The 57,671-nt window shown below is 68.8% G+C and carries 45 protein-coding genes and 4 pseudogenes (2 of these 49 only partly in view); 16 read left to right on the top strand and 33 right to left on the bottom strand.

Annotated features, from left to right (window positions below; genetic code table 11):
• A pseudogene (locus tag SSQG_RS44090) lies at window positions 1-25 on the top strand (IS30 family transposase) (its annotated part extends 393 nt beyond the left edge of the window); the annotation flags it as partial.
• 146 nt (window positions 26-171) lie between these two features.
• Here the strand turns inward: SSQG_RS44090 and SSQG_RS29315 are convergent.
• Together SSQG_RS29315 and SSQG_RS29310 are read right to left on the bottom strand one after the other, a co-directional pair.
• On the bottom strand, window positions 172-1,398 hold the full coding sequence (locus tag SSQG_RS29315) for a PP2C family protein-serine/threonine phosphatase (RefSeq protein WP_039933849.1): 1,227 nt from the start codon (window positions 1,396-1,398) through the stop codon (window positions 172-174).
• Window positions 1,399-2,302: 904 nt separating this feature from the next.
• The gene (locus tag SSQG_RS29310) at window positions 2,303-3,337 is read right to left on the bottom strand and encodes a polyprenyl synthetase family protein (protein WP_003993542.1); all 1,035 of its coding nucleotides are present in this window, start codon (window positions 3,335-3,337) and stop codon (window positions 2,303-2,305) included.
• Window positions 3,338-4,214: 877 nt separating this feature from the next.
• Between SSQG_RS29310 and SSQG_RS39800 the strand changes: the two genes are divergently transcribed.
• Window positions 4,215-5,114 carry a helix-turn-helix transcriptional regulator gene (locus SSQG_RS39800; RefSeq protein WP_158681127.1) on the top strand — a complete coding sequence of 300 codons (900 nt, stop codon included), beginning with the start codon at window positions 4,215-4,217 and terminating at the stop codon, window positions 5,112-5,114.
• Between the two features lie 109 nt (window positions 5,115-5,223).
• Here SSQG_RS39800 and SSQG_RS29300 read toward each other — a convergent pair whose 3' ends face one another.
• From SSQG_RS29300 to SSQG_RS29265, 8 genes are all read right to left on the bottom strand, one after another.
• Complete coding sequence (locus SSQG_RS29300; RefSeq protein WP_039933848.1) at window positions 5,224-7,380, bottom strand: MMPL family transporter; 2,157 nt, start codon at window positions 7,378-7,380, stop codon at window positions 5,224-5,226.
• A gap of 64 nt (window positions 7,381-7,444) precedes the next feature.
• On the bottom strand, window positions 7,445-8,809 hold the full coding sequence (locus SSQG_RS29295) for a cytochrome P450 (protein WP_158681125.1): 1,365 nt from the start codon (window positions 8,807-8,809) through the stop codon (window positions 7,445-7,447).
• Between the two features lie 117 nt (window positions 8,810-8,926).
• Entirely contained in the window at window positions 8,927-9,871 is a 945-nt protein-coding gene (locus SSQG_RS29290; protein ID WP_158681121.1) for a UbiA family prenyltransferase, read from the bottom strand.
• Window positions 9,872-9,879: 8 nt separating this feature from the next.
• A complete protein-coding gene (locus SSQG_RS29285) occupies window positions 9,880-11,616 on the bottom strand; it encodes a class I adenylate-forming enzyme family protein (protein WP_208865678.1) in 1,737 nt (578 codons plus the stop codon).
• Window positions 11,565-12,272 (bottom strand): class I SAM-dependent methyltransferase, encoded by a 708-nt coding sequence (locus tag SSQG_RS29280; RefSeq protein WP_208865677.1) that lies wholly within the window; start codon window positions 12,270-12,272, stop codon window positions 11,565-11,567. The genes SSQG_RS29285 and SSQG_RS29280 overlap by 52 nt, the downstream gene beginning before the upstream one ends.
• A gap of 53 nt (window positions 12,273-12,325) precedes the next feature.
• Window positions 12,326-13,996 (bottom strand): class I adenylate-forming enzyme family protein, encoded by a 1,671-nt coding sequence (locus tag SSQG_RS29275; RefSeq protein WP_208865676.1) that lies wholly within the window; start codon window positions 13,994-13,996, stop codon window positions 12,326-12,328.
• The gene (locus SSQG_RS29270) at window positions 13,917-15,671 is read right to left on the bottom strand and encodes a CoA transferase (protein ID WP_003993534.1); all 1,755 of its coding nucleotides are present in this window, start codon (window positions 15,669-15,671) and stop codon (window positions 13,917-13,919) included. The genes SSQG_RS29275 and SSQG_RS29270 overlap by 80 nt, the downstream gene beginning before the upstream one ends.
• Before the next feature lie 192 nt (window positions 15,672-15,863).
• Window positions 15,864-16,706, bottom strand: a complete 843-nt coding sequence (locus tag SSQG_RS29265) for an alpha/beta hydrolase (RefSeq protein WP_039933844.1) — start codon at window positions 16,704-16,706, stop codon at window positions 15,864-15,866.
• Window positions 16,707-16,739: 33 nt separating this feature from the next.
• Here SSQG_RS29265 and kynU point away from each other — a divergent pair, with 33 nt between their 5' ends.
• Window positions 16,740-17,978 (top strand): kynureninase, encoded by a 1,239-nt coding sequence (gene kynU, locus SSQG_RS29260; RefSeq protein WP_003993533.1) that lies wholly within the window; start codon window positions 16,740-16,742, stop codon window positions 17,976-17,978.
• Window positions 17,979-18,047: 69 nt separating this feature from the next.
• Here the strand turns inward: kynU and SSQG_RS29255 are convergent, their stop codons facing one another.
• The 3 genes from SSQG_RS29255 to SSQG_RS43765 are packed head-to-tail and all read right to left on the bottom strand — an operon-like array spanning window position 18,048 to window position 20,808.
• Entirely contained in the window at window positions 18,048-19,091 is a 1,044-nt protein-coding gene (locus tag SSQG_RS29255; protein ID WP_276327102.1) for a methyltransferase, read from the bottom strand.
• A gap of 36 nt (window positions 19,092-19,127) precedes the next feature.
• Window positions 19,128-19,958, bottom strand: coding sequence for a tryptophan 2,3-dioxygenase (locus SSQG_RS29250; protein ID WP_003993530.1), 831 nt, complete (start codon window positions 19,956-19,958; stop codon window positions 19,128-19,130).
• A 46-nt stretch (window positions 19,959-20,004) separates the two neighbouring features.
• Window positions 20,005-20,808: a DUF6875 domain-containing protein gene (locus tag SSQG_RS43765; RefSeq protein ID WP_338117291.1), complete on the bottom strand. Its 804-nt coding sequence runs from the start codon at window positions 20,806-20,808 to the stop codon at window positions 20,005-20,007.
• 225 nt (window positions 20,809-21,033) lie between these two features.
• On the opposite strand from SSQG_RS43765, the gene SSQG_RS29240 reads away from it, so the two are divergent.
• The gene (locus SSQG_RS29240; RefSeq protein ID WP_039933842.1) at window positions 21,034-21,666 is read left to right on the top strand and encodes a TetR/AcrR family transcriptional regulator; all 633 of its coding nucleotides are present in this window, start codon (window positions 21,034-21,036) and stop codon (window positions 21,664-21,666) included.
• Window positions 21,667-21,834: 168 nt separating this feature from the next.
• Window positions 21,835-24,126 (top strand): 4Fe-4S dicluster domain-containing protein, encoded by a 2,292-nt coding sequence (locus SSQG_RS29235; protein ID WP_003993527.1) that lies wholly within the window; start codon window positions 21,835-21,837, stop codon window positions 24,124-24,126.
• 281 nt (window positions 24,127-24,407) lie between these two features.
• On the opposite strand, the gene SSQG_RS29230 is transcribed toward SSQG_RS29235, so the two are convergent.
• The 4 genes from SSQG_RS29230 to SSQG_RS29215 all read right to left on the bottom strand — a co-directional run bounded on the left by SSQG_RS29230 (window position 24,408) and on the right by SSQG_RS29215 (window position 30,468).
• The gene (locus tag SSQG_RS29230) at window positions 24,408-25,196 is read right to left on the bottom strand and encodes a tetratricopeptide repeat protein (protein WP_003993526.1); all 789 of its coding nucleotides are present in this window, start codon (window positions 25,194-25,196) and stop codon (window positions 24,408-24,410) included.
• A 534-nt stretch (window positions 25,197-25,730) separates the two neighbouring features.
• Window positions 25,731-27,059, bottom strand: a complete 1,329-nt coding sequence (locus SSQG_RS29225; protein ID WP_003993525.1) for a class I SAM-dependent RNA methyltransferase — start codon at window positions 27,057-27,059, stop codon at window positions 25,731-25,733.
• Window positions 27,060-27,189: 130 nt separating this feature from the next.
• Window positions 27,190-29,241: an APC family permease gene (locus SSQG_RS29220; protein ID WP_003993524.1), complete on the bottom strand. Its 2,052-nt coding sequence runs from the start codon at window positions 29,239-29,241 to the stop codon at window positions 27,190-27,192.
• Window positions 29,242-29,541: 300 nt separating this feature from the next.
• Window positions 29,542-30,468, bottom strand: a complete 927-nt coding sequence (locus SSQG_RS29215; RefSeq protein WP_003993523.1) for a PfkB family carbohydrate kinase — start codon at window positions 30,466-30,468, stop codon at window positions 29,542-29,544.
• A 250-nt stretch (window positions 30,469-30,718) separates the two neighbouring features.
• Here SSQG_RS29215 and SSQG_RS29210 point away from each other — a divergent pair, with 250 nt between their 5' ends.
• Together SSQG_RS29210 and SSQG_RS29205 are read left to right on the top strand one after the other, a co-directional pair.
• Window positions 30,719-31,390 carry a potassium channel family protein gene (locus SSQG_RS29210; protein WP_003993522.1) on the top strand — a complete coding sequence of 224 codons (672 nt, stop codon included), beginning with the start codon at window positions 30,719-30,721 and terminating at the stop codon, window positions 31,388-31,390.
• Window positions 31,390-32,067 carry a potassium channel family protein gene (locus tag SSQG_RS29205; protein WP_003993521.1) on the top strand — a complete coding sequence of 226 codons (678 nt, stop codon included), beginning with the start codon at window positions 31,390-31,392 and terminating at the stop codon, window positions 32,065-32,067. Before SSQG_RS29210 ends, SSQG_RS29205 begins: the two co-directional genes overlap by 1 nt.
• Before the next feature lie 96 nt (window positions 32,068-32,163).
• Here the strand turns inward: SSQG_RS29205 and SSQG_RS29200 are convergent, their stop codons facing one another.
• The 8 genes and pseudogenes from SSQG_RS29200 to SSQG_RS29165 form a co-directional block, all read right to left on the bottom strand.
• A complete protein-coding gene (locus tag SSQG_RS29200) occupies window positions 32,164-32,892 on the bottom strand; it encodes a DUF3159 domain-containing protein (RefSeq protein ID WP_003993520.1) in 729 nt (242 codons plus the stop codon).
• 3 nt (window positions 32,893-32,895) lie between these two features.
• On the bottom strand, window positions 32,896-33,294 hold the full coding sequence (locus tag SSQG_RS29195) for an OB-fold nucleic acid binding domain-containing protein (RefSeq protein ID WP_078506940.1): 399 nt from the start codon (window positions 33,292-33,294) through the stop codon (window positions 32,896-32,898).
• A gap of 53 nt (window positions 33,295-33,347) precedes the next feature.
• Complete coding sequence (locus SSQG_RS29190; protein WP_003993518.1) at window positions 33,348-34,031, bottom strand: response regulator; 684 nt, start codon at window positions 34,029-34,031, stop codon at window positions 33,348-33,350.
• Window positions 34,028-36,572: pseudogene (locus SSQG_RS29185) on the bottom strand (ATP-binding protein). The gene SSQG_RS29190 and the pseudogene SSQG_RS29185 overlap by 4 nt, the downstream one beginning before the upstream one ends.
• Window positions 36,573-36,703: 131 nt before the next feature.
• Window positions 36,704-37,879, bottom strand: coding sequence for an alginate lyase family protein (locus SSQG_RS29180; RefSeq protein WP_003993516.1), 1,176 nt, complete (start codon window positions 37,877-37,879; stop codon window positions 36,704-36,706).
• Window positions 37,880-38,040: 161 nt separating this feature from the next.
• Complete coding sequence (locus SSQG_RS29175) at window positions 38,041-38,793, bottom strand: DUF3710 domain-containing protein (protein ID WP_003993515.1); 753 nt, start codon at window positions 38,791-38,793, stop codon at window positions 38,041-38,043.
• A 1-nt stretch (window position 38,794) separates the two neighbouring features.
• Complete coding sequence (dut, locus tag SSQG_RS29170) at window positions 38,795-39,364, bottom strand: dUTP diphosphatase (RefSeq protein ID WP_039933840.1); 570 nt, start codon at window positions 39,362-39,364, stop codon at window positions 38,795-38,797.
• Between the two features lie 116 nt (window positions 39,365-39,480).
• Window positions 39,481-40,065 carry a PaaI family thioesterase gene (locus SSQG_RS29165; RefSeq protein ID WP_003993513.1) on the bottom strand — a complete coding sequence of 195 codons (585 nt, stop codon included), beginning with the start codon at window positions 40,063-40,065 and terminating at the stop codon, window positions 39,481-39,483.
• Between the two features lie 58 nt (window positions 40,066-40,123).
• Between SSQG_RS29165 and SSQG_RS29160 the strand changes: the two genes are divergently transcribed.
• On the top strand, window positions 40,124-40,582 hold the full coding sequence (locus SSQG_RS29160; protein ID WP_003993512.1) for a DUF3093 domain-containing protein: 459 nt from the start codon (window positions 40,124-40,126) through the stop codon (window positions 40,580-40,582).
• A 55-nt stretch (window positions 40,583-40,637) separates the two neighbouring features.
• On the opposite strand, the gene SSQG_RS29155 is transcribed toward SSQG_RS29160, so the two are convergent.
• The 6 genes and pseudogenes from SSQG_RS29155 to SSQG_RS29130 all read right to left on the bottom strand — a co-directional run bounded on the left by SSQG_RS29155 (window position 40,638) and on the right by SSQG_RS29130 (window position 46,884).
• On the bottom strand, window positions 40,638-41,627 hold the full coding sequence (locus SSQG_RS29155; protein ID WP_003993511.1) for a hypothetical protein: 990 nt from the start codon (window positions 41,625-41,627) through the stop codon (window positions 40,638-40,640).
• 13 nt (window positions 41,628-41,640) lie between these two features.
• On the bottom strand, window positions 41,641-41,937 hold the full coding sequence (locus SSQG_RS29150; protein WP_003993510.1) for a DUF4193 domain-containing protein: 297 nt from the start codon (window positions 41,935-41,937) through the stop codon (window positions 41,641-41,643).
• A gap of 406 nt (window positions 41,938-42,343) precedes the next feature.
• Window positions 42,344-43,576 (bottom strand): sensor histidine kinase, encoded by a 1,233-nt coding sequence (locus tag SSQG_RS29145; RefSeq protein ID WP_003993509.1) that lies wholly within the window; start codon window positions 43,574-43,576, stop codon window positions 42,344-42,346.
• Window positions 43,577-43,580: 4 nt separating this feature from the next.
• Window positions 43,581-44,234: a response regulator transcription factor gene (locus SSQG_RS29140; protein WP_003993508.1), complete on the bottom strand. Its 654-nt coding sequence runs from the start codon at window positions 44,232-44,234 to the stop codon at window positions 43,581-43,583.
• Between the two features lie 699 nt (window positions 44,235-44,933).
• A pseudogene (locus tag SSQG_RS29135) lies at window positions 44,934-45,748 on the bottom strand (inositol monophosphatase family protein).
• 8 nt (window positions 45,749-45,756) lie between these two features.
• On the bottom strand, window positions 45,757-46,884 hold the full coding sequence (locus tag SSQG_RS29130; RefSeq protein WP_003993505.1) for a ferrochelatase: 1,128 nt from the start codon (window positions 46,882-46,884) through the stop codon (window positions 45,757-45,759).
• A gap of 171 nt (window positions 46,885-47,055) precedes the next feature.
• Between SSQG_RS29130 and SSQG_RS29125 the strand changes: the two genes are divergently transcribed.
• From SSQG_RS29125 to sepH, 3 genes are all read left to right on the top strand, one after another.
• Entirely contained in the window at window positions 47,056-48,294 is a 1,239-nt protein-coding gene (locus SSQG_RS29125) for an MFS transporter (protein ID WP_003993504.1), read from the top strand.
• On the top strand, window positions 48,254-49,573 hold the full coding sequence (locus tag SSQG_RS29120; RefSeq protein ID WP_003993503.1) for a D-arabinono-1,4-lactone oxidase: 1,320 nt from the start codon (window positions 48,254-48,256) through the stop codon (window positions 49,571-49,573). The genes SSQG_RS29125 and SSQG_RS29120 overlap by 41 nt, the downstream gene beginning before the upstream one ends.
• 484 nt (window positions 49,574-50,057) lie before the next feature.
• The gene (gene sepH, locus SSQG_RS29115; protein WP_039933832.1) at window positions 50,058-51,092 is read left to right on the top strand and encodes a septation protein SepH; all 1,035 of its coding nucleotides are present in this window, start codon (window positions 50,058-50,060) and stop codon (window positions 51,090-51,092) included.
• An 80-nt stretch (window positions 51,093-51,172) separates the two neighbouring features.
• Here sepH and SSQG_RS29110 read toward each other — a convergent pair whose 3' ends face one another.
• Complete coding sequence (locus SSQG_RS29110; protein ID WP_003993501.1) at window positions 51,173-52,024, bottom strand: sulfurtransferase; 852 nt, start codon at window positions 52,022-52,024, stop codon at window positions 51,173-51,175.
• Between the two features lie 250 nt (window positions 52,025-52,274).
• On the opposite strand from SSQG_RS29110, the gene SSQG_RS29105 reads away from it, so the two are divergent.
• Window positions 52,275-53,078, top strand: a complete 804-nt coding sequence (locus SSQG_RS29105) for a VOC family protein (protein WP_003993500.1) — start codon at window positions 52,275-52,277, stop codon at window positions 53,076-53,078.
• A 90-nt stretch (window positions 53,079-53,168) separates the two neighbouring features.
• Here SSQG_RS29105 and SSQG_RS29100 read toward each other — a convergent pair whose 3' ends face one another.
• On the bottom strand, window positions 53,169-53,702 hold the full coding sequence (locus SSQG_RS29100; protein ID WP_039935488.1) for an RNA polymerase sigma factor: 534 nt from the start codon (window positions 53,700-53,702) through the stop codon (window positions 53,169-53,171).
• A gap of 453 nt (window positions 53,703-54,155) precedes the next feature.
• On the opposite strand from SSQG_RS29100, the gene SSQG_RS29095 reads away from it, so the two are divergent.
• The 4 genes and pseudogenes from SSQG_RS29095 to SSQG_RS29080 all read left to right on the top strand — a co-directional run.
• Entirely contained in the window at window positions 54,156-55,160 is a 1,005-nt protein-coding gene (locus tag SSQG_RS29095; RefSeq protein WP_244299274.1) for a 3-oxoacyl-ACP synthase, read from the top strand.
• A 54-nt stretch (window positions 55,161-55,214) separates the two neighbouring features.
• Window positions 55,215-56,558, top strand: coding sequence for an NAD(P)/FAD-dependent oxidoreductase (locus tag SSQG_RS29090; RefSeq protein WP_003993497.1), 1,344 nt, complete (start codon window positions 55,215-55,217; stop codon window positions 56,556-56,558).
• Window positions 56,555-57,568 carry an ester cyclase gene (locus SSQG_RS29085; RefSeq protein ID WP_003993496.1) on the top strand — a complete coding sequence of 338 codons (1,014 nt, stop codon included), beginning with the start codon at window positions 56,555-56,557 and terminating at the stop codon, window positions 57,566-57,568. The genes SSQG_RS29090 and SSQG_RS29085 overlap by 4 nt, the downstream gene beginning before the upstream one ends.
• Window positions 57,565-57,671: pseudogene (locus SSQG_RS29080) on the top strand (type I polyketide synthase); its annotated part runs 4,183 nt beyond the window's last position; the annotation flags it as partial. The gene SSQG_RS29085 and the pseudogene SSQG_RS29080, both read left to right, overlap by 4 nt.

Below are 57,671 nucleotides of genomic sequence, written 5' to 3'. Positions count from 1 at the left end.
CTCCGAGCACGTCCGCCGCGCGGGAGGTGGCTGTCCCCTACGGGTGCGTGCCGTCCCCACCCACCCCCGACCAGCCGCACCTCGCAGGTCGAAGAGACAGACTCCAGGGGCCGGGCCGTGGGCCGCGTGGGCGGCGCCGGCCGGTGCGGATTCGGTTGACGTCGAGTTTGCTCAGTCAGGGACCGCGAGGTGGTCGGCGGCGCCCCCGTGCCACTCGATCATGAACAGGGTGGCGTCGTCGCTGGTGCTCCCGCCCCGTTCCGTCTTCAGCGTGTGAGAGAGCCGGGTCACGTCCGCCCGCACGCCCCCGGACGTCTCCTCCGCAAGGCGGTTGACGCACTGGATGAGGCGTTCCTCACCGAACCGCTCCCCGCCGGCGAGGTGTTCCTCGATGATGCCGTCGGTGTAGCACAGGACCCGGTCGCCCGGCTGGAGCAGGTGCTGCGCGATCCGGGGCTGCTCACCGCCGAAGCCGACGGGCAGCGTTGTTGCGCTCTCCAACCGCTCGACGACCCGGCCCTCGCGGATCAGCAGAGGCGCGGGGTGGCCCGCGTTGACCAGTTCCAGCTCACCGGTGGCGATGTTGAGGTGCATCAGCTGCGCCGTGACGAAGTGGTCGGGCCCGAACTGCCGTGAGATGGCGTCGTCCATGTACGCGTACTTCTCGGAAAGGCTGACGAACACGCGCCGGGCGTGCCGGTAGGCGCCGATGACGATGGTCGCCATCGCGGCGGCGTCCAGGCCGTGGCCCATCGCGTCGGTCACGGCCACATGCAGGATGTTGTCATTGAGGGCGTAGTCGAAGCTGTCGCCGGCCAGGCGGTAGGCGGGCTCCAGGATGCCGGCCACCTCGACCTGCGGCACGGACATCGACAGCGGCGGCAGCAGGCTCCACTGGATCTCCGCGGACACGCTCATCGGCTCCTGGCGCCGGACCAGGAGGAACTGGTCGGTGTAGGCACTCTTGGTGACCAGCATGTCGGCGACCAGACCGGCGAGCCGACGCAGCAGCCGCCGGTCGTCGTCGCCCACGGTATCCAGGGTCACGGCCACCACGCCGACCTCGTCGCTGCCGTCCAGCAGCGGCAGGTACATCCGCACGCCGCCCTGGTCCTGCGGTACCTCGACGACGTCCGCGCGCAGGAAGGCCCGGCCGGCGGGGGAGTCGGCAACCGGCTGGGGCCGGCCGACGTGCAGCTTCCTGCCCGGCAGCGGCACCAGCAGCTCCTGCGCGTAGTCCTGGAGCAGGATGGAGACGTCACGGCCGCCGATCCTGGCCACTTCCTCCGCGATCAGCGGGGCGATCAGCTGCGGTGGCATCACCCGCGCCCGGTCCAGCAACACGCCGAGCAACCGCTCACCGAAACTCTCCGACCGGTCCACCTTCTCCTTGGCCATGACTCGTCTCGCCACCTCCTTCGCGCCACCCACGCCGCTCACCGCCTGCGCACAAGATGGCCTGAAAGGCAGCCTGAGCGGCTCATTACGCCATGTGCGGCATGTCAGCACACGTCGTCGCGCGGCTTTGGAAGCGGCGCCAGACGGAAACCGGCTGGGCATACCTCGTAGGGCTGCCGACGTACCGACACCGAGAAACGCGATGCACACGCGGAATTCAGCGCGGTGGACCTGGCCGTCGGTGCCGTCCTTCGGGCGGAGGCACCCGGAACATCGCCCGCCGTAGCCGGCCGGGCAGAAGGGCCCGCCCGGCCATCACCAGTCCGATGCCCAGCAAGGCGCCTCCGATGGCGACGCAGCCGGAAGACAGCCAGCCGACCTCGTGCTCATCGGCCCAGTCCCCGAGGGCTGCGGCGACGAGGAAACCCATCAGACATGCGGCGGCGCTGATCAAGGCATACCACCAACGGGAGAGCGCCAGATCACCCCTGGACGTGCATTGAGCGGGACCGTTTGGTCGCGGGCCCTGTCCGCCTACGGTGAGCCGCCAGGGGCCGACGCAGCCAGTCACCGATCTCCCCGATGCCGATCAGGAACGCTGAGGAAGCGGCGCATGCCGTCAGGGAAGAGGTCTGGCCGACGGCCTGGCCAAGGAGCCACAGAGCCAGGACCAGCAGCAACCACCAGGCGGTCAGGGACCAGGCATGCCGCACCACACAGCCGCCGTGGTACGCGGCCGGTCAGCAGCGCGACGCCAGCAGGCAACAGAACCAACAGGCCGGCACGTCATACGTGGCACCGTGTCAGAGATGCGCGAGGGTGGCCGGGAGCCGGTCGACGAAGACCAGCCGGTGCTTCGCGCCGGCACGGCCTGCCCTGGGCATACCTACATTCTGGGCTGCGGTTACGCATTTCGTTCCACGAGAAAACGCATCAATGACAGCAGGTCATTGAACGCCCAGGCATCCGCTCCCACCTGTTCGAGGCAGTCCTGAGCGGCCTGACGCAGACGGGTGGCCTCCGCCTCAGCCCATGCCCTCCCACCGGCCTCCTCGACCCACTGTGTCGCCTTGGCCACGTCTTCGCTGGTGAGAGGGTCGGCACTGCGGTACAGGGCGGCCAGGCTGCGCGACGCATCGGTTCCTGCCTCCAACGCGGCGACTACGGGGAGGCTCTTCTTTCGCGATGCCACATCCGCGCCGACAGGCTTCCCGGTCACACCAGGGTCTCCCCACACGCCGAGAATGTCATCAACCAGCTGGAACAGCATGCCCAGGTGACCACCGAAGGCGCACATGACAGCCGCGGCTTCGGCGTCCGCTCCTGCTGTGAGCGCACCGAGTTCACAAGCTGCGGCGATCAACGCGCTGGTTTTGCCCGACACCATGGCGTTGGTCTCAGCGAGAGTCACCTCGACGCGGTCCTCGAACGCGAGGTCCATTGCTTGCCCGACGCAAAGATCGTGGACGGCTTGCGCCAGGATCTTCACCAACCGCTCTGGGTCGTCACAGCCCGAGGACGCGAGCAGCCGGTATGCCTCAGCGACGAGCAGGTCGCCTGCCAGTACGGCCTTCGAGGTCCCGAACAAGGACCATGCTGTCGGCCGGTGACGGCGGACCGTGCCCTCGTCCATCACATCGTCATGGAGGAGGGAGAAGTCATGGACCAACTCGACCGCCACAGCGACAGGGATGGCGGACTTCACCGCGGCCTCGCCGCCTATCGCGCGAGCGCAGGCGACGGCAAGGGTCGGCCTGACGTATTTGCCCTTTTGTTCGCACGGCCGACCGTTCGCGTCCCACCAACCAATGTGGTAGCCGACTATATGGCTGATTTCTTCCGGCAGGGCGTCTACGGTGGCGCGATGCAGGGGGGAGATCAGCTCACGCGCCTCGGCCATCATGTCCAGTGCGTCGCGTTGCGCAGAAATACTGTTCACGTTGATTCTCTCATCCCTACGTCGGGCGTGAGGACGTGCCCTCGACATCCGGTGAACAAAGGAGATCACCTTGTTGTTTGCCTTGTCACCAGCGCAATGCTCAGTCCGGAGCGGCGACTTTACCGGAGTAGTTGCCCGCGCGAGTTTTGACCGTCTGGTGACGGTATTGGGGACCGTATCAGCCCCGCTTGATTAGAGACAAGATCAACAAGTGTCAACTGCACGTCAGATGAGGCCGATCGAGGCCATGACCGCAAGCGGCCAAACGGCTATCAAATATGCACTGGGAGTCGCCTTGCCATGCGGCTACTTCGCATGGCCGGTAGCCGGTGAATGGAGTGACGTGGGGGTCAATGACGACGGTGTCCTCATTCGGGGGGCACGGCTCCCCGAGGCAGCCGGTGCGCCTTGGGGGTACGGCGGGACTGAGCACGAAAGACCGGGTCGGACAGGACCGCGCAGGCCGTTGCGACGAATACCAACCGTGGCCGAGATCACGGGGAAACCGCGTGTACAGCCGGGCTGACGGTGTGACATGTTGTGGCCGCAGGGCGGCTACCGCTGAGTAGCTTCGGGGGGGGGCAGAAATGAGCCGCATACGGGTGGTGAAGTTGTGCTCGACCGCTGCGAGTTCGTCCACGTCCCACATACCAGGTGCAGTGGATGAGGCCGTCCTGAGGTGCGAACCACCTGATCAGAGCACGGATGGCCTCGACGAGCGGGCCGGCGCGGCCGGTCTGCTGCTCACACCCGCCGCTCGAGCAGCGGCTTCAGCTCCTCTCACAACGGCTCGGTCGCCGTCCACACCCGGCGGCGACGATCGCAGCCATCCGCAGTTCAACACACTGTCACCGCAGCTGAAGTCATCAAACTGGTCTTGAACCGCATTGCGCGTGAAAGCACGGGGGATATGATCAACGCACAGCGAGAATTGCGTGCAACGACTGAGGTCGATGAGCCGATGAGACGACTGCTCCGGCTCATCGAGCTACAGGAGCAGTCTATAGCATCGTGCTCGGAATATACCCAGTCACTGCAGAAGCAGGTTTCCGCACTGGCGTCATGCATGTGGCCTCCCCTGCACCAGGCGTCAGAACTGGAGATCGTGAAGGATGCCGATCGGATAGCAGAAATCCAGGACAGCATCGTCGAGCTGCCCGCTGAAGAAATCATGCTGTTGCGGCCCGCATTTGGATCGCCAGACGAGATGAACCGGGACCTGGAACGTTTCCAGTCCGCCCGAACCCGCGGGATAACGGTCCGATGTATTCAGCAGCAACTGCACACCAGTCTGCGATTCCGTTCGTACTTCCGACAGCTCACATCACTGGGCTGCCAAGTACGCACGTCACCCCTGATCCCTTTCCAGGCCACCGTAGTCGATGGCACCTTATCGTTTATCTCGACAGACGTCGACGGATCGCCGGAAAAGATGCTGCTGGTCACGAATTCACATCTTGTCGGGTGTATGCGTCGCGTCTTCGAGTTCTGCTGGGACGCTGCCAGCGATTCCGCTGCGCAACCGAAGCTGGGGATCCGTGGCTCCGGGCACCCCGAGGCCGACGTGAGCCGGCCACGCGTACCCGATCTGGCACCAGACCAGCTGACGGTGCTGCGCCTTTGGGCCAGTGGTCGACCTGATACCGCCATTGCGCGAGAACTGCAGGTTTCACCCAGGACGCTTCGCAGGACCACCGCGACGCTGATGCGACGACTCGGCGTCAGCACCAGATTCGAAGCGGGAATGGTCGCCGCACGTTCGGGTCTTCTCAATTGACCGGTTCGTCCGACGATCGGTGACGAGCGGACGCACCCGTCGCGGCGACGCCCTGGCTCAATGCAGTCCTGGGCGTCGCCGCGGCCGACCGACCGGTCAGCCGGCGACCTCACTCCCGCAGACGAAGCCGCTCGAGCACACCGCGCGCCAGACGCGGAGACCACCAGTTCCAGGTTCCCGCGATGCGCATGAACGCCGGTACAAGAACGACACGAACCAGCGTTGCGTCCACAAGGACGGCCAGCGCAAGTCCGAGACCGAGCATCCGCATGAGGGAGACGCCGCTGGTGGCCATCCCGGCGAATACGACGGCCATCATCACCGCGGCTGCCGTCACCACCCGGCCGGACCGTGCCAGACCGACCGCCACCGCAGTGTCGTTGTCGGCCCTGGTGCGTCCTGACTTCTCCCACTCCTCGCTGAACCGGGCAAGCAGGAACACTTCATAGTCCATGGAGAGCCCGAACGCGATGCAGAACAACAACACCGGAACCGTGGCGGTGGTGTAGCCCGTACTCGTCGTGCCGAGAGCGCCGAGATGACCGTCCTGGAAGATCCAGACCATCGCACCGAAGCTCGCGGTCAGCGAAAGCGCGTTGAGAACGAGGGCTTTCAGCGGCATCACGACGCTACCGGTGAGCAACAGCAGCAGCACGAACGTGGTGACGGCGATCCAGGCCAGTGCCTTGGGTATGCCCCGGGCGATACTCGCGGAGGTGTCACGGGTCTGCGGACCCAAGCCGTCGAACAGAGTGTGGCCCGGAGCGGGAACCATACGCAACGCATCCAACTGCCGTGCCGCGGCGGAGGAGTACGGGTTCAGCGGAGTCTGCACCGTCAGGTAGGCCACGCTCGCCTTCGTCGCTGCCGGCGCGCCCGGACCCACACGCTGTCCGTCGCTGTACGTAGCAGCCGGAGCGACGACGGATTTCACGGATTCGACGCGCGACAGGGCCGTGGCGTAGGACTCGACCTTGGCCGGATCGCCGATACCCTCCACGACGATCCGCACCGTGCCCACGACATTCTCGTCGAATCCGTCCCGGATCGTGTCGCCCACCTGGTGCGACTGCGCGCTGGCCGGGAGGACTCGGTCGTCGGGGAGGCCGAGTCGCAAACCGAAGACCGGTGCGAGGGACACCAACAACACAGCGAGGACGGGCAGGGCGAACACGATCGGCCGGCGCTGCACCGACACCGCCACCCTGTGGAGCCACGAGGATTCGACCGCCTCCGTCTCACGCAGCGGCTTGCGGTTGATCCGGGTGCCCAGAAGGCTCAGCAACGCGGGAACCACGGTCAACGTCAGCACGATCGACAGAGCGACCACCGCCGCGCCGGCGTACCCGATCGACTTCAGGAAGTAGATGGGGAAGAACGTCATTCCGATCAACGCGATACCGACGACCAGCCCGGAGTACACAACCGCCCGACCGCCGCGCCGCAGCGCGATCGCGATGGCCTCCTGCTGTCCGCTGCCCTGGGCGATTTCTTCGCGGAACCGTCCGATGATGAGCAGCGAGTAGTCGATCGCCAGCGCCAGGCCGAGCCCGGTCGTGATGTTCATCGCGAACACCGACAGGTCGGTCACCAGCGTCAGCAGATACAGCACCGCCGTGGTGCAGACGATGGCGATGATTCCGACCACCAGCGGGATCGCGGCCGCCACCCAGCTGCGCAGGAACCAGACCAGCAGGAGGAATGTCAGCACGATCGCGACCGATTCGGCCACGCCGAGGTCACGCGCAGAGGTCGTGGCTATTTCCGAGAAGGTCATGGCCTGACCGCCCGCGGTGACGGTGACCCCGTCAGCTTCACCGGCGTAGCGGTCGGACAGGGCCTTGGCGGTTTTCTGCGCGGCGTTGTCGTCGCCCTTCAGCGTGGCGACCACGAGCCCCACGTGGCCGTCGCGGCTGATCAGGTGCGCACCGCCCTGCGGCCCGGTCCACGGGGAAACGACCGTCCGCACGCGCGAGTCGTGTCGCATTCCAGCGACGATGTCCTTGGCCCGAGCCGTGGTCTTGGCATCCGTGGCGCCCGAAGCGGATTCAATCGCGAAAAGGAACTGTGCGCCGGACAGGCCGAATTCGTCGGCAAGTACGTTCGCAGCGTGGGTGGATTCCGCGCCAGGGTCCTGGAATCCGCCGGCCAACAGCCGATCGGGGACCTTCGATCCGAGCCCACCGCACAGGACGAAGGCCAGGAGGACCAGCGCCAGTACGCGTTTCGGGGCGCGTATGGCGAATCCTGCCAGACGGTTGATCATTTCTCCTCTTTCGAATCCCTGCCGGCTGCGGACCGGTAGGCGCAGTGTTGCGGCATTGCGGCGATCAGAATCGTGCCTCGGCTCGCATGGGCATACGAGTCGGCTGGATGAATGCGCCGATCGCAACCTCCTTCACCTCGCTGCCGGGAATCGTCCGGAATCGCCAGCGCGCGGCGATGGTCGCGATCTGCAGCGTGATCTGCGTGAGCGCGAAGACGTTTCCCGGGCACTGACGCGCTCCCATGCCGAAGGGGATGTAGGTGTCGGGTGACATGCGTGCCCTGTTCTGCGGCAGCCACCGATCCGGGTCGAACCGCATCGGATCGGGGTGGAAGGCCGGATCGCGGTGTACGGCGATCGGGCAGGCGAAGAGCAACACCCCGCCGGGGATCTCGACGTCGCCGAGGGTCGTCGGCTCGGTGATCTGCCGAAGCGTCAACCAGGGCGAGTACTTCCGCAAAGACTCCGTCACCACACGCTTGGTGACATCCAGCCGCTCCAGATCGGCGAACTCGGCCGGTCGCCCGTTGGTGAGCACCGCGTCCAGCTCGGCATGCAGCGCCGCCTCGACGTTCGGGTTGGCACTGAGTTCGTGGAAGATCCAGGCGAGTGTGGCTGCCGCCGCCTGGGTGCCGGCGACCAGGAAATTGAGCAGCTCGTCGTGCACCTGAGTGTCGCTGAGCATGGCGCCTGACTCGTCATCACGGGCCTGCAGCAGGGCACCCAGCAGATCCCCCGGATCGTGCTCGGGATCGGCGGCCAGCTCCGCTCGTCGACTCGTGATGATGGTGCGGGTCACGGCTTTCAACTCGGCGAGCATCACCTCGAACCGGCGATTGGACGGCAGTGGCAGGCGGTCCGTCCAGGCGGGCCGGGTGCCTCGTCGCACGAGCAGCGTCATCACCGGCGGCAACAACCGGTGAATGTGCCCGGCCGTCTCAGCGCCGAGCGTGCCCTGGAACAGCGTCGCCGCCATGGTTCGCACGGCCAGCTCGTGCATCTCCTCGTTGAGGAGGATCTCTTGGCCGTCCCGCCAGGACTGCGCGCACTCGGCTCCCTGCCGTGCCATGACCGACGCGTAGTCGGCGATGCGGGCTTTGGCGAACGCGGGCGCGATCAGCCGGCGTTCCTGGCGATGCCTCTGCCCCTGCAGGACGATCACGCCCTCGCCGGTCAGCGGTCTGGTGCGTTCGGCCAGGATGCCCTGATCGGAATGGGTGACGAAGGCCTTGCGTATCAGTCCGGGCTCGGTCACGACGTACCCGAGGTACCCGCCAATCTTGATCCGCACCACCGGCCCGAGCGCTGACAGTGTCGACAGAAACTGGTGCGGGCGCCGTGCGAGGCGCAGCGCGTGGCCGAGCAACGGCAGGCTCCCCGGAGCGGTGGGAGCGCTGCGCGAGGCCTGCCGTTCATTGATTGCCGTCACAGTGCGGATCTCCATCTGGTTGTGCCAGGACGAGCCCGAGATGCCCTCCCGGCGCTCAGGTACGGTGCCGGCGTCCGTGTGTGCTCCAGACCCTCATCGGCGGGCGGAGCCGTGCCCTCACGACAGGAGAATCGCCGCGGTCAAACCGAGCATCCCGACATCGATGCACCGGAAACCAAACTTCATGGCCTTCCGGACCTGGCCTTTGACATTCCCTTGGTAATGCTGCACAGCGTGCATCACGACCACGGGCAGCAGCAGTGGCGCGGTCAGCGGGTTCAGGTCTCCCACCGTGAACAGGAGCACCGTGAGCACGATGCTGTAGCCGTACAGGAGCCAGATGACGCCCTGGAACGTCTGTGGATTCAGCACGACGGCCAGCGTCCGGCGGTGCGCGGCCCCGTCTCCGGCGCGGTCGGCCACGTTGCCGTATGAGACCGGCATCAGGAACCAACTGCCAGTGAGCAGCCCGATCAGGACCGCGGTGCTGGTCACGGTATGCGCGATCATCAGGTACGGGATGACCGTGACGACGACCGTGAGGCCGGAAATGAACAGCTCCAGCCCGCCGGGAACGTAGCTGAACCTCAGACCGCCGGAGTACTGCAGCGCGATACCGATCACGACTGCCCAGACAGCCAGTGCCAGCAGGACATTGATTCCCAACGACAGCGCCGTGGTGACGACGGCGAGGGTGGCGACCGTGACGACAGTGACCACGAACCCAACCGCCTGCCGTACCGTCAGCAGCCCCGCGACCAGGGGCTTGCGAATCATGGTCGGATAGTCGGCCGCGCCATAGTTCGCTATGTCGCAACCGTCCCGGAAGCCCATGATGTCGTCCATCGCACATGCCGAACTCTGGATCGACAGCAACAGCAGCGGAACCAGCACCAGCGCCGGTATCGCACCGTGCAGGGACACCGAATCGGAGTACAGCAGCGCGAGAAGAATGATCCAGTGGTACAACCGATGGTAGACACGCAGCTTTCCAAGCTGCACATAGGTCGTCCATTTCGGCGCGGGTCGGGCAGGGTTCGCTGCTTCGGTAGAGACAGTCACGACACCACTCACTTCGTGCTTGCCGGAGATCCGGAAACATCGGCGATTCGGGCGGCGAGCACCGAGCGACGGATCTTCCCGGTCGCCGTCTTCGGCAGACTCGCGAAATCAACTACTACGGGGGAGTCAAATCCCGACAGATCCGCGACCGCTTCCCGCCACGCGTTCTCGTCGAAGGCGCCCTCCCGGGTCACCGCTACGGGCACGATCCGGCCGTTCTGCTCGAGCACGACGACCTCGAGCAGCCACGGCATCCGTTCCAGCAACAGGTCTTCCACGGCGATCGAGCTCGGCACCGTACTCACGCGGTCCACTTGGCGATCGATCAGCGTGAGCCGGCCGAATCGGTCCTTCTCGCCCCAGTCACCGGTGTCCCACCACCCGCCGTCGCTGCGCCCGGCGCGCGCGGCCTCCGGTCGATTCGGGTAGGTGGAGAACAGCGCCTTGGTGCGCACCTGAATGCGCCCCGGCGTACCCGCGGACACCTTGGCTCCGTCGGCGTCGACGATCCGGATCCGGGTGACACCGGGAACTCCCCGGCCCACGGGATGGCCCTTCATCCTTCGGCCGAGATCACTGCGCTCACGGCTCCGGCTGAACCCCTTCACGTGCATACGAGCCGAGATGGCGCCCAGTTCGGACTGGCCGTACAACTCGAAGAACGCGGCGAACTTTCGACCGCTGCCGCGCAGAAAGCGCTGCACGGTGGCCGGATGCAGCACGTCGAACGTGGCGTAGAACCATCTGACCGATCGGAACACGCCCGCGTCGGCCAGGTCCTCCCACACCATGTACGTGTTCGGAACGGTCTCCAGGAACGTCGGGCGCCACGTCCCCACGATGCGGCTGACGGTCACCGGATCCGTGCCGGCCAGCAGAATCAACGGAGAATTCCGCCGCAGCGAGAACAGCAGGGCGACCACCGTGGCGCCGTGCGAGGGCGACAGGGCGAAGACGGAGTAGCCCTTCATGCGGAAGACTCGGTGCCCCAGCGCACGCAGATAGCCGTGATAGTCGATCACAGCTCTCGTGTACTCGACGAGCTTGGGCACACCGGTCGTTCCCGACGTGTGTGTGACCACGTACGGCGCCGAATCCGGCAGCGCCACGGCAGGGGCCGTACGCGGAGACATGGTCGCCACCCGCCCGGCCTGCACCGACCAGTCGTCCAGCCGCCGACCGTCCCCGACAGCGGCATACGACGCGACACGTGCGCCCGTGGTGATCACCCGGTCGACGCCCGTGGTCGGTGCCAGCATGTGCCCGACCGTTTCGGCATCCAGGGTCGGGCTGATCAGGATCGGGACCGCGCCCACCGCAGACAGACCGGAGACCACCACCAGCACATCCACAACGGAGTCGAGCCATACCACGCACCGGTCACCGACGCCGACGCCTTCGGACTCGAACAGCGTCGCCGCCCGTGCCGCCGCATCGGCGATGTCGCTCGGGGCGATCTTGTCGTCCGCCGCCGCCACCGCGATCGGCTGGTGGTCGACGACCCACGGCTCCGCGTCCCGCCGCACTGCCATCAGCTCGTCGAAGAGCAGACGATGATTGCGCGCCATGTTCCCTCCCATGCATCGTTGTTCTCGAAGTCCGCGGTTCGGGGAAGAGCCGGAGACCGGTGATCCGGCGCAGCCGTACGCGTCGGCCGAGCCTTCAGGTACCGGATCGGTGTTCCATCGAGACGTCAGCGAACTGGTGCGTTTCCGGGCGCTGGGTTCTTGGCGCCGCGAACCCACTGGAACGAGCCCTTGCGACGGACGTGGACATCGGTGAGCCCATGTGCCGCAAACATGCCGGGGAGTTCGTCGTCGTCGAAGTAATGGACTCCACCGGGCAGCGCCGACATCAGCTTGGCCGGACCGTGCTTTGTGCTGGGGATCATCACCGTGAGGACGCCGCCCGGCCGCAGCACGCGGACCATCTCCGCGAGCGCGGCAGCACGATCCGCGACCAGTTGCAGCACTGCGGTGGAGACCACGCCGTCGACGCAGCCGTCGTCGAAGGGCAACCGGCCCGCGTCGGCCAGCAGGAACCCGACCCGGGAGTCCGTGCACGCTCTGGCCGCCCTGGCCAGCATCGGCGCGGAGATGTCGACGCCCAGGACGACGACATCTCCTCCGGCGCTGTCGGCCAGGACCCCGGTGACATGCCCCAGCCCGGACCCGACATCGAGGATCACGCCCTTGGACGGCAGCACCAGCCACTCGGTCGGAGTCCGGGATCCCTTCAGCACCGCCCGCACCAGCGCCTGGGCGAATCGATAAAAACCCGCGCCGGCCTTGGAGGCCCAGAACGCCTGGATGCCGGTGCCTTCCGCGTCGGCGACGCTGCCGGGTGGTTGCCGAAGGGTATCGAGGTAGCCGTCCTGGACGAGCGGATCGATCCCCCGCACGGCGAGCAGCTCGGTCGCGCGTCGCAGTGCGGGAGGAAGGTCGGTTCGCACGGTCATGACGCCACGGTCGTGGAAAGGGCTGCCCGGTCGATCTTGCCGAGCTTGGTCCGCGGGATGGCGTCCACGATCCACAGCCGGTCCGGCATCTTGTGCCGCGCAAGCGACGTGCGCAGGGCGGCCTTCAACCCTTCCAGATCGATCGGGGCGTCCGGATCGGCCGACACCACACAGGCACCGATCGCCTCACCGAGCACCTGGTCGGGGACGGGGAAGATCGCGGCGTCGGCCACGGCCGGCAGCGCCCCCAGAGCCGTCTCGACCTCGACGCACGAAACCTTCAAACCGCCCCGGTTGACGAGTTCCTTGGTCCGACCGCGAACGTGCAGCCGGCCCTCGTCATCGACGATCCCGAGGTCACCGGTGTGGTACCACCCGTCGACACCCACGCTCTCCTGTCCCCAGTAACGCACCGGGACCTTCGCGCGGTACACGATCTCGCCGAGCACGCCGCTGGCCACGGACCCCGTACCGTCGAGCGCGACGATCTCCACGTGTCCGTCGGCCGGAGTGCCCTCCGGCCCGTCCATCGGCCGGCGACCGACCGCACCGGCCTCGATGTCCGCGCGGTCGGTGGTGAAGGTGTAGAAGCCTTCCGAGCAGCCGTAAATGAACAGCATCTCGACACCGAGGACGGCGTACACCTGCTCCAACAGCGCCGCGGGCAGCGGTGATGCGGCGGAGACCCCCCACCGCAGGGAGGACACGTCATGGCGCTCGCCGTCCAGACGGTCGAGCATCATCCGCAGATGGGCCGGAGTCCCGGGCAGCACCGTGACCCGCTCCGCCGTCACCAGATCCAACGCACCGCTCGGGGAGAACCGGTCCATGACGACCAGACGGCCACCGCTGGCCAGCCCCATCAGCGTCATCTTGAGGCCGAAGCCGTGGGCCATCGGCGGGTAGATCAGCCAGACGTCGTCGCTGTTCGGCCGCATCGCTTCCAGGAAGGCCGCGGTCTTGGACCACAGCGCCCGGTAGGTCTCGACCACCAGCTTCGGCTGGCCCGTCGTACCGGAGGTCATCAGCAGCAGCGCGACCCCGAGATCGTCGACGCCGGTGTAGTCGCGCCGCGTGTCCGGCAGATCAGCCGTGTCGTCCAGCAGGTCGGCGAAGGTCGTTCCCACCGGCTCGTCAGTGCCTCGCACGATCGTGTGAATCTTCGGAAACGCCTCATGCACCGTGCGCAGCGGTTCCATACCGTCGTCGGCCCCGGCCCGCGGCTGGTACAGCAGGGCGACGGCATCGGTGCGATCGACCAGCGACACCAGCTCGGGTCCGGTCAGATCGTGGTCGACACCGACAAATGTGATCCGCGAGGTCCACGCCGCCACCATGGAAATCAGGTATTCCGGGGAATTGGGCAGCTGGCAGACGACACGGTCCTCGGCCTGGATGCCGAGCCTCTGATAGGCCGCCGCCATGCGCTCGACACGGTTCCAGAACTCACGGTAGGTCAGAGACTGGCCCTGGAAGGTGAGGGCAGGCCGGTCGGCCCGCTCCTGGCATACGGCGTGCAGCGTCGCGATCAGTTCGTTCACAGGTTGTCCCTCGATATCGATGTGTTGACTCACCGACTGGCGTCGATCACTCGAACACCCACGGCGCCACCGGTGCTTGCCCGCCGTCTTCGAAGGGCTCGAACAAGGGCGCAAGACGCTCGTCATGAACCAGCGCATCAAGGTCACAAAGGACCTCGGCAGCTGGAATACCGGCCTCGACCAGGACCTTCTCCCAGTGCGCGGCCGGAGCCTCACGGAATCGCTCCGAAAGCCTCTCGTCGTTCCCGTCGTGCAGCGACATCCCCAGCGCTTCGCCCAGAACGCGGCGGTCGGCACCCTCGGCAAGGGTGATCGCCAGGTAGCCATCGGCGGTTTCCAGTGGCTCATCCAGGAGGTCCCATCGCGGACGGCCCGCTGTCCGCCGCGACGCCTCACGATGGGAACCGACCTGGGACTGCAGGGCCATCGACCCGCACAGCAGCGACGTCTCGGACTTCCAGCCGTGGTTCCGGCGCTCGCGCTGGAGGAGACCAGCCAGAACACCTTCACAGGTCACCAGGGCGCCGAAGATGTCGCAGAGCAACACACGGGTGGTTCGCGGCCGTTGGAGGTGCGGCGTATTCGTGTCGGCCAACGCTGTGTAGGCCTGCACCATGAACTCTGTACCGAGCACATGGTCCCGGTCGACGAGGGGAGCCCAACCGGATGCCTCGGCGAACACCAGTCCGGGCTGAACACGCGCCAGTTCTTCCGCGGTGAGCCCCCACTCCACGGCCTTACCGGGGCGCCAGTTGTGGAGGAAAACATCGGATTCCGCGATCATCTCGCGGAGTTGGTCACGCCCTTCCGGGCGCGCGACATTGACAGCTACCCGTCCCTTGCCGCGATGGTAATAGGCCCCCATGCCTCCGATGTCGCCCTGCGGCGGTTCGATCCAGGTGACCTCGGCACCGAGCATGCGCAGCAGGAGCCCGGCCAGTGGGCCCTGAACACGGGTCGTGGCCTCCACGACACGCATACCGCTCAGCGGGAGGGGATGCGCATCGCCCGGCCGGCTCGCGGGTGCCGGCGCGGAGCGTTCCCGGCCCTGTCCGGCCAACGGCGTCAACTTGGGATGACCGGCCGACCAGCCAGGCCCAGCGGATACCTCCGCATACGTCCGCAACGGCGACAAGCTCAGCCGGAACTCGTCGGCTGCCGCGCGTATCTGAGACCATTGTGCGGACGACGCTGCGATGTGCAGGTCACCAGGAAGTACGCAGTGCCCCTTGACATATCGATACTGAAAAGTGGACCAGGACCGACCCAGAACGGCGCCGTCCACGCCCAGGCTCCGCCAGAAGCCGGCCCAGCGCTCGGGGTCGAACGTCTCGATCTCGAACAGTTGGCCGTCCGCGCTGGCAAACGGCGGCGGGGAGCCGTTGCCGCGCATCGAGGGCGCCCAGTCCTCCGGTGATGTGGCCTCACCGATGTACTGACCGGCCAGGATCGTCGCCGCCCGCAGCACGGACGTCCGCACCGTCTCGATGTCGATTCCACGAGAACGGCCGATCTCGGCAGCCAAGGCACCGTGGCCCGCCAGCAGACCACATGCGGCGGAGGCCACATCCAGGCCGAAACGGCGAGGGCGGCCGGCCTCCGCGCCATTCACGAACATCAGCCCAGAAAGCGCCTGCATCACTGCTTCGCTTGCTGGATTTTCCGAGGGTATTCGTGATCCGCCGTACCACGATATTTCCATGCTTTCCAGCAGCGGACTCGCCGATTGCTCTGCGGAAGCGGCCAACCAGGGTGCAACGCGACTATCGAGCACCTCCTGGGCGAGGTCCATCTCATTCATCCTTTGACCATCGAAGATACGCCTGCCCTGCGTTCGAGGGAGCAATTTTTCGCCCCCCCTTTGAACTCCTGATCAGCGAAAAAGAATTTAGCAGTAGCCGGCGATGACAGGGAGCCCACAGATATCGCGTAGATGGCTGGGTGGTGCCATGACCGCCTTCGGCCACACCAGAAGGCCTCGCGGTCTTCTTGGTCACAGGCCCATCTGGGTCAGCACGGCATCGCCCAGCGCGGTGCCGCGACGCCCGAGGTCGAAGGGCAGGTCGAAGTGGTCGCGCCCGGCCACCGTCAGATCGACGGGTCGCAGGCCGCGGTGCGCCAACGCGTTCACGAAGTCGACGTGCTGCCGGGCGTATTCGGCGGTCTCAGCGGCACCCCTCGCGACGATGACCTTCGCCGTGGCAAGCGGGAGATGGTGGATGGGGCTGTTGGCGGCCGCCGCGGATCCGTCCATGCGCACCTTGTCGTTGACGTAACTCAACCGCACCGGCTCAAGGTCGTAGACGCCGCTGAGCAGCACTGTCCCGGAGACGTCCCAGGGCTCCTCCGCGGCGGCGCACAGCGCCATCGCCACGAGGTGCGCTCCCGCCGAACTGCCGCCCGCGAAAAGGAGGTCGCGCCGGGTACCCAGCTCCGCGGCGTGGGACGCTATCCACCCGAGGGCCCGCCGTATTGATGTGACCATTGATCCGATGCCGTGGTCCGGTGCGAGGCCGTAGCCGACGGCAATGAATCCCGCACCCTGCTCCACCAGGTCGGGAGCAGCGAACGCGGACGCCTCCTTGTTCATCTCCTGCCAGTGACCACCATGTACGAAAACGAACAGCGGGGCCTGGGGACGTCGCGGCGGATAAAAGTCCAGCAACTCCGCCGCGCCGGGCCCGTAGCGAACGTCAAGCCGGTGGTCAAGGATTTCCCTGGCCCGGTCGCTGTCTGTCGCATAACGTGTAAGATGCGCAGAGAATTGCGGCACGCAGGAACTCGGGGAATACTCCCGGTCGAGTTCCTCCTGGGTCATGTCGCCGTAGATATACATCTCGTTCTCCTCATCGACCGAAAGAGGTAGCCCATGCCTACCGCAAGGGATGCCCAGAATCTCGACATGGCAGATCCGCTGTATTCACGGCGGGAAAAGTTTCTGCTGCCGAAAGAGATCGTCTACTTGGATGGGAACTCACTGGGGGCACTGTCCGGCCGCGTCCCGGCCACGTTGGAGACGGTGGTTCGCGACCAGTGGGGCGATCACCTGATCACGGCATGGACCGAGGACGACTGGTGGGGCGCACCGCTGCGGATCGGCGATCGCATCGGCCGCTTGCTCGGAGCCGCACCAGGTCAGATCGTGGTGGGCGAGTCGACCTCTGTTCAGACGTTCAACGCCTTGGTCGGAGCTGCGCGGCTGCGACCCGGGCGCAGGCTGTTGGTCACGGATCCAGACCACTTCCCCACCAACCGATACCTGGCGGAGTCGGTGGCTCGCCTGTGCGGGCTGGATGTCGTCGCTGTTCCGGTGCCCGACGTGCACGGCTTCCTGCGGGAGCAGGGCGAGCAGGTGGCTGTCGTCTCCTACGGAGCCGTGGACTTCCGCACCGGACGGTTGTGGGACATGGCCGAGGTCACCGCCGCCGCTCACGCCGCGGGCGCCGTGGTGGTGTGGGACCTGTGCCATGCTGCGGGCGCGCTGCCTGTCGCGCTGGACGACCAGCGCGTCGACATCGCCGTGGGCTGTACGTACAAGTTCTTGTCCGGCGGTCCTGGCTCCCCCGCGTTCATCTATGTGGCGCGCGGGCATCACGACACCTTCGAGCCGCCGCTCACTGGTTGGCATGGGCACGCCCGGCCGTTTCATATGGAGCAGGGCTTCGAGCCGGCGCCCGGCATCTCGCGGACCAGAATCGGTACACCCCCGGTGCTCTCTCTTCTCGCTCTCGAAGCGGCCCTGGAGGTTTTCGACGGCGTCGAGATGGCCGAGATACGTGCCAAGAGTCTGTCGCTCGGCGACTTCTTGATCGAATGCTTCGACCAACACCTGGCGTCCTTGGGCTTCGAGCTGGTGACTCCGAGGGAGGGCGCCCTGCGGGGCAGCCAGGTGACGGTGGCTCACCCGGACGCCCACGCACTGATGAGGGCCTTGATCGCCAGAGGAGTCATCGGGGACGTGCGGCCCCCGAACATGCTGCGCTTCGGCTACAACGCGCTGTACGTCTCCCACGCCGACATCCACCGAGCGGTGACGACGTTGCGCGACATCGCGCTCTCCGGTGAACACCACGACCCCCGATTCACGACCCCGACGCTGATCACCTGACAGGCGCCGGACGGTGCTGGGTCCGGACGGCCCCGCCCGAACCCAGCGCCGCTGTCGGGGGCCCAGACCTCAGCCCTTGTAGGCCTCGATGACTCCATGAGGTGTCCAGGAGTCGATCGTGATCCTGTTGATCCTGGAGAACCCGCAGTGCCGCAGCCACTCCTCGTAGTCCCGCCATGGATAGAGGGTGCTGCCGCGGAAAGGCAGCGTGGAGAAATAGACGCTGTCCAGTCCGGCATACAGCGGACCGGTGCCGTCGTCGTCGGAGAAGGCATTGAAGATGAGCACACGCTGCCCGTCGGCCATCGCGTCAAAGGCTTTGCCGAGCAGAGCCTTGTTCTGCTCTGGCGTCCAGATCACCAGCTGGTGCGCGAACAGAACGCAGTCATAGCCGGTCGGATAGGCATCGTCGAACAGGTCCGCCGCATGGGTGTCGATGCGATCGGCCAGGCCATGCTGGGCGATCTTCTCCTTGGCGACGTCAAGTGCGCCGGGTCGGTCCAGAACGGTGATGCGCAGATGCTCGTGGGCCGAGGCGAGGGCGATCGCGTTGACCGCGTCCCCACCGCCCACATCGAGCACCCGCTGGACCTGTGAGTAGTCCACGCCTTCGAGCAGCACCGGGTTCGACAGGGTCGACCAGGAGTTCATGCACCGGTAGAACAGCTGCTCCAGGCCCTCGGTGTTGGCCAGGCGGGTGTAGAGGTCCCGTGTGTCGCCGGGGAAGTGGCGAATGCCGATGTTCTCACCCGTGCGCAGGGACTCCGCGTAGTCCATGGCCGGCAGGTAGGCGATCTTGGCTTGGAACTCCACGATGGCCCGCAGCACCGGCCAGCTGCCTTCGCGGAACGCTTCCTCCACGATGGCGCAGTTTTGGTAGCCGTCCGGGCCCTTTGTCGTGAGACCGAGCGACGTCGTCCCCAGCAGCAGCACCTGGGCCGAGTGCGTGCTCAGGCCGGTACCGGCCGCGATGGACTCCGCGGAGGCGCCCGGTGCGCTGTGCAGACACTCGAAGAGCCCGAGCTCGCACGCCGCGTTGAGTTGCTGGAACGCGGCATGTCCGAACAGGATCGGCACCAGTCCGCGCATCGTCAGGGCAGGGGCGGTGGTCACGACCAGCCCTCCAATCTGAATGGGTGGGATCGGGAGTCAGAGGAGTGTGCGGACGGTCCACAGTTCGGGAAAGAAGCGGTGCTCGTTCACCGACCGAAGCCAGTCCAGGCCCGCCGTGCCGCCCGTTCCCGGCTTGCTGCCGAGCATGCGTTCCACCACCAGGAGATGCGTGGCGCGCCAGCGGGAGAACTGATATGACACCTCGGTCAGCAGCTCCGCGACTCGATGGGCCTGCCTCCAGCGAGTCGGCTCCTGGTAGACGGCGAGCCACGCCTGTTCCACAGCCGGGCTGGGCGTGTACGGCGCCCCTGGCTCACGCTCGTAGACGCCTCGTGGAATCTTGGCTCCCATGCGGACCAGCAGGCTCAGCGCCTCGTCGTAGAGACTCGGGGCATACAACGCCTTTTTGAGTTCCGGATAGAGGTCCATGGAGCGGGAACACTGAGCCACGGTCCGAGGGTCCTTGTTGCCGAGCGCGAACTCCAGCGTCCGATACATGAAGGACTGAGTGCCGGATGCCTCGCCGAGGATGTCACGGAACGCAAGGAACTCATCCGGCGACATCGCCGTCATCGTGTCCCATACGTTCACCAGCAGCCGCTGGACGCGCACGGCACGCGACAGGCTCTCACACGCCTGGTCGACCTGGCTCTCGCGAAGCTGTTCGCGAGCCTGGTCCACCTCCACGAGTACAGCCCGGAACAGCAGTTCCTTGACATGACTGATGAGCAGGAACGTCAGTTCCCGCGGAGAGTCGGATCGCGGTTGCTGCAATTCGTGCAACCTGTCCATGTGGGCGTAGGTGACGTAGGGGGGTGCGCCCTCACTGCCGTTCTGCTGCCTTGGACAGGAACTCGGCTGCTCCATGCGGTTTCTTTCTCCATGGGTCAGGCTCTGATGGACGCTTGTGACGTCACCGGATGCGGCCGGTGTTCAGCGAGTCAGTGCGTCGCTGGTGAGGTCCACCGGCCAGTCGAGCACGCGCGTCTTGGAACAGTCTGACGAAATCAGGGGCGATGCGGTCCGGCTTCTCGTAATGCCGTCCATGGCGCCGCTCGTATTCTGCGAACCAGACGTCGTCGGCGTGCAGGAAGAGTATGTCGTGCAAAGCCATGTTTCGTACCGCGAACAGCGGTATCGGCGACCTGTTGACGGGGAATCCGCTGTTGCGCGCTGCGGGCTCTTCGCAGGTCGGGTGGAACTGCCCCAGCATGAAACCCCTGGCTACGACGCGGTCCTTGGTGAGTTCGTGCGCCTTGTCGATCAACCAGTAGGCATCGCGGGGCAGATCCGGCACCGCTACGAGCAGCGAGTGGAGGTTGGAGTTCCGCGAGTCCCACTCGTGGGTGGCGAAATATTCAACCGCGTTGTCGACGGTGTCCACCATGTGCGAGAGGCCGAACTCCGGTCGCCATTCCGCGGTATAGAGCACGAGACAGCCGGCTCTCCGTGAGGGCTCGACGAACGGACACACAGGACCGCTGCGACCGAGCTCCGCATGGGGCTTGGTTATGTAGCCCGTCAGCCAGTCATCAATCAGCTTGGCTATCTCTGCGGCTGGTTCTGTCAGCCTAACATCAATGTCCGGCACTGTATCGCTTTCAAGTCGTGTAGGGCGGTCCGGGTCCTCCTGTGGGGGACTTCCCGTAAAGGTGCTCAACAGGCAAAAGGAGGGGCGGCGCGCGCTTGCGTGAGGTCGCAGGGTTCGCCGCTTCATGGACCTGGTCTGGTTTCCGTGCAATGACCCAGGACCACGTTCCACGGTTTCCGATAGGTGGCCGCAGTTCAGGTATGACTTTGCCAGATGTCGCCCATGGGGAATAGCTCCGTTATGACCGACGGCGGCCATGGCCACCTACGGACACAATGGCGCCTCGGCGCCGTTTCGGGATGCCGGGACCGCAATTGACCAAGTGATGAACTGCTCAGTAACCTCTGGCGGATGACCGCCCCGGCCCCCAAACGGCGACGGGCTCCGAAGATGAGCCCGCAGCTGCGCCGCCAGATGATCGTCCGATCCACCCTCGCACTGATCGCGGAGCACGGCCTGGCAGTGACCACTCGTCAGGTAGCCCGCGCCGCCGGCATCAACGAAGCGACGATCTTTCAGGTCTTCGCCGACAAGCACGAGTTGCTCAACGCCTGCATGGCCGAGGCCGCGCGCTGCGACGATGTCCTGCGCGAGCTTGCCGACATTCCTTTGGGCGCCTCAGTGACAGCGCGTCTCCTCGCGGCTGCCGGAGCGCTGGAGACGTACCTGATGCGCATGGGTACGGTGGTCGCTTACCTGGAGGCGGTAGGGCACACCAGGGCGCGGCGCGAGTCCACCGCCTCCACCGCTGGAATGCGGGAGGTCCGCGAGGCCGTCGAGTCCGTCGTCGCCTCCCTGGCGGCCCTGCTGGCCCCCGAGGAGGGCTCCCTGCGGCTGCCCCCACTTCAGATAGCCCAGGCCTACTTCGATCTGCTGTTCGCCCGCTCCCGGGAACTCGACCGCCCGCTGTGCGACTCGCAACTGCCGGACCTCGTGCAGCTGCTCGTTCACGGCGCTCTCGTCGCCGGTTCGCCCCGTCGATGACATGCGACGCCGGTCCGGCAGGGCCGAACCATGGGTTGCCTCAGCGACGCAGATCACCAACTGCGTGCCTTCATGGAGCCTGCGGCCCTGGGTAATGTCAGCCCCAGAACCCAAAGTTACCGCTTAGTAGATCTCGAACTCTCGCTCTCGCAGGCCCGAGGAGCCCTCATGCAACTCACCGCGATCATCGTGTCGCTGGTGCTCGCCATGGTCGGTGTCGCACTGTTCGGCCGAGCCATCGCGCAAATCTACCGCTTCGTGAAACTCGGCCAGCCGGTCCCCGCCGGACTGCGGACCAACGATCCGGTCGCGCGGACGCTCACCGTGGTCCGGGAGTTCCTCGGCCACACCCGAATGAACCGGTGGGGGATCATCGGCATCGCCCACTGGTTCGTCGCCGTCGCCTTCTTCAGCCTGCTTTTCACGCTCGCCAACGCCTTCGGGCAGCTCTTCCAGGCCGATTGGATGTTGCCGGTCATCGGCGGGTGGCTGCCGTACGAGCTGATGGTCGAGCTGTTCGGCGCGACGATGACCCTGGGCATCCTCACCCTCATCGTGATCCGGCTGCTCAACCTGCCCTCTCGGGCCGGTCGCAAGTCCCGGTTCGCCGGCTCCAAGGCCTGGCAGGCGTACTTCGTCGAGTACGTCATCCTCACCATCGGCCTGGCCATCCTCACCCTGCGCGGCCTGGAGGGGGTGCTGCACCACGTCGAGGCCTACGAGCCGGCGTACTTCGCGTCGTATCCCCTCGTGTTGGCCTTCAAGGGGCTGAGTACCAGTGCCCTGCAGAACCTCGTCTACCTGACGGCCGTGATCAAGATCAGCGCATCCTTCATCTGGATGATCGTCGTCTCGCTCAACACGAACATGGGTGTCGCCTGGCACCGTTTCCTGGCCTTCCCGAACATCTGGTTCAAGCGCGAGGCGAGCGGCGGGACCGCGCTGGGCGCCCTGCAGCCGATGACGTCCGGCGGCAAGCCGATCGACTTCACCGACCCGGGCGAGGACGACGTCTTCGGCGTCTCCCAGGTCGAGCAGTACTCGTGGAAGGGCCTGCTGGACTTCTCCACCTGCACCGAGTGCGGCCGCTGCCAGTCGCAGTGCCCCGCCTGGAACACGGGCAAGCCCCTCTCCCCCAAGCTGCTGATCATGTCCCTGCGGGACCACGCCCACGCCAAGGCGCCGTACCTGCTGGCCGGCGGCGGCAAGACCATGGAGGGCGAGGAGAAGGCCTCCGAGGAGCAGCTGAAGGACGTCCCCGCCGCGGCTCTGGCCGAGGCCGAGCGCCCCCTGGTCGGCACGCTGGAGGAGAACGGCGTCATCGACCCGGACGTCCTGTGGTCCTGCACCACCTGCGGCGCCTGCGTCGAGCAGTGCCCGGTGGACATCGAGCACGTCGACCACATCGTCGACATGCGCCGCTACCAGGTCATGATCGAGTCCGCGTTCCCGTCCGAGGCGGGCACGATGCTCAAGAACCTGGAGAAGAAGGGCAACCCCTGGGGCCTGGCGAAGAAGCAGCGCCTGGAGTGGCTCAAGGAGGTCGACTTCGAGGTCCCCGTCGTCGGCAAGGACATCGAGGACCTCACCGAGGTCGAGTACCTGTACTGGGTCGGCTGCGCCGGCGCCCTGGAGGACCGCGCCAAGAAGACCACCAAGGCCTTCGCCGAACTCCTCCACATCGCGGGCGTCAAGTTCGCCATCATGGGCGGCGACGAGAAGTGCACCGGTGACTCCGCCCGCCGCCTCGGCAACGAGCCCCTCTTCCAGGAGCTCGGCATGGAGAACGTCATGGCGCTGAACATGGCGTTCGGCGAGGAGACGGACGAGGAGGGCAAGGTCGTTCCCGAGACGGCGAAGCCCAAGTCGGCCAAGAAGATCGTCGCGACCTGCCCGCACTGCCTCAACACGCTCGGCAACGAGTACCCGCAGCTCGGCGGCGACTACGAGGTCATCCACCACACCCAGCTGCTCCAGCACCTGGTGGACGAGGGCAAGCTCATCCCGGTCACGCCGGTCGAGGGCATCATCACGTACCACGACCCCTGCTACCTGGGCCGCCACAACAAGATCTACACACCGCCGCGCGAGATCATCGCCGCCGTCCCGGGCATCCGCAACGAGGAGATGCACCGCCACAAGGAGCGCGGCTTCTGCTGCGGCGCCGGTGGTGCGCGCATGTGGATGGAGGAGCGGATCGGCAAGCGCATCAACAACGAGCGCGTCGACGAGGCCCTCTCGGTCAACCCCGACATCGTCTCCACCGCCTGCCCCTTCTGCCTCGTCATGCTGACCGACTCGGTCAACGGCAAGAAGAACGACGGCAAGGCCAAGGAGTCCATCCAGGTCGTCGACGTGGCACAACTCCTGCTGGACTCGGTCAAGACCACCCCCACCGACGAACCCGAAGGCGGCGACGGCCAAACAGCCGCCCAGCCCCAACCACAACCGGTCAAGTGAGCCGGTGACCTAAACCCGCAAGGACAGCCGTAACGGCCGGGACCGCACCACACGGTCCCGGCCGTCGCCGTATCCACAGCCGTAAGCCTCTCGCTGCCCGTACACGCCGAGCTGCCCCAACAAGCGCCTGACGGGGGCCGCCGTGTGGCCGAGAGCGCGGCCGAGACCGTGGAGCATCCTCCGAGTCCGCGGAGCCGAACCGCGGGCGGCCCAGGCGGCGACCAGGGACAGCCTCAGCAGTCGGTGGGGCCGGCTGGTTAACCCGAGCGGGAGCGCTGCGCTTACGGTCGGGTGCCGTCGATGCGCTCGAGGAGCGTTCGCGCTTCGACGGTGCGGCTGTGGTCCGGGCCGAAGGAGGCCAGGCAGGCATCATGAGCGGCTGAAGCCTTGCGACGGGCATCGGGAGCGCGGCGCAACCCCAAGAGGGCATTGGCAAAGGCCAGTTCGACGGCGCCCGTATCTGGATTGCGCTGGTCATCGGGCAGAGCGCGGTACAGCTTTTCGGCGCCCTGTGCCTCGGTGAGGGCCTCTTCGTGGCGGGCCTGGCCGTTGAGGCTGCGAGCCAGGCCGAGTCGCAGGACGACGGACGCCCGGTCACGTACGCGGTGGGCGGCCAGGGCCTCGCGGGCGAGTGCTTCGGCCTCCTGGTGGCGCCCCTGCGCATTGAGGGCGAAGACCAGCCCATTGCGGGCGGCCGCTGCCAGGAATGGCATCTCCGGGCCGGTACCGCGGCCCGCGGCCTCGGCGACGGCCGCGCATTCTGCCTCACACTCGGTGTACTGGCCGAGCGAGGTCATCTGCTGGGCGCGGTCCGAGCGCAGCTTCAGGGTCAGCCAGTGATCGGCTCCAAATATCCTGCTGAAGGCAGGCAGCGCTTCGTCGTAGGTGGCGAGTGCCTCGGCGTGGCGGCCTTGGGCGCCCGTCGCGAGCGCGGCGATGTTCAGCGCCACGGCTGCGTACTCGTCGTCGCGTGGCCGCGATCGGGCCACGGCGCGGGCTTTGGCCTCCGCCTCGGCATAACGCCCGGCTTCGTAGAGGGCTTTGGCCTCCACCACAGGCGTCCCCGCCATTCGTTGGGCATCGCTTCGGCCACGCCGTCGTAAGAATCTCATGACCGGGAGCATACGGATGCTGCGCAGGCTGCTCGGCGAAGATGCAAGGAGGGTGAAGGCGATGCCATGCTGGGTGCCGCGGCTGCGTAATCGTCGGCGAAGGTGGTCAAAGTCGTAGCCCTTGTCGCCGCGGAGTTTGGCGGGACGCCGCCGGCGCGGTCCGCGGCGGGAGCCTTGGAGCTGCCGCCTTCGCGATGGAGGCGCGGCCGACAGCCCGCGGCCCTGCAGTCGATCGAAGCCACCGCAGACACGCCTGTGCCTCAGACCCTTGCCAGTACCTGACGCTCCATCAGAGCGAGCGTCACAGGAGCGTCAGGGCTGCCCTGGGCGGCTCCGGCCACGCACGGGGGCACCACACGCCCGTCGCCCCAACAGTGATCGAAACCGCAGGTCAGGAGGTTCCGACCGACCTGCGATGTGCTCCACCTCGCGCACTTCGGGAAACAGGTCGAGCACATCGGCCACACCCGAGAAACCCGAGAAAACAGCAGGTCAGAGCCCCTTGGTAGCGGGCTCCAAAATCGCCACACACTCCACATGATGCGTCATCGGAAACAGATCGAACGCCCGAAGCGTCCGCACCCGGTATCCCCCGTCCCGGAAGTACCCCAAGTCCCGTGCCAGCGCGGCCGGATCGCACGCCACGTACGCGATCCGCCGGGCCCTCAGCGACGTCAGATGCTCCACCGTCTTCCGGCCCGCCCCCGCCCGCGGCGGGTCGAGCACGATCAGGTCGACCTCCGTGATGCCCGTGCGCGGCAGCACGCTCTCGACCTTGCCCTGTTCGATGCGCACGCGGTCGAACTCGGCGAGGTTGTGCCGCGCGTCCTCCACCGCCCGCTTGCCGGACTCGATGCCGAGGACCGCGCCCTGGTCGCCGACCCGGTCGGCGAGGGCGCCTGCGAAGAGGCCGACGCCGCAGTAGAGGTCGAGGGCCATGTCGCCCTTGCGGGGCAGCAGGCCCTGCATGACCGCCGTCACCAGGGTGTCCGCCGACTTCGGGTGGACCTGCCAGAAGCCGCCGCCTCCGACCCGGTGGGTGCGGCCGTCCGCGCGCTCGCGGACGAAGGGGCGGCCGTGGACGCGGTGGACGCCGCCGGAGCGCTCGTCCACGCGCAGGACCGACACCGGGCGGTCCAGCTCGACCAGCGGGAGGCGCGCGCCCGGCTTCGGCGTCAGGACCACCTGGCGGTCCTGTGAACCCGTCGCCGCGATCGCCTCGACGGAGTCCATGCCGGTCCAGACCCGCTTCTCGATGCCGAGTTCGCTGACGCCCTCCGCGGCGATCATGCAGTGGTCGATCGGCTCCACCTCGTGCGAGCGGTGCCGGCGCAGGCCCGCGCGGCCGTCGGCCGTGACCGCGTACTGGACGCGGGTACGCCACGCGGGGACCTGGCCCGCGGGCACCTTGTCGCCCTCGGCGGGCAGCACCGTGCCGTCCCAGCCGGCCTCCTCGGGCGTGAGCCCGGCGAGGCGCTGGAGCTGCTCGGCGATGACGTCGGCCTTCAGGCGGCGCTGCGCGCCCGGCTTGGCGTGCTGCCAGTCGCAGCCGCCGCAGCGGCCGGGGCCGGCGAACGGGCACGGCACGTCGATGCGGTCCTTGGAGGCGTCGAGCACCTTCACCGCATCCGCGCGCAGGAACCGCGCGCCCTCCTCGCCCTCGGTCACCCGGGCCACGACCCGCTCACCGGGCAGCGCGTGCCGGACGAACAGCACCTGGCCCTCAAAGGTGCGGGCGATGCAGTGACCACCGTGGGCGACGGGGCCTACCTCGACCTCGTACTCCTCCCCCACCAGCGACTTCCTCGGTTCTGCCTGCATGGCGGGGTGACTCCAAAACGCGTGAGGGGGACGGGCCGAACGGAAACGGCCGGACAACAGCCCACCAGTCTACGTGGGTGCCGCCCGGCCGTTTCACACGAGCCGTCGCCTCTTCACACGAGCCGCCGCCTCAGGGCTTCGGCTCCGAGGACTCCTTCGGACGCTCCTGCGCCGGACCACGCCGTACCGCACCGGGGGCGTTCCAGTCCTGCTGCCTGCGGGCCCGCCGCTTGGCCGCCTCGGAGGACTGGAGCTGGTACGGCACCGAGGTCACCATGATCCCCGGGGTGAACAGCAGTCGGCCCTTGAGTCGCAGGGCGCTCTGGTTGTGCAGCAGGTGCTCGTACCAGTGGCCGACGACGTACTCGGGGATGATCACGGACACGGCGTCCCGTGGCGACTCCTTGCGCAGTCCCTTGACGTACTCGATGATCGGCCGCGTGATCTCGCGGTAGGGCGAGTCGAGGACCTTCAGCGGCACGTCGATGCCGCGCCGCTCCCACTCCTCGCGCAGGGCCTTGGTCTCCGCCGGGTCGACGTTGACGCTCAGCGCCTCCAGCGAGTCCGAGCGCATCAGCTTGGCGTAGGCCAGGGCGCGCAGCGTCGGGCGGTGGATCTTGGAGATCAGCACGACGGAGTGGATCCGGGAGGGCCGCACGCTGTCGTCGCTCGGGCCCTCGGGGGCGGCGATCTCATCGGCGACCCGGTCGTAGTGCTTACGGATGGCCGTCATCGTCGCGTAGAAGATCACCATGCCGAGCAGGGCGACCCACGCGCCGTGCGTGAACTTGGTGAGCAGGACGACGACCAGCACGAGGCCGGTGAAGAAGGCGCCGAAGGCGTTGATGGCGCGCGAGCGGACCATGTGGCGGCGCTTGGCCGGGTCCGTCTCGGTGGCCAGGTGGCGGTTCCAGTGCCGGACCATGCCGGTCTGGCTGAGCGTGAAGGACACGAACACGCCGACAATGTAGAGCTGGATCAGGCGGGTGGAGTCGGCGCCGTAGATCCCGACCAGCAGCCCGGCGGCGCCCGCGAGGAGCACGATGCCGTTGGAGAAGGCCAGCCGGTCGCCGCGAGTGTGCAGCTGGCGCGGCAGGTAGCGGTCCTGGGCGAGGATCGAGCCGAGCAGCGGGAAGCCGTTGTAGGCGGTGTTGGCGGCGAGGAACAGCACCAGCGCGGTGGCCGCGGCCAGGATGATGAACAGGAAGCTGCCCTTGCCGAAGACGGCCTCGGCGACCTGGGAGATCACCGGGTTCTGGACGTAGCCCGGGCCGAGCGGGACGCCGTTGTGGACGAGGTCCTTGGCCGGGTTCTCGGCCATGCGGACGTCGGTCGCGGCGGCCAGCGCGATGATGCCGCAGAACATGGTGACGGCCAGCAGGCCCATCATCGCGAGGGTGGTCGCGGCGTTCTTCGACTTGGGCTTGCGGAAGGCCGGGACGCCGTTGGAGATGGCCTCGACGCCGGTGAGGGCGGCGCAGCCGGAGGAGAAGGCGCGCAGCAGCAGGAAGACCAGGGCGAAGCCGGCCAGCCCCTGGTGTTCGGGCTTGATGACGTAGTCCGCAGTCGGTGCCCGCATGCTGTCGTCCAGGACGAGTCCGCGGAAGGCCCCCCAGGCGATCATGGTGAAGACGCCGGCGACGAAGATGTACGTCGGGATCGCGAAGAGCGTGCCCGACTCGCGCACACCGCGCAGGTTCATCAGCGTCAGCAGCACGATCACGCCGATCGCGCAGGCCACCTTGTTCTCGACGACGAACGGAATCGCGGAGCCGAGGTTCTCGATGCCGGAGGAGATCGACACGGCGACGGTGAGGACGTAGTCGACGAGCAGCGCGCTCGCGACCGTCAGGCCCGCCTTGGGCCCGAGGTTGACGTTCGCCACCTCGTAGTCGCCGCCGCCGCTGGGATAGGCGTGCACGTTCTGCCGGTACGAGGCCACCACAGTGAACATCAGCACGACGACCGCGACGGCGATCCAGGGGCTGAAGTGGTACGCCGTCACACCCGCGATCGACAGGACCAGCAGGACCTCGCCGGGCGCGTACGCCACGGAGGACAACGGGTCGGAGGCGAAGACGGGGAGTGCGATGCGCTTCGGCAGGAGCGTTTCACCCAGCCGGTCACTGCGCAGTGCGCGCCCGATCAGGATCCGTTTGGGCACGTCGGTCAGTTTGGACACAACAGAGGATCGTAAGCGTTCGATTGCGGGCTCGACCACCCGCCACCCCTCATCGGTGTCCCGTCTGCTCTCCGAGTGAATTCAGAGGCCGCTGCGGCTGCGGATTCCGCAGGTCACCCGCTTCTCATGCCTATATGACTAAGCCCTGTCCGTCTCCCGGCCGTTGCCGCCCCCAGGAGGTCCCATGCACCCGACCGCAGAACTGATCGGCGCCGCGGCCACCCTCATCGCCCTCGGGTTCCTGACCGCGGCGAGCATCCGCAGCATCAGCCGCCGCAAAGGCGTCTCCCCGGGCGCCCGCTAGCCGGTTCGCTCCCAGGACCCCTCCAGCTCCGCCACCCGGGCCTCCAGCTCCTCCCGCCCGATGCCGCCGGTCCGGGTCGACGGGATCGTGCAGGCGTACGCCCCCGCCACCGCCCCGAAGCGGGCGCAGCGGTGGGCCGGCTCGGCGTTCAGCCAGGCGTGCAGGAACGCGGCCGCGAAGGCGTCGCCCGCGCCGTTGGAGTCGACCACCGGCCCCGGCGGCGGGGCGGCGGGTACGTGGGTCAGGTCGCCGTCGGCCAGCAGGTACGCCCCGGCCGCACCGGCGGTGGCCACGACCGCCCGGGCACGGCCCCGCTCGGCGATCCGCCGCATGGTCCGCTCCGGGTCGGCCAGTGCCGTGCTGGAGAGGAAGACCAGGTCGGCCTGGTGGGCGAAGGGCTCGTGGTAGGGGTTGGACCCGTCCCAGTCGTGCAGGTCGGTCGAGATCGTGACGCCTGCCTCGCGCAGCAGGGGCAGCGCCTGGGCGCACGGCTGGGTGATGACGACGTGGGCGTGCCGGCTGAGGGCGGCCAGCTCGCTTACCGTGGCCTCGGGCAGCCGGTCCGTGTCGGCGGCGCGTGTGGCGTCGTACAGGGACAGCCGTCTGCCGTCGGGGCCGACGAGGTTGACCGCGCGTTTGGTGCCGAGCGGCTGCGGGACGGCGGTGAGGGCGATGCCGTGGTCGCGGTGCAGGGCGCGGACCAGGTCGCCCTCGGGGTCGTCGCCCAGCATGTCGAGGTGGTGGGTGCGCAGCCCCAGTGCGCTGGTCCCGAGGGCGACGAAGTCGCCGCTCTGGCCCGCCCGCGTCACGATCCCGGGCCGGATCATGTGGCTGTCCGCGAGCGGCACGGGCAGCTCGGGCACGTGCACGATCGTGTCCACGCCCGCGCCGCCCAGGACGAGAACGTCGATCTCGGTACTCATGGCGTGTTCCTCCCCCCGGGGACGCCCAGGCAGGGCCCTCGGCAACCCCCGCGACTTTGCCGATACGTTGGAGTCGGGCAGTCGAACGCGGCACCGGCCCCCGAGGGGCATCATGGCCTGTTTCCACCGGCATGATGGTGCATGGCGGCCCGCACCCAGGCCGCGACGTGGTACCCGGCGAGCCGAAAGAGAGACATGAGCACGACAGCCATGAGGGCCAGAGGGCCTGCAGGAAGCACGGTGTGACGCGATGCATATTGTCATCATGGGTTGCGGAAGGGTGGGGTCCGCCCTGGCCCAGAACCTGGAGCAACAGGGCCACACGGTCGCCGTGGTGGACCAGGACCCGACCGCCTTCCGCCGCCTGGGGTCGTCCTTCGGCGGTCGCCGGGTGACGGGGGTCGGCTTCGACCAGGACACCCTGCGTGAGGCGGGCATCGAGGAGGCCGGCGCCTTCGCCGCCGTCTCCAGCGGTGACAACTCCAACATCATCGCCGCGCGCGTGGCCCGCGAGATGTTCGGCATCGAGAACGTCGCCGCCCGCATCTACGACCCCCGCCGCGCCGAGGTCTACCAGCGCCTGGGCATCCCGACCGTCGCGACCGTCCGCTGGACGGCCGACCAGATGCTGCGCCGTCTGCTCCCCTCCGGTGCCGAGCCGCTGTGGCGCGACCCGACCGGTGGTGTCCAGCTCGCCGAGGTGCACACCTCCACCGCGTGGGTCGGCCACAAGATCAGCCGGATCCAGGAGGAGACCGGAGTACGCGTGGCGTTCCTGACCCGGCTCGGCGAGGCGGTCCTGCCCACCTCGCAGACGGTGTTGCAGGAGGGCGACCTGGTGCACGTGATGATGCGCACCGACGAGGTCGACACGGTCGAGGCGGCGTTCGCCAAGGGTCCCGAAGAGGAGGGCGGTCACTGATGAGGGTCGCCATTGCCGGAGCCGGCGCGGTCGGCCGCTCGATCGCGGGCGAGCTGCTGGAGAACGGTCACGAGGTCCTGCTCATCGACAAGGCGCCGACCGCCATCTCGGTCGAACGCGTCCCGCAGGCCGAGTGGCTGCTCGCCGACGCCTGCGAGATCACGTCCCTGGACGAGGCGGCGCTCCAGCGCTGCAACGTCGTCATCGCCGCGACCGGCGACGACAAGGTGAACCTGGTCGTCTCGCTCCTCGCGAAGACGGAGTACGGCGTTCCGCGTGTGGTCGCCCGGGTGAACAACCCGAAGAACGAGTGGCTGTTCAACGAGTCCTGGGGCGTGGACGTCGCCGTCTCCACGCCGCGTCTGATGTCGGCCCTGGTCGAGGAGGCGGTGAGCGTCGGCGACCTGGTGCGCCTGCTCCGCTTCAGCCACGGCGACGCCAACCTGGTCGAGCTGACCCTGCCGGAGGAGTCGGCCCTGGCCGGCACACAGGTCGGCGATGTCGAGTGGCCGCAGGACACGTCCCTGGTCACGATCATCCGCGGCACCCGCGTGCTGACGCCCTCCCGGGAGGACTCCCTGGAGGCCGGAGACGAACTCCTCTTCGTGGCCGCGCAGGCGCGTGAGGAGCAGCTGGAGGACCTGCTGTCGGTCCGCCGGAACAACGCGGCGAGCTGAGAGCGGGGATCCCTGCGGGGAGCATGCGGAGGGGCGTCCTGAGTACTCAGGACGCCCCCTCCGCTCTGCATCCGGGGGCTAAGCCCCCTGCGGGACCTACTCGGCGGACCGGGCCGCAGCCTCCCGTTCCCGCTCCTCCGCCGCCTTCTCCTCGGCCTCCATCTCCGCGAACACGTCGATGGGCGCGGGCGCCTTCGCCAGGAATACCCACGTCAGCCACACGGCGAGCAGGAACGGCGGGATCTTCAGGGCGATCAGGACCCACCCGAGCTGTGTGGTGTCGGCCCACCAGTACAGCGGGAAGAGGATCGCGCACTTGGCGAGCAGGATCGCGCCCCAGGCGTAACTGGCCTTCGCGTACGCCTTCTTGCGGCCCGGGTTCCGGGTGCGCCAGGAGAGGTTCTCCTTGAAGACAGGGCCGAGGATCAACCCGATCAGCGGGACACCGCACAGGGTGGTGATGATGTACGCCAGGGCCAGGCCCAGCGTGTACAGCATGCCGGGCAGATAGAAGTCCTTGGCGTTGCCGGTCATCATCGCGAAGACGACACCGAAAGCCACACCGAAGACGCCGCTGAAGGCGTGCTTGACGGTGTCCTTCGTCACCAGCCTGACCACGACCAGCACCAGCGACACGGCCAGCGCCGCGATCGCCGACAGGTGCAGATCCTTGTTGATCGTGTAGATGGTGACGAAGAGCAGGCCGGGCAGCACCGTCTCGATCATGCCCCGCATGCCGCCGAACGCCTCGAAGAGGGCGGCCTCGGTGACCGCCCGGGCATCGTCCGCAGATGTCTCTTCGGTCGGCTTGTCGAGCGACGTCACCGGCTACTCCCGTCCGAGGGGTCTCAGTTCGTACTTGGGATTGAACAACACACGGCGGCCCCGGCTCATCGAGACCCGGCCCGATGCGATCAGTTTGCGCCCCGGCTCTATCCCCACGATGGAGCGCCTGCCGAGCCACACCACGTCCAGCGCGGCGGAGCCGTCGAACAGCTCGGCCTCCAGGGCCGGGACTCCGGCGCGCGGCCGCAGGGTGACCGTGCGCAAGGTACCAGTTACCGTCACTATCTGCCGGTCCTGGCAGTCGCCGATCCGGATACAGCCGGTGGTCTCGGTGTCCTCGCGCAGCTCCTCGGACTCCAGGTCCTCCTGCGACGAGGAGAGCCGGTCGAGCATGCGCCGGAACCGCCCCGCCGACTTCTGCGAACGAGGAACAGCACTCATGTCTGAAGCGTACCGGGGCCCGCCGACAACTCCGTAACCTCGCAGCGCGCGCCCTACTTCTCGAAGCGATAGCCCATCCCCGGCTCGGTGATGAAGTGCTTCGGATGTGAGGGATCCGCCTCCAGCTTCCGCCGCAGCTGTGCCATGTACACGCGCAGATAGTTCGTCTCCGTCCCGTACGACGGCCCCCACACCTCCTGGAGCAGCTGCTTCTGCCCGACGAGGCGCCCGCCGCCTCGCACGAGGACCTCCAGCAGGTGCCACTCGGTGGGCGTCAGCCGTACGTCCTTCCCGGCGCGGACGACCTTCTTCGCGGCCAGGTCGACGGTGAACTCGTCGGTCTCCACCACCACGTCGTCCTCACCGCCCCCGGCCGGCTCGGCCCGGCGCACGGCGGCCCTGAGCCGGGCGAGCAGCTCGTCCATGCCGAACGGCTTGGTGACGTAGTCGTCGGCGCCCGCGTCCAGCGCCTCGACCTTCTCGTCGGAGGAGTGCCGCGCGGAGAGCACCAGGATCGGCACCCGGGTCCAGCCGCGCAGGCCCCTGATCACGTCGACGCCGTCCATGTCGGGCAGGCCCAGGTCGAGGACGACCACGTCGGGCTGGCGGGCGGCGGCGAGCTTGAGGGCCGTGGCGCCGTCGTGGGCGGCGTCGACCTCGTACTTGCGTGCCTTGAGGTTGATCACGAGGGCGCGCACGATCTGCGGCTCGTCGTCGACCACGAGCACACGGGTCATGAGGCCTGCCTTTCTGGTTCCGCTGGGTGGAAAGGCTCCGGGCGCGTTTGCGCCGCGCGGAGCGTGAGGACCATGGTGAGCCCGCCGCCGGGCGTGTCCTCGGCGTCGAGCGTGCCGCTCATGGCCTCCGCGAAGCCGCGGGCCACCGCGAGCCCGAGGCCCACTCCGGCGCCGCGCGGGGCGTCGCCGTAGCGCTGGAAGGGCTCGAATATGCGGTCCTTGGCCTCGTCGGGGACGCCCGGCCCCCGGTCGACCACCCGCACCTCGACCCGGTCGGCGAGCGCGCTGGCGGCTACCAGCACGGGCGGGCCGGACGGACTGTACTTGACGGCGTTCTCGACGAGGTTGGCCATCGCCCGCTCCAGCAGCCCGGGGTCCACCCGGACCATCGGCAGGGTCTCCGGGACGTCCAGGTCGACGCTGCCCTCGGGCACGCCGCCGAGCGCCATCGGCACCACCTCGTCGAGGTCGATCTCGCGGATCAGCGGGGTGACCGTACCGGTCTGGAGCCGCGACATGTCGAGGAGGTTCCCGACGAGGTGGTCGAGGCGGTCGGCGCCCTCCTCGATGCCCTCCAGCAGCTCCGCCCGGTCCTCGTCCGACCACTCGACGTCCTCGGAGCGCAGGGAGGACACGGCCGCCTTGATCCCGGCGAGCGGGGTGCGCAGATCATGGCTGACGGCGGCCAGCAGCGCCGTACGGATGCGGTTGCCCTCGGCGAGGGCGCGGGCCCGGTCGGCCTCCTCCTGGAGCCGGCGGCGGTCCAGGACGACTGCGGCCTGGGCGGCGAAGGCGGCCAGCACCCTGCGGTCCTCTGCGGGCAGGACGCGGCCGGTCAGGGCCAGCGCCATGTGGTCACCGACCGGGCACGTCCACGTCCGCCTGGTCGGGCCGCTCGACGGGGCGCCCCTGGCCGACGCGGCCGGCGCAGGTCCACGGCGCGACGTCGCTCGCCCTCTCCAGCAGGGCCGCCGACTCCATGCCGAACGTCTCCCGGACCCGTTCCAGCAGGTCCTCCAGGCCCGTCTCGCCCCGCAGCACACTGCCGGCGAGGAAGGACAGGATCTCGGACTCGGCCCGCAGCCGGGCCGCCTGGTGGGTGCGGCGGGCGGCGAGGTCCACCACGGAGGCCACCGCCGCGCCGACGGCCACGAAGATCACGATGGCGACGATGTTCTTCGGGTCGGCGATGGTCCACCGGTGCACGGGCGGTGTGTAGTAGTAGTTCAGCAGCAGGGACCCCACCGCCGCCGAGGCCAGCGCCGGGAACAGCCCGCCGAGCAGGGCGGCCGCCACCGTCAGTGCCAGGAAGAGCAGCATGTCGTTGGCGAGGCCGAGGTCGACGGCGCTGAGCAGCGCCGCGAGAGCCGGCGGGCCGGCGACGCCGACCAGCCAGCCCCACACCCGCCGGGACCGTCCGAGGCGCGTGTCGCGGGCGACCGGCAGCCCGCGGCCCTTGGCGACCTCCTCGTGGGTGACGATGTGCACGTCGAGGTCGGGCCCGGACTCCCGGGCGACCGTCGCCCCGACACCGGGTCCGAAGACGTACTGCCAGGCCTTGCGGCGCGAGGAGCCCAGCACGATCTGGGTGGCGTTCACACCGCGGGCGAAGTCGAGCAGGGCGGCCGGTATGTCGTCGCCGACGACGTGGTGGAAGGTGCCGCCGAGGTCCTCGACCAGGGTCCGCTGCACGGCCAGTTCCTTGGGCGAGGCCGAGGTCAGTCCGTCGCTGCGGGAGATGTAGACGGCCAGCACCTCGCCGCCGGCGCCCTTCTCGGCCAGTCGCGCGCCCCGGCGGATCAGCGTCCGGCCCTCCGGGCCGCCGGTCAGCCCGACCACGATCCGCTCGCGCGAGCCCCAGATCGCCGACACCCGGTGTTCGCTGCGGTACTGGGTGAGGTAGGCGTCGACGCGGTCGGCCACCCACAGCAGCGCCAGCTCGCGCAGGGCGGTCAGGTTGCCGGGCCGGAAGTAGTTCGACAGGGCCGCGTCGACCTTGTCGGGCAGGTAGATGTTGCCGTGCGCCATCCGCCGTCGCAGTGCCTCCGGCGACATGTCCACCAGTTCGACCTGGTCGGCACGCCGTACCACCTCGTCGGGGACGGTCTCCTGCTGTCGTACCCCGGTGATCGACTCGACGACGTCGCCCAGCGACTCCAGGTGCTGGATGTTGACGGTCGAGATCACGTCGACGCCGGCGGCCAGCAGCTCCTCCACGTCCTGCCAGCGCTTGGCGTTGCGGGATCCGGGGATGTTCGTGTGGGCGAGTTCGTCGACCAGGGCGACGTGCGGGCGGCGGGCGAGGACGGCGTCGAGGTCCATCTCGGGGAAGACACCGCCGCGGTACTCCAGCCGTTTGCGCGTGACCTGCTCCAGACCGTGGAGCAGCACCTCGGTGCGCGGCCGGTCGTGGTGTTCGACGAAGGCCACCACGCAGTCCGTGCCCCGTTCGACGCGGCGGTGCGCCTCGGAGAGCATCGCGTACGTCTTTCCGACGCCCGGTGCCGCACCGAGGTAGATCCGAAGCTTGCCGCGTCCCATGGCCTCATTGTCTTCCGGTCTGCCGTCCGCGCAGCGTCGACCCTACGACCGGCGGTTACGGCAGACGGGTGCCAGGCGCGGCAGTGGGACCGTCTTTGACGGAACCCTGACGCGCCCGGCCGCTCAGAGGCTCACGCGGGATTGTCGCCGTGGGTGAGGGTCTCCCAGGCGACGAAGAGGTTGTTGCTGCCGGCGGGGCGGCCCCGCAGGGTCAGCGTCTCGGTGTTGGTCATGGCGTGTCCGAGACGGTTGGCCAGGGCGTTGTGGCCCACCTCGGAGACCGGTCCGAGCCCGAGCTTGAGGGAGCCGCCGCACAGCCAGCCGGGGACGGCCGCGCCCAGCTGGTACTTGGCGTGGAGGCCGAGCCCGTGCCGCAGTCGCTCGCCCACGTCGGTGCCGTAGAGGTCCTGTCCCTGGATGCGGCTGGTCTCGGCCACGTGGGAGATGGCCGAGAGGCCGTAGCCGGTGTGGGTGAAGTCCCGGCAGGTCTCCTGGCTGAGCCCGCCCACGAAGGTCGACTGCCCCTGCCAGTACTTGACGATCTTGTCCCTGGTGTCGAGGTGCTGGCTCGGCACGGTCTTCGGCAGGTCGCCGTCGGAGTCCAGGTAGACGTAGGCGGCCGTACGCGTGCGGAACCTCGCCATGGCCTTGTCGTACGACGCCTTGTCCTCCAGGAAGACGGAGATGCCGACGGCGGCCTCCGTCATCGACAGCTCCCAGTTCCCGTTGGAGTTCGAGCCGTTGATGATCTCGGGCAGGTAGACGGTGCGGAGCATGGTGGCGAAGCGGCCGGAGCCCGCCCAGTTCCCGTTGTACGTGTACTTGATGATCTCGGCTGCCTTGGGCCAGGAGGAGCCGGCCCAGCCGGTCTGCAGGGGCGCGTTGCTGTTGGTGTGGTCCTTGATGACGGCAGACCAGGCGTCCATCAGCTCGATCGCCTTGCGGGCGTGCCGTTCGTCGCGGGTGACGTACCAGGCGAGGGCCTGGGTGTAGGCGGCGATCGCGTCCTCGCGTTCGTCGGTGCAGCCGTGGTTGGGGTTGGAGTACGAACCGCACTCGACGACGGCCCGGGGCCTGGGCGTGCGGTTCAGGTCGGCGTACTCGCTCTCCATCATCCGGTCGAAGGCGCCCTTCCAGGGCTGGGCACCGGAGCCGACCTTGGAGCGGGCGAAGTCGAGCTGCGCCGCGGAGACGGTGACACCGGGGTGGACGAAGGTGCCGGGGGCGCTGGGAGCGGCGTCGGCGGGCCAGGCGAGGGCACCGGCGACGAGGGCGGCCGCGGCCGCGAATAATGCGGTTCTGCGCATGACGTGAAGGCCTTTCGTTCTCGTACGTGAACGTAAAGCGCCTTTATGAACAGACGCGTGGGACGCAGACGGTAGGTACAGACCAATAACCCGTCAAGGCTCCACGCATGAGAAAGGGCCGCACCCCTGGGGGATGCGGCCCTGATGTCACTGACGAACGCTCAGCGGACCTCGGTGATCTCGGGTCCGCGCTGGAGCTGGCCCATTCCGCCGGCGAAACGGGAGCCCTCCTCCTGCTGGACGCCCTCGGGGACCATCTGTGCGTCGTTCGGCAGCTTCAGGACGATCGGGTCGCGGGGCGCCATCGGGCCCTCGCCGCGGACCACGACCGTGTCCCGGAAGATCTGCTCGAGCAGCCCGGCGGCCTGCGGCTGCACCGCGCCCTGGCCCGAGATGACCCCGCGCAGGAACCAGCGGGGGCCGTCCACACCGACGAACCGTACGACCTGGAAGCCGCCGGTACCGTCCGGCAGCTGCACCGGCACCTGGGCGCGCAGCTCCCAGCCCAGCGGCCCCTCGACCTCGTCGACGATGCCGCCCTGCTGGGTGATGCCGGTGCCGATCTCCTCGCGCACCTCGCCCCAGATGCCCTCGCGCTTGGGTGCGGCGAAGCCCTGGAGCTGGATCGCGCTGTCCTGCAGCACGACCGTCGCCGCCACGATCGCGTCGCCCGCCACCTCGACGCGCAACTCCATGCCGTCGACGCCCGGCACGAACAGACCACCCAGGTCGACCCTGCCCTCGGCCGGGTCGTGGACCTCGGAGCTGTCCCAGGGCCCGTCGGGCCGCGGCGCCGGCTCGAGCCTCAGACGCTCGCCCTGGCCGCCTGCCTCACTGTCGACACCGTCGACGACCTGCTCGGCCTCGCCGGCCGCGTCCTCGGCGGCATCCCTCTTCTTGCGACGTCCGAACACGTCACTGTCCTTCCCGGTCGGATACGACCGAAGCGTATCGATTCCCACCCGCCTGACCGCCCAGGGCGGCCTGACCGCTTGTGCCGCTCGTCCCGTCCACCACGGCGTGGCCTCCGGTGGACCCGAAGCCCCCCTCGGCCCGCGCGGAGTCGGGAAGCTCCGCCACCTCCTGGAAGCGGACCCTCTCGACCTGCTGGACTACCAGTTGGGCAATCCGGTCGAAGCGCTCGAACCGCACAGCCTCGCGCGGGTCGAGATTCACCACGATCACCTTGATCTCCCCACGGTACCCGGCATCAACCGTCCCCGGGGCATTCACCAGGGCGACGCCGCAGCGGGCGGCAAGACCGGAACGCGGGTGCACGAAGGCCGCGTACCCCTCGGGCAGCGCCACAGACACTCCCGTGGGCAGCACGGCCCGCTCGCCGGGCGCCAGTTGGCACGCCTCGGTGGTGCGCAGATCGGCTCCCGCGTCACCGGGGTGCGCGTAGGAGGGAAGCGGGACGTCGGGGTCGACGCGCCGGATCAGCACGTCCACCGGCTGACGGCTCACGGGGCTGGTGGGAGTCATGGGGTCTTCCGGGCTCACGGTGCTCGTGGGGGTCTTGGGAGTCGCGGGAGTCGCGGGAGTCGTGAGGTTCTTCGGGTCGTTCGTGGCGGCCGTGGAGCTCAAGCGGCCTTCCGGACTCACGGGTTCACCTCGAAGGCGCGGGCGCGCCGGAGCTGATCGGGGTCGCTCATGGCGGCCTGGATCTCCTCCTGGCGGCCGTGGTCGACGAAGTGGTCGACCTTCACCTCGACGAAGAGCGCGTCGGCGCGGAGGGCGACGGGCCCGTCCGGGCCGCCGACCCGTCCGGTGGCGGTCGAGAAGATCTTCCGCCCGGCCACCGCCGTCACCTCGGCCTCCAGGTACAGCGTGGTACCCACGGGCACGGGCCGGACGAAGTCGGTCTCGAGCCGTCCGGTCACGGCGATCGTGCGCAGCAGCCAGTTCAGCGAGCCGAGGGTCTCGTCCAGGGCCGTGGCGAGCACTCCGCCGTGCGCGAGGCCCGGAGCGCCCTGGTGGGCGGGCTGCACGGTGAACTCGGCGGTGAGTGATACGCCCTCGCCCGCACGTGCCTCCAGATGCAGCCCGTGCGGCTGGTCGCCGCCACAGCCGAAACACTGGCCGTAGTGCGCACCGAGGAGCTCACCGGGCGCGGGAGCGTCCGGATGTCGCACCGGTTGCACGGCGTCGGCCGGCGGCTGAAGAGCTGCGGAAGTACGACTCACAGCCGGAGACCTTACCCGCGCGTCGGCCCGTTCCGGACACCGTGTCAAGCTTGGCTCCATGCAGCTCTCCGCCGCCCCTTACGAAGAACGGCTCACCGCTCCCCGGTCCTGGTGGCTGATCTCGTTCCTCGTCGGGGTCTCCATGGCCTTGATCCTGCTCCCCTTCGGCACGCTGCCGATGCTCGGCGGGCTGGCCGGCGGCACCGCGGTCGCGGCCGTCGCCGCGAGTTCGTACGGCTCGATCCGCATCCGTGTGGTCGGCGATTCCCTGATCGCGGGCGAGGCCAAGATCCCGGTGGCGGCACTGGGCGACGCGGAGGTGCTGGACGCCGAGGAGGCCCGCGCCTGGCGCACCCACAAGGCCGACCCGCGCGCCTTCCTGCTGCTGCGCGCCTACATCCCCACGGCTCTGCGCGTGAAGGTCACGGACCCGGAGGACCCGACTCCGTACCTGTACCTGTCCACCCGCGAGCCGGAGCGTCTGGCGGAGGCGCTGAGGGCGGCGAAGGCCGCGTAGCACATGTGCGCGGGGCGTCACCCGGCATCCGGCGTCCCTCGGGCGGCGGCCGGGCTCAGCGGCCGTCGTCCCGCTTGCCGCGTCTGCTGTCTCGCCCGCCGCGCTCACTGTCCCGCTTGCCGCGGTCGTGGCGGCCCAGGGGGTCGTGCGTGATCTCGCCCATCTCCAGGGCGTCCGCGGGGCGTTCCAGGGCGGGAAGGGCCTCGAGGGCCTCCCAGGGCACCTGAATCCTTCGCAGGTCCTCGCGGATCCGGGTGGCGAGCTTTCTGGTCTCGCTGCGGTTCATGGCCGCTCCGACGGCGGCGCCCACCAGGAAGGGGATCAGATTCGGCATGTTGCGGACCATCCGCTTCGTGATCCGCTGGCGCAGTTCGCGCTTCATGCGGCTGTTCAGCGCGACGCTCACGGTCGACGGCTTGGTCGCGTCGATCCCGCGCTCCCCCGACCAGGAGTCGAGGTACGCGGTGCTGCGCTGCTTGAGGTTGCCGGGCGGCCGTAGGCCGTAGACCTCGTGGAGCTCGGCGATCAGCTTCAGCTCGATCGCGGCGACGCCGGTGACCTCGGCGGCGAGTTCCGTCGGCATCGCGGGCGGCACGGGGAGCATCGCCGCCGCGCCGACACCGGCTCCGACCGTCGCGGTCGCCGCCGCCGCGCCCGCGACGAGTTTGTCCGCGAGCTCTTCCGGACCCAGGTCCGGGAACTGCCTGCGGAGGGTCGCCAGGTCCCGTACGGGGACCCGCGGGGCCAGTTCGATGATCCGGTCGGCGAGGTGCGCGAGCGTGGCCCGGGCCCGTACCGAGCCCTTGCGGGCGCCTTCTCTGGCCCGTTCCCGGAACGTCCCCGCCGTCCGCCTCTCGACGGGTGCGGGGACGTCCACGGACGCCGGGAGGTCAGCCCGGTCCGCTGCCGGTTCGAGCGAGGCCGCCCCCGTACCGGTGGAGCCTCGCTCGTTGTCACGCGCGCCTTGCCACGGGCCGTCCGTCGGCCCTTCGTCCGCTTTCCGCTTGGAGAAGCGGCGCTTCCAGGGAGGGGTCGAGCCAGTCACGGCCGACCCGTCCTCAGTCGCAGTCGCGGCAGATCGGCTGACCGTTCTTCTCCCGGGCCAGCTGGCTGCGGTGGTGCACCAGGAAGCAGCTCATGCAGGTGAACTCGTCCTGCTGCTTCGGGAGCACCCGGACGGCGAGCTCCTCGTTCGAGAGATCGGCGCCGGGCAGTTCGAGGCCTTCGGCGGCCTCGAACTCGTCGACGTCCACTGCGGAGGCCGACTTGTCGTTCCTGCGGGCCTTCAGCTCTTCGAGGCTGTCCGAGTCAACGTCGTCGTCGGTCTTGCGTGGAGTGTCGTAATCGGTTGCCATTGTCGCTCTCCCCCTCTGGGTGTCTGTGGTGTCTCCAGCGCACGTAACGCGTGAGAGGCCGGACTTGTGCCCGACCTGAGGCGGAGATTTTGCCTCACATCAAGGTCTGTTACTCAATCGACACCCAACCGGACCCCTCACGAGTGATCGGCTTGGATGGCGATGGGGACCGTACACGGTCCGAATGTCGCACACCAAAGGCGTCTCACCGTGTACTTCCCGTGATCAAGACCCCCGAAAACCGGGATTTTCCCGGCTTTCCGACAGGGTGCATGATCACGGAGCGTAGATGGCCGGAAAGGCGTCTCTGTGATCGATCACACACGGCATGCAAGCGGAGAGGTCTCAGAAATTCCGCGCAAAGCGAACATCCCCGTGTGCCGCCGAGTTGATCGGCGCCATGATCTCAGATGGGCAGCGTGACCCGCATGACGAGCCCACCTCCCTCGCGCGGCTGGGCGTAGATGTGCCCGCCGTGCGCCCGGGCCACGGAGCGGACGATGGACAGGCCGAGCCCTACACCCTTGTCGCTCCCCGTTCGCTCCGTGCGCAGCCGCCGGAACGGCTCGAAGAGGTTGTCGATCTCGTACGCCGGCACGACCGGGCCCGTGTTCGAGACGACCAGGACCGCGTGGCCGTGCTGGACCTCGGTGGTGACCTCGACCCAGCCGTCCTCGGCCACGTTGTAGCGCACGGCGTTCTGGACGAGGTTGAGCGCGATGCGCTCCAGCAGCACCCCGTTGCCCTGGACGACGGCGGGCTTCTGCTCGCCGCGGATCCGCACGCCCTTGGCCTCGGCCTCGCCGTGCACCTGGTCGATGGCCTGCGAGGCCACCTCGGCGAGGTCCACCGGACCCCGCTCGACGATCTGGTTGTCGCTGCGGGCGAGCAGCAGCAGCCCCTCGACGAGCTGCTCGCTGCGCTCGTTGGTGGCCAGCAGCGTCTTGCCGAGCTGCTGGAGCTCCACGGGCGCGTTCGGGTCGGACAGGTGCACTTCGAGGAGCGTGCGGTTGATCGCCAGCGGCGTTCTCAGCTCGTGCGAGGCGTTGCCGACGAAGCGCTGCTGGGCCGTGAAGGCGCGTTGGAGTCGCTCCAGCATGTCGTCGAAGGTGTCCGCCAGCTCCTTCAGCTCGTCGTCCGGGCCGTCCAGCTCGATCCGGCGGGACAGGTCGGAGCCCGCCACCGTGCGTGCGGTGCGGGTGATCCGGCCCAGCGGGGACAGGACGCGGCCGGCCATGGCGTAGCCGAAGGCGAAGGCGATGACCGCCAGCCCCAGCAGGGCCAGGAGCGAGCGGCTGAGCAGGCTGTCCAGGGCGTGCTGGCGCTGGTCGTTCACGCACTGGTTCATCGCGTTGTTGAACTCGCTGGGCGAGGCCTGGTCGGGCAGGTTGCAGATGTCGCTGGTGACCTTGCCCTCGACGATCTTGAACGGCAGCTCGCTGCCCACGTTCAGCGCCTGCGCCGCCAGCAGGTAGATGATCGACAGCAGCAGGATGCCGGCGATCAGGAACATGCCGCCGTAGAGCAGCGTGAGCCGTATGCGGATGGTCGGGCGCAGCCACGGGAAGGGCGGCACGGGCCTCCTGGGGTCCCAGGTGGGCTTCGGGGGCGCCTGCGGAGGCGCGGGTGTCGCTGCCATGGGATCAGATCCGGTAGCCGGAGCCGGGGACGGTGACGATCACGGGCGGCTCGCCGAGCTTGCGGCGCAGGGTCATGACCGTCACGCGCACGACGTTGGTGAACGGGTCGGTGTTCTCGTCCCAGGCCTTCTCCAGCAGCTGCTCCGCGGAGACGACGGCGCCCTCGCTGCGCATCAACACTTCGAGGACGGCGAACTCCTTGGGCGCGAGCTGGACCTCCTTGCCGTCGCGGAAGACCTCGCGGCGGTTGGGGTCGAGCTTGATCCCGGCGCGCTCCAGGACGGGCGGCAGGGGCACGCTGGTGCGCCGGCCGAGGGCGCGGACACGGGCGATGAGCTCGCTGAACGCGAACGGCTTGGGCAGATAGTCGTCGGCGCCGATCTCCAGGCCCTCGACCCGGTCGCTGACGTCGCCGGACGCCGTGAGCATCAGCACGCGCGTGGGCATGCCGAGCTCGACGATCTTGCGGCAGACGTCGTCGCCGTGCACGAGCGGGAGGTCGCGGTCGAGGACGACCACGTCGTAGTCGTTGACGCCGATGCGCTCCAGGGCGGCCGCACCGTCGTACACGACGTCGACGGCCATAGCTTCCCGGCGCAGTCCGGTGGCCACCGCATCGGCGAGCAGCTGCTCGTCCTCGACGACGAGTACGCGCACGTCACTGGTCCTTCCTGATGTCCGCCCGCACGGCCCTTCACGGGCGCACGCGGGCAGGGGTCTTCCGTGGTGTGTTGCTCTCCATCCTGCCCTTTTCGGCCATAAGTCGGAGGTAAGGCAGGTGAGAGGGCCGGACCCGGGAGGGAATAAGAGATTTTCTCCTCCGGTTAGGTTTCCACGGAGGGGAGCTTGGGGAGGACGGCTTTACATCCCACGATCACACTCTGCTGGTACCGCACCACCATGCGGTGCGCATCAAGCCGCTTGTCCGCGGAGCGGGCGTGGGTGTCCGGCACCGTCGCCGCCCAGCTGAGCGGCGCTGGGCATCCACCGGAGACGTGATCGTCCCTTCCGAACGGCACACCCCCGTGCCATCGACCCACGACCCAGGACGAGGGGGCGCAGCATGGACGCATTCACCGCAGGACTTCTGCAGCGCATAAGGACGACCGAGTCCGATCTGTCCCGGGCTCGCGACGAGGGCGACGACTTCCTCGTCGACGTGGAACAGGGCGAGCTCGACGACCTGCGCCGTCTCGCCGCCGAGCACGGTGTGGAGGTCGGCGCGACGAGCGTCTGACGAGGCTGTACGGAGCGGGCCCCGGCGAATCCAGCGCCGGGGCCCCGCTTCGTCGTCCTGCGGCCGTGTTCACGCGGTGTTCAGCGTGTCGTCGGCCCTCGTACGTCGGACGGGCCGTCTCAGTCGTGCCAGGCGCGAAGTCCTCCAGGAGGCGCTGGAGGGGCTCGAAGACCCCCGGGGTCCCCGCGACCGTGAGATCGCCCGACGGGCGCTCTCCGGGGCGTCCACCGGTCAGCGCGCCCGCCTCACGGGCGATCAGGTCGCCCGCCGCGAGGTCCCAGGCGTGCAGACCGCGCTCGTAGTAACCGTCGAGGCGTCCCGCCGCCAGGTCGCACAGGTCGACCGCGGCCGAGCCGCCGCGCCGGATGTCCCGCAGCAGCGGGATCAGCCGCCGGGCGACCTCGGCCTGGTGGGTGCGGACCTCGGCGACGTAGTTGAATCCCGTCGAGACCAGTGCCTGGTCCAGGGGCGGCGCGGGGCGGCAGGCCAGCCTGCGTTCGCCGTCCCAAGCGCCGGTGGCCCAGGCACCGCGGCCGAGCACCGCGTGGAACGTCTCGCCGCGCATGGGGGCCGTGACGACCCCGACGACGGTCTCGCCGTCCTGCTCGGCGGCGACGGAGACGGACCAGGTGGGCAGCCCGTACAGGTAGTTCACCGTGCCGTCGAGCGGGTCGATCACCCAGCGGACGCCGCTCGTGCCCTCCGTGGCGGCGCCCTCCTCACCGAGGACGCCGTCGTCGGGGCGGTGCTCGGCGATCAGACCGGTGATCAGTTTCTCCGCCGCGATGTCCATCTCCGTGACGACGTCGATGGGGCTGGACTTGGTGGCGGCGACCGCCAGGTCGGCCGGGCGCCCGTCCCGCAGCAGCGCGCCCGCACGCCGGGCGGCCTCCTGGGCGAGTTCGAGCAGTTCGGTGTGCAGGGGGTCGGTCACGGGGCTCCTCACGCGTAGGGGCTGTCGGCGCCCGCGGCGGCGGGCCGGGGGGCGCGGGCCGGGCAGCAGCCGACCGGGCAGAGGTGGTGGCTCGCGCCGAGGGGGCCGAGGGCGCACGGCGTGACCTCCTGCCCGCGCTCGACGGCGGCGCGCTCCACGACGAGCTCGCGGACCGCCGCGGCGAACCGGGGGTCGGCGCCGACGGTGGCCGAGCGGCGCATCGGCAGCCCCAGTTCCTCGGCCTTGGCCTTCGCCTCGGTGTCGAGGTCGTAGAGGACCTCCATGTGGTCGGAGACGAAGCCGATGGGCGCGATCACCATGGCCGGGACGCCCGCCGCGTGCCGCTCCTCCAGGTGGTCGCAGATGTCCGGCTCCAGCCACGGGATGTGCGGGGCCCCCGAGCGGGACTGGTAGACGAGCTGCCAGGGGTGGTCGACGCCGGTGCGCTCCCGGACGGCCTCCGCGATCAGCTTCGCCACGTCCAGGTGCTGCCTGACGTACGCGCCGCCGTCGCCGTGGTCCTCGACGGTTCCGGAGGTGTCGGCGGAGGCCGTCGGGATGGAGTGCGTCGAGAAGGCGATGTGCGCCCCGTCCCGGACGTCCTCGTCGAGTTCGGCGAGGGAGCGGATCACCCCGTCGATCATGGGCTCCAGGAAGCCCGGGTGGTTGAAGTAGTGCCGCAGCTTGTCGATCTTCGGTAGCTCCAGGCCCTCGGCCTCCAGGGCGGCCAGCGCGTCGGCGAGGTTCTCGCGGTACTGGCGGCAGCCCGAGTAGGAGGCGTAGGCGCTGGTGGCGAGGACCAGGACGCGGCGGCGGCCGTCGCCGACCATCTCGCGCAGCGTGTCCGTCAGGTACGGCGCCCAGTTGCGGTTGCCCCAGTAGACCGGCAGGTCCAGGCCGTGCTCGGCGAAGTCCTTGCGCAGGGCGTCCAGCAGGGCGCGGTTCTGGTCGTTGATGGGGCTGACCCCGCCGAACAGGAAGTAGTGCTGCCCGACTTCCTTGAGGCGTTCCTTGGGGATGCCGCGCCCACGCGTCACGTTCTCCAGGAACGGGACCACGTCGTCCGGGCCTTCCGGGCCGCCGAACGAGAGCAGGAGCAGGGCGTCGTAGGGGCTGGCGTCGCGCGCGTCTGGCATGACTCGATCCTGCCACCCTGCACCGACAGCCGGGAAACGGCGGGGTGACGCCTCGGCGGCGGCCCGGTCGGGCGGCGCTTCGAGCTGGCTCGAACCGGTGCACGGCGGCACGACCGGGCCGTAAGCTGTGTCGACTGCGTTCGCAGCTTACTGAGCCTTTCGGAGCCCCCGTTGCCCAGCCCCTACCGCGCCCTGTTCGCCGCCCCCGGCAGCAAGGGTTTCTCCGCCGCGGGCTTCCTCGGCCGGATGCCCCTGTCGATGATGGGCATCGGCGTGGTCACGATGGTCTCCCAGCTCACCGGGCGGTACGGCCTGGCCGGCGCCCTGTCGGCCACCATCGCGCTGACCGCGGCGCTGGCCGGACCGCAGGTCTCGCGCCTGGTGGACCAGTACGGGCAGCGGCGGGTGCTGCGGCCGGCGACCCTGATCTCGCTGACCGCCGCGGCCGTCCTGCTGTGCGCGGCGCACTACCGGTGGCCGGACTGGGTGCTGTTCGCGGCGTGCGTCGGCATCGGCTGCGTCCCGAGCGTCGGAGCGATGGTCCGGGCCCGCTGGGCGGCCCTGTACCGGGGCACCCCAAAGCTGCACACCGCGTACTCCTTCGAGTCCGTGGTGGACGAGGTCTGCTTCGTCTTCGGACCGATCATCTCCATCGGTCTGTCCACGGCGTGGTTCCCCGAGGCCGGTCCGCTGCTGGCCGCCTGCTTCCTGGCGGCCGGCGTCTTCTGGCTGACCGCGCAGCGCGCCACCGAGCCCGCGCCGCACCCGCGCGAGCGGCAGGGCGGCGGTACGGCGTTGCGCTCGCCGGGCCTTCAGGTCCTGGTGGCCACGTTCGTGGCGACGGGGGCGATCTTCGGGGCGGTCGACGTGGTCACCGTGGCCTTCGCCGAGGAGGAGGGGCACAAGGCCGCGGCGAGCGTCGTTCTCGCGCTGTACGCGGCGGGCTCCTGCGTCGCGGGGACGGTCTTCGGCCTGATGCACTTCGCCGGTGCGCCGGAACGTCGGTGGCTGCTGGGCGTGTGTGCCATGGCCGTGAGTATGATCCCCCTCCTACTGGTCGGGAACTTGCCGTTTCTGGCTGTGGCGCTGTTCGTTGCGGGTCTGTCCATCGCTCCGACGATGATCACGACGATGTCCCTCATCGAGGAGCACGTACCACGCGCGCAGCTCACCGAGGGCATGACCTGGGTGAGCACGGGACTGGCGGTGGGGGTCGCACTCGGCTCCTCCGCGGCCGGCTGGGTGATCGACGCGGCCGGGGCGCGTGCCGGGTACGGGGTTCCGGCCGTGGCCGGTGCCGTCGCGGTCGCGGTGGGTTTCCTGGGGTGTCGCCGGCTCAAGCGGCCGGCGCCGGGTCGGGGAGGCTCCGTTGAGCAGCACGGCGAACGGAAAGAACGGCACGTGGCGTAACTGGGGCGGCAACGTCTCCGCGCGTCCCGCGCGGGAGGTCACCCCGGCCTCCGTCGACGAGCTGGCCGCCGCCGTGCGGCGGGCCTCCGAGGACGGCCTCAGGGTGAAGGCCGTCGGCAGCGGGCACTCCTTCACGTCCATAGCCGCGACGGACGGCGTGTTGATCCGTCCTCAGCTGCTGACCGGCATACGCGGCATCGATCGCGACGCCATGACCGTCACGGTGGAGGCCGGCACCCCGCTCAAGAGGCTCAACTTGGCCCTCGCGCGTGAGGGACTGTCGCTGACGAACATGGGCGACATCATGGAGCAGACGGTCTCCGGGGCCACCAGCACCGGCACGCACGGCACGGGGCGCGACTCCGGTTCGATCGCCGCCCAGATCAAGGGCCTGGAGCTGGTCACCGCCGACGGCTCGGTCCTCACCTGCTCCGAGAAGGAGAATCCGGAGGTCTTTGCCGCCGCCCGGCTCGGCCTCGGCGCCCTGGGCATCGTCACGGCGATCACCTTCGCCGTCGAGCCGCTCTTCCTGCTGACGGCCCGTGAGGAGCCGATGCCGTTCGACAGGGTCCTCGCGGACTTCGAGGAACTGTGGACCGAGAACGAGCACTTCGAGTTCTACTGGTTCCCGCACACCGGCAACACCAACACCAAGCGCAACAACCGCAGCGCGGGCCCGGAGAAGCCGGTGCCCCAGCTCCAGAGCTGGTTCGAGGACGAGTTCCTCTCCAACGGGGTGTTCCAGGTGGCCAACTGGGTCGGCCGCGCGGTGCCCGCCACGATCCCCGCGATCGCGCAGATCTCCAGCAAGGCCCTGTCCGCGCGGACGTACACCGACATCCCCTACAAGGTCTTCACGTCACCGCGCCGGGTGCGTTTCGTGGAGATGGAGTACGCCGTACCGCGCGCGGCCGTCACCGCGGTGCTGCGCGAGCTGAGGACGATGGTGGACCGCTCCGGCCTGAAGGTCAGCTTCCCGGTGGAGGTGCGCACCGCGCCGGCCGACGACATCACGCTGTCGACCGCCTCCGGCCGCGACAGCGCGTACGTCGCCGTCCACATGTTCCAGGGCACGCCCTACCAGCGGTACTTCACCGCGGCCGAACGCATCTTCACGGCCCATGAGGGACGCCCGCACTGGGGGAAGGTCCACACCCGGGACGCCGAGTACTTCTCCCGGGTGTATCCGCGCTTCGCCGAGTTCACGGCGTTGCGGGACCGCCTCGACCCTGATCGGCGGTTCCAGAACGACTACTTGCGGCGGGTTCTGGGGGCGTAGGCGACGCACCGGGGGCGCACTCCCGGGGGCTTCGCTCCCGTGCGCGTCCGGAGTGGATTCCGTGGCCGACCCCGCTTGCACCCCTCCGTTCCGTTTCTGGTGATTACGTGAACTTCCCCACGTTCAAGATCACGGAAAGGGGGCATGGGGCGACCGAGTCGCACCTCTTGCCAGAAGTTGGACGGCGTGCCAATCCACGCACGTGGCCCAAATGGAGTACTGTGGCGAACCCTGGGCCCGGTCTCCCATCAGGGTGTACGGGGCCTTCAAGGACCGCCGGGAGGGGGGCTAGTTGCACAGGGTGACAGGGTTCGTTACTTAGCGTTGCGAACAGGTAACCGTGCCATAACGGCGATCCAGGGCCCGTGCCCGACACGCCGGGCAACTCGGCAAGGTTGTGGCAGGCTGCACCCGGGCAGGCCACACTCGACTAGCGGAAGCAGCGACGCACGTGACGTCGGCAGGCACCACCCGGGAGGTCCCCATGCCCGAACTGCGTGTCGTGGCCGTCTCGAATGACGGCACACGGCTGGTGCTGAAGGCTGCGGACAGCACGGAGTACACGCTTCCCATCGACGAACGGCTCCGCGCCGCCGTGCGCGGCGACCGTCCCCGCCTCGGCCAGATCGAGATCGAGGTGGAGAGCCATCTCCGCCCCCGCGACATCCAGGCACGTATACGAGCGGGCGCGACGGCGGAAGAGGTCGCGCAGCTCGCCGGCATCCCCGTCGACCGGGTCCGCCGTTTCGAGGGGCCGGTGCTGGCCGAGCGTGCGTTCATGGCCGAGCGCGCCCGCAAGACCCCGGTCCGCCGCCCCGGTGAGAACTCCGGCCCGCCGCTGGGCGAGGCCGTGCAGGAGCGGCTGCTGATCCGCGGCGTCGACAAGGACACCGTCCAGTGGGACTCGTGGCGTCGCGACGACGGCACGTGGGAGGTCCTGCTGGTCTACCGCGTCGCGGGCGAGCCGCACTCGGCGAGCTGGACGTACGACCCGCCCCGGCGGCTCGTCCAGGCCGTCGACGACGAGGCGCGCATGCTCATCGGCGAGTCCGACGACCTGGCCGCGCCCGAGCCCAGCTTCCCGTTCGTCCCGCGGATCGCCCGGCTGCCACGCGACCGGCCGCTGGACCGTCCCGCCGACCGGGAGCGGCCCAGCCTGCCGGCCCAGGCGTCCGAACCGGCCGAGGAGACCACGGGTGAACGGGACTCGCTGACCAGCCTGCTGGAGGCGGTGCCGAGCTTCCGCGGCGACCTGGTGGTACCGGAAATCGCGGCGCCGGAGCCCGAGGAGGAGCCCGTCGCCGAGCCCGAGGCGGAGGAGCCTCCGGCCCCCGCGGCCTCGGCCGGTTCCGCCTACGCGGACGTCCTCATGCCGCGTTCGGTCGGGAGCCACCGCGACCGCCTCATCGGATCCACGGACCGGCAGGCCGAGGCCGACGGTGTCCGGCCGGGTCGCAGAGCCGCCGTCCCGAGCTGGGACGAGATCGTGTTCGGGACGCGGCGCAAGAAGCAGGAGTAGCCGGGGTCACGGCGTTGACACCGGCCGCATGACGGGGAGAGGGCCGTGCCTTGGTGGCGCGGCCCTCTCCTCATGCCGTCCTACTGGGGATCCGCCCCCACCGCGACCGGCCGGTCAGGGTCCGAGGACCACTCCGACCACGACCCCACGTACAGCTCCGCCGGAACACCCGCGACCGCCAGGGCGAGGACCTCGTGGGCCGCGGAGACGCCCGACCCGCAGTACACGCCGACCCGTTCGTCCCCGGTCACGCCAAGCCCCTTGAAACGCGCGCACAGTTCCTCGGCGGGCAGGAGGCGGCCGTCCGGCCCCACGTTCTCCGTGGTGGGCGCCGACACCGCGCCCGGGATGTGCCCCGCCACCGGATCGATCGGCTCGACCTCACCCCGGTACCGCTCCCCCGCCCGCGCGTCCAGCAGCACCCCGGACCGCGCCAACTCCGCGGCGGCGTCGGCGTCGAGCAGTCCCGCCGCACCCGGCTCGGGCACGAAGTCGCCCTCCGTGGGTGTCGGCACGGTCTTCTCCAACGGCCCCTGCCAGGCCGGCAACCCGCCGTCGAGGACTCGCACGTCCGGGTGGCCCGTCCAGCGCAGCAGCCACCACGCCCGGGCGGCCGCCCAGCCCTGACCGCCGTCGTAGACGACCACCGGCGTCCGGGACGACACGCCCGCCCGGCGCATCGCGGCACCGAACCGTGCGAGGTCCGGCAGCGGATGCCGGCCGCCCTCACCCGGCGCGGAGGCCAACTCCCGGTCGAGGTCGACGAAGACGGCCCCGGGCAGGTGCCCTGACTCGTACTCGGCCCGGCCGTCGTACGGCGGCTCACCGGCCGCCTTGGCCGCGGTGAGCTGCCAGCGGACGTCGAGCAGGACCGGCGGGACGGCGGCCGCCAGGTCGTTCGCGAGGTCGGATGCGGAGATGGTGGCGTTCATGGCTCCATCCTCGCGCACGGGGGTGGCCGAGCCCTTCATGTCCGGCTACTCTGCTCGGCCGGACCGGGGCGATCACGTGGCGTACGGGAACAAGCACATGCTGTACAGCTGAGCGACACATGCCCACAAGCGCGCCGCAAGGGACAGCACCCGCACCTCGGGCATTCTCCCGGGCATGGTCGCCCCGCAGGACGGGCCCCACGAGGGCTGCGGAGAGCACGGCCTTTGCGAGGCCGAGAAGAGAGTGACGATGACCGACGCACGGGAGTTCGCCGACCCGAACGGCGAAGCGCCCGCTCGGCACACGCCCGGCTCACCCTGCTGGGTGAGCCTGATGGTGCACGGGCTGACCGCGACCGAGGACTTCTACGGAGCCCTATTCGGCTGGGAGTTCCGGCCGGGCCCCCAGCAACTCGGCCCGTATGTGCGCGCGCTGCTCGACGGGCGCGAGGTGGCCGGCATCGGGCTGCTGCCGCCGGACCGCCATCTGCCCCTCGCCTGGACGCCCTACTTCGCCTCCCCCGACGCTGACCTCACCGCCGACTCGGTGCGCAGCCGCGGCGGCACCATCGCCGTGGGCCCGCTGGACGCCGCCGACACCGGCCGTCTCGCGATCGGCTCCGACCCCTCCGGCGCGGTCTTCGGCCTCTGGCAGGCCGCGGCGCACCTCGGCCCGGCCCTCTCGGGCGTCCCCGGCACACCCGCCTGGAACGAGCTGCTGACCTTCGAGTCGGCGAGCGCCGCCAAGTTCTACCGGACGGTGTTCGGTTACGAGGAGGAGGCGGTTATCTCCGCCGGCTTCGACTACGTGACCCTGCACCGTGGCGGTGAACCCGTCGCCGGCATCCACGGCCTCGGGCATGCCCTCCCCCGCGACCGGGGCCCGCACTGGGTGACGTACTTCCAGGTCGCCGATGTCGACGACGCCGTGGAGCACCTGGTGTTCCTGGGCGGACACGTCCTCAGGCCGGCCCACGACACCGCCCACGGCCGGGTGGCGTCGGTGGCGGATCCGGAGGGGGCGCGGTTCGCGCTGCTGCAACGGCGGCAGTGACGGCCGGCACCCGACCCGGGCGGTCGCCGCGGTCGCCGCGGTCACGCGGCAGCGGCAGCGGTGGCGGACCAGCCGGCGGGAGCCGGCAGGTTACGCGACCCGCGTCTCGAGCATCTGGGAGAGCCGTGTGATACCCCGTGACGTATGGGACTTCACGGCACCGACCGATATGCCCATCGTCTCGGCGATTTCCGATTCTTTCAGGTTCATCCAGTGTTTCAGGATCAGCGCCTCGAATTGACGGCGAGGGAGCCTTCTGAGGGCCTTGACCACCGCCCGCTGATCGTTATTCAGCAGGGCCTGCTGTTCGGCCGAGCGCACCACGGGCTCGCACAGCCGGGGCTCCGCGTAACGACGGGCGATCACAAGGCGCCGCAACCTCATCCGGGCCAAGTTTCGCACCACCGCCCGGAGGTAGCCCGCCGCCGCTTCCGGAGAGCGTAAATCATCCCAATTCTTGTGGAGCTGATAGAAGGCCTCCGCGACGATGTCCTCTGCATCGGAATCCGCACCCAACGTGACGGCGAGCTTGATCAGACGTGACCGATAGGTGACGAAGAGGTGGGCAATTGCCGTCGATCGATCGGATTCGTGCGTGCTGCGCAGAATAAGCGCTGAGGTCATCTCCGAAAACCTAGTCTCCCCGTAGCCCGCACCCTCATGGGCGGGCCGACTCTTCTTCATCATGCCATGGGTGACTCCGCGCCATCCGGCCGGTTTCGGCCACCTCGACGACGAAAAGCGGACCCGGAAAACGAAGGACGGCATTCCGCATCCGCTTCGGTCCGCGACTCGAATACCGGCCGGCAGTTGCTGTGACGGACGTCACTACGCCTGTTGGGCGTTGGCTGTAAACCGATTGGCGGTTCGCGCAACCAAGAGATGTGAAGTGAGCGAGCGGGGCCCCGCCAGGGGCACGTGCCACGATCGACAGGACGCCGCCGTACGTTCCATGGGTGAGCGGTTTCATGGACCAGGCGAAACGGCACGCAAAAGGAGCGGCACGACCAAGCCGCCCTGTGCAGCTACACGGGGGAATGATTTATGAAAGGCGCAGGACTTCTTGTCCTGGAAGCGGTGACGACATGGTTACCGGAGGAGCGTGAGACGGCGTCCGCGATGGTGGCGGAGGGCAGGATCACCGCCGAGGAGAGTCGCGACCTCGGGCTGACCGCGGTCCCGGTGTCCGGGACATCGGCACCCGACATGGCGGTACTGGCCGCTGAGCGGGCACTCGACGCCTCGACGTGCGATCCCGGTGACATCGGCCTGGTGGTGCACGGCTGGCTGTACCACCAAGGCCACGACTTCTGGTCGCCCGCCCACTACATCGCCGCCCGGGTCGGAGCCGGCTCCGCACTCCCGCTCGGCGTCCAGCAGATGTCCAACGCGGGCGCCGCGGCACTCGGCGTGGCCGTGGACAAGCTCATCGCGGACGCACGCCCCCAGGTCGCGCTGGTCACCACCGCGGACCGTTTCTGCCCTCCCGGATTCGACCGCTGGGCCGCGGACTACGGAGTGGTCTACGGCGACGCCGGTACAGCGGCACTCCTGCGCCGTGTGGATACGGGGCGGCCCCGTTCCGGACTCGTTCTGAAGTCGCTCGCCTTCGTGACGGACGCCCAGTACGAGTCGATGTACCGCGGTCGGGACGATTTCAGCCCGGCGCCTCTCTGGCGCGGTGGCCGTGTCGATGTCAAAAGACCCAAGAAGGCTTACCTGGAGGAGCACGGGGGAATCACCGCCTTCACCGAGTCGGCGCGAGCGTGCGTGCGCGCTGTCCTTCTGAAGGCGCTCGCCGAAGCAGATCTCGAGCCGGGCGACGGCCGTATCCGCTATGTGGCTCTGCCCCGCCTCAGTGACAGTGTTCTCGACATGATGTATCTGCCCGTCCTGGAGGGACTGGTGGCCGGGAAGACGCTGCGGGAGCGAGAGGGCAGCGGACATCTGGGGGCAGGTGACATGTTCGCCAATATGGCCCATGTCTCCGCGTCACCGGAGCTCGAGTCCGGTGAATTCGCCGTGTTGATCGGCGGCGGTGGCGGCTTTACCTGGTCGTGTGCCGTGGTTCAGGCCGTCTGACCCTCCCGGGAACTCACTCCTTGTATTTCACCAAGAACGTACGAGAGGTCAGTCGTGCCAGAAAACCGGACCCAAAATTATGACGTCGTCATCAATGGGGCGAGTGTTGCAGGCTGTACGGCGGCGATTCTGTACGCACGCCAGGGAGCCAGGGTGGCGCTGCTGGAACGCCGTTCCAGCATGGACGCCCACAAGGTGCTGTGCACCCACTACATACAGGCCGCGGCCTATCCCGTGATATCCGAACTCGGCTTGACCGACGCCCTCGACGGCATCGGCGCCATACGCAACTCCGCGGACTACTGGACGAAATGGGGCTGGATCAGACCGGAAGCCGAGACCGGCCCCGGTGTGCTGCCGCACGGCTACAGCGTCCGCCGGCAGTCGCTCGACCCGTTGCTGCGCCGGACGGCGGCCGGCACCGACGGCGTCGACCTGCGGCTCGGCCACACCGTGAACGAGTTGCTCGTGGAGGACGGCCGGACGACCGGTGTGGCCGGCACCTCGGCCGACGGCTCCTTCGACCTGCGGGCACCGCTCGTCGTGGGCGCCGACGGCAAGGACTCCACGGTCGCGCGTCTGGCCGGTGCCCCGTCCGAGACCGCGGAGAACCATCGCTTCAGCTACTTCGCGTACTTCCGCGGGCTGCGCCACCCCGAGGGCCGCACCTCCGCGCGTGTCTACTACCTCGACCCCGACAACGCCTACGTGATGCCCAACGAGGACGGGGTGACCGTCGTCGCCGCCGTTGTGTCCAAAGCGCGGCTCGACGACTTCCGCGAGGACATCGAGGGCGCCTACCTCGACTTCGTCCGCTCGTTGCCGGAGGGCCCCGACATCGACAAGGCCGAGCGGATCTCCAAGGTCATCGGCACCGTGAACTACCCGCTGATCGCCCGTCAGCCCTCCGGTCCCGGGTTCGCCCTGATCGGTGACGCCGCCCTCACCAGCGACCCCCTCTCCGCGGTGGGGTGCGCCTGGGCCATGCAGTCGGCCTCGTGGCTGGTCGAGGCCACCGCCCCGGCGCTCACCGGGGACGACCCGCTCGACGGTGCGCTCGCCGACTACGCGAAGCGGCACGCCACCGAGACCGGCGCCCATCAGCACCTCATCGCCGACTACGCCCTGGCGCGCCCCTTCAACGAGATCGAGGCGTTCATGTTCGAGGGCGCGGCACGCGATGCCCGCCTGGCGGAGCACTTCCACATCTTCGGCTCCCGCCTGATCACGGTGGAGGACTACATGGCCCCCGAGATCGTCGCCCGCACCGAGAAGGTCACCGGCTGGAGCCTGTCGGAGGAGTCCCTGCGGATCCTGTCCGGCGGAGCGCCGGGAGCGGGAACGCACACGACCGGCCCCGACGGCACTCGCCAGGAGAGCACGGAGGCCGCCCGATGACCGCGCCGGCCACCGTCCTGACGCACCGGGAGTTGTGGGACGCCTGGTCCCGTCTGTGGAACGGCGACTTCGCCATCGCCGACACCATCCTGTCGCGCACCATGCGGGTCAACATCCCCCAGCACGGCATGCCGGACCCCGCGACCCTCCACGACGGTCCGTCCGTCGCCTCGTGGATCGCCGCCTTCCGTTCCTCCTTCGACGACGACGCCCGGATCACCGGAGAGCTGGGCCCGTTCATCGTCGGCGACTACGCCATCGGCCGATGGGTGTTCGAGGGCACCTGGCAGGGTGGCCGCCCCGCCGCCGCCACCGCCCCCGCCGGCACCCGTGTCGCCTTCCGCGGCGTGGACATCCTGCGCTTCGAGGACGGCCGGATCGCCGAGTACTGGCTCTCGGACGACCAGCTCGACCTCTACGCCCAGCTCGGCGTCCTCGGCGGCACGACCGCGGGGTCGCAAGGGGCCGACCCGGCGGAGGAACTGCGCGAGCGGCTCGCGGAACTGCCGGAGGACGCCGGGCGCAAACTGCTCCTGCAGCACGTGCTCGACGCCGCGGCCGATGCGACGGAGATCGCGGAGCTGCGTACCGCGTCCGGCGACGAGAGCTTCCTGACCCTCGGCGTCAACTCCCTGACCGCCGTGGTCCTCGGCGAGCTGCTCGACGAGCTGACGGGCGTCCCGCTGACCCCGACGACGGTGTTCGACCAGCCCACTCCGCGGGCGCTCGCCGACCACCTGTGGACCCGGCTCACCACCAGCGCCGAAGGCGCGCCCGTGTCCCTGTCGGCGGCCCTGAACCGGCTGGAGGACGCCGCCGCCGAACTCACCGGTGACGACGCCGACGGGCGTCTCCGCGCCGAACTCGCCGGACGGCTCGGCGCCCTGCTGGACCGGCTCACGCCCGCGCCGGAGGGGGCCGTGGCAGGCAAGCCCGTCCAGGCGACGTCCGCCGAGGAACTGCTGGCCTATCTGGACACCAGGCTCCGGCCCCTGGACGACGCCGGGTGATCCCGCCGCGGCCCTCGCCCCACGACTCCCGGACCCGACCCGTGCCTAGCGAAGAGAAGCTGAGGATGCCCGAGCAGAGCATGTCGGACGAGAACACGTCCAC

Origin of the sequence: Streptomyces viridochromogenes DSM 40736, from assembly GCF_000158955.1 — a bacterium.
In the GTDB taxonomy this organism is placed as follows: domain Bacteria; phylum Actinomycetota; class Actinomycetes; order Streptomycetales; family Streptomycetaceae; genus Streptomyces; species Streptomyces venetus.
Note: the sequence above shows the minus strand (reverse complement) of the source record. Positions and strands in the feature narration are given on the sequence as shown.

Excerpts from the sequence above, each read along its gene's own strand:
- SSQG_RS29250 (WP_003993530.1), bottom strand. The coding sequence starts at position 19,958 with ATGGAGCAGCCGAGTTCCTGTCCAAGGCAGCAGAACGGCAGTGAGGGC.
- SSQG_RS29085 (WP_003993496.1), top strand. The coding sequence starts at position 56,555 with ATGACCGCGCCGGCCACCGTCCTGACGCACCGGGAGTTGTGGGACGCC.
- SSQG_RS29235 (WP_003993527.1), top strand. The coding sequence starts at position 21,835 with ATGCAACTCACCGCGATCATCGTGTCGCTGGTGCTCGCCATGGTCGGT.
- SSQG_RS29225 (WP_003993525.1), bottom strand. The coding sequence starts at position 27,059 with ATGCAGGCAGAACCGAGGAAGTCGCTGGTGGGGGAGGAGTACGAGGTC.
- SSQG_RS29300 (WP_039933848.1), bottom strand. The coding sequence starts at position 7,380 with ATGATCAACCGTCTGGCAGGATTCGCCATACGCGCCCCGAAACGCGTA.
- SSQG_RS29195 (WP_078506940.1), bottom strand. The coding sequence starts at position 33,294 with ATGAGTGCTGTTCCTCGTTCGCAGAAGTCGGCGGGGCGGTTCCGGCGC.
- SSQG_RS29205 (WP_003993521.1), top strand. The coding sequence starts at position 31,390 with ATGAGGGTCGCCATTGCCGGAGCCGGCGCGGTCGGCCGCTCGATCGCG.
- dut (WP_039933840.1), bottom strand. The coding sequence starts at position 39,364 with ATGACTCCCACCAGCCCCGTGAGCCGTCAGCCGGTGGACGTGCTGATC.
- SSQG_RS29145 (WP_003993509.1), bottom strand. The coding sequence starts at position 43,576 with ATGGCAGCGACACCCGCGCCTCCGCAGGCGCCCCCGAAGCCCACCTGG.
- SSQG_RS29190 (WP_003993518.1), bottom strand. The coding sequence starts at position 34,031 with ATGACCCGTGTGCTCGTGGTCGACGACGAGCCGCAGATCGTGCGCGCC.
- SSQG_RS29150 (WP_003993510.1), bottom strand. The coding sequence starts at position 41,937 with ATGGCAACCGATTACGACACTCCACGCAAGACCGACGACGACGTTGAC.
- SSQG_RS29240 (WP_039933842.1), top strand. The coding sequence starts at position 21,034 with ATGACCGCCCCGGCCCCCAAACGGCGACGGGCTCCGAAGATGAGCCCG.
- SSQG_RS29130 (WP_003993505.1), bottom strand. The coding sequence starts at position 46,884 with ATGCCAGACGCGCGCGACGCCAGCCCCTACGACGCCCTGCTCCTGCTC.
- SSQG_RS29100 (WP_039935488.1), bottom strand. The coding sequence starts at position 53,702 with ATGACCTCAGCGCTTATTCTGCGCAGCACGCACGAATCCGATCGATCG.
- SSQG_RS29105 (WP_003993500.1), top strand. The coding sequence starts at position 52,275 with ATGACCGACGCACGGGAGTTCGCCGACCCGAACGGCGAAGCGCCCGCT.
- SSQG_RS29210 (WP_003993522.1), top strand. The coding sequence starts at position 30,719 with ATGCATATTGTCATCATGGGTTGCGGAAGGGTGGGGTCCGCCCTGGCC.
- SSQG_RS29215 (WP_003993523.1), bottom strand. The coding sequence starts at position 30,468 with ATGAGTACCGAGATCGACGTTCTCGTCCTGGGCGGCGCGGGCGTGGAC.
- SSQG_RS29230 (WP_003993526.1), bottom strand. The coding sequence starts at position 25,196 with ATGGCGGGGACGCCTGTGGTGGAGGCCAAAGCCCTCTACGAAGCCGGG.
- SSQG_RS29160 (WP_003993512.1), top strand. The coding sequence starts at position 40,124 with ATGCAGCTCTCCGCCGCCCCTTACGAAGAACGGCTCACCGCTCCCCGG.
- SSQG_RS29110 (WP_003993501.1), bottom strand. The coding sequence starts at position 52,024 with ATGAACGCCACCATCTCCGCATCCGACCTCGCGAACGACCTGGCGGCC.
- sepH (WP_039933832.1), top strand. The coding sequence starts at position 50,058 with ATGCCCGAACTGCGTGTCGTGGCCGTCTCGAATGACGGCACACGGCTG.
- SSQG_RS29180 (WP_003993516.1), bottom strand. The coding sequence starts at position 37,879 with ATGCGCAGAACCGCATTATTCGCGGCCGCGGCCGCCCTCGTCGCCGGT.
- SSQG_RS29275 (WP_208865676.1), bottom strand. The coding sequence starts at position 13,996 with ATGACGAGCGTCTTGCGCCCTTGTTCGAGCCCTTCGAAGACGGCGGGC.
- SSQG_RS29265 (WP_039933844.1), bottom strand. The coding sequence starts at position 16,706 with ATGTATATCTACGGCGACATGACCCAGGAGGAACTCGACCGGGAGTAT.
- SSQG_RS29270 (WP_003993534.1), bottom strand. The coding sequence starts at position 15,671 with ATGAATGAGATGGACCTCGCCCAGGAGGTGCTCGATAGTCGCGTTGCA.
- SSQG_RS43765 (WP_338117291.1), bottom strand. The coding sequence starts at position 20,808 with ATGAAGCGGCGAACCCTGCGACCTCACGCAAGCGCGCGCCGCCCCTCC.
- SSQG_RS29315 (WP_039933849.1), bottom strand. The coding sequence starts at position 1,398 with ATGGCCAAGGAGAAGGTGGACCGGTCGGAGAGTTTCGGTGAGCGGTTG.
- kynU (WP_003993533.1), top strand. The coding sequence starts at position 16,740 with ATGCCTACCGCAAGGGATGCCCAGAATCTCGACATGGCAGATCCGCTG.